This is a genomic window from Streptomyces sp. NBC_00076, from assembly GCF_045041235.1.
Classification (GTDB): Bacteria; Actinomycetota; Actinomycetes; order Streptomycetales; family Streptomycetaceae; genus Streptomyces.
Map to the genome: position 1 here is coordinate 6,503,897 of NZ_CP108242.1, position 57,671 is coordinate 6,561,567.

The 57,671-nt window shown below is 70.8% G+C and carries 45 protein-coding genes, 2 pseudogenes and 1 riboswitch (2 of these 48 running past the window's edge); of the genes and pseudogenes, 23 read left to right on the forward strand and 24 right to left on the reverse strand.

All coding sequences use genetic code 11. The features are described from left to right. From OHA64_RS29735 to OHA64_RS29760, 6 genes are all read left to right on the forward strand, one after another. On the forward strand, nucleotides 1-230 hold the 3' end of the coding sequence (locus OHA64_RS29735) for a hypothetical protein (RefSeq protein ID WP_405618166.1). 724 nt of this gene lie to the left of the window's left edge; only the last 230 of its 954 coding nucleotides appear in the window; the start codon falls outside the window, past its left edge; its stop codon occupies nucleotides 228-230. Between the two features lie 186 nt (nucleotides 231-416). Further along, nucleotides 417-1,937 carry an aldehyde dehydrogenase family protein gene (locus OHA64_RS29740; RefSeq protein WP_405618168.1) on the forward strand — a complete coding sequence of 507 codons (1,521 nt, stop codon included), beginning with the start codon at nucleotides 417-419 and terminating at the stop codon, nucleotides 1,935-1,937. 118 nt (nucleotides 1,938-2,055) lie between these two features. After that, nucleotides 2,056-3,585: a GMC family oxidoreductase gene (locus OHA64_RS29745; RefSeq protein WP_405618170.1), complete on the forward strand. Its 1,530-nt coding sequence runs from the start codon at nucleotides 2,056-2,058 to the stop codon at nucleotides 3,583-3,585. Further along, complete coding sequence (locus tag OHA64_RS29750; RefSeq protein ID WP_405618173.1) at nucleotides 3,585-4,670, forward strand: glycine betaine/L-proline ABC transporter ATP-binding protein; 1,086 nt, start codon at nucleotides 3,585-3,587, stop codon at nucleotides 4,668-4,670. Before OHA64_RS29745 ends, OHA64_RS29750 begins: the two co-directional genes overlap by 1 nt. Before the next feature lies 1 nt (nucleotide 4,671). Next, nucleotides 4,672-6,618 carry an ABC transporter permease gene (locus tag OHA64_RS29755; RefSeq protein WP_405618175.1) on the forward strand — a complete coding sequence of 649 codons (1,947 nt, stop codon included), beginning with the start codon at nucleotides 4,672-4,674 and terminating at the stop codon, nucleotides 6,616-6,618. Nucleotide 6,619: 1 nt separating this feature from the next. After that, the gene (locus tag OHA64_RS29760; RefSeq protein WP_405618176.1) at nucleotides 6,620-7,573 is read left to right on the forward strand and encodes an ABC transporter substrate-binding protein; all 954 of its coding nucleotides are present in this window, start codon (nucleotides 6,620-6,622) and stop codon (nucleotides 7,571-7,573) included. Nucleotides 7,574-7,579: 6 nt separating this feature from the next. Here the strand turns inward: OHA64_RS29760 and OHA64_RS29765 are convergent, their stop codons facing one another. Genes OHA64_RS29765 through OHA64_RS29775 form a run of 3 tightly spaced genes read right to left on the reverse strand, consistent with a single transcriptional unit; the run spans nucleotide 7,580 to nucleotide 9,308 of the window. Continuing rightward, nucleotides 7,580-8,296 (reverse strand): isocitrate lyase/phosphoenolpyruvate mutase family protein, encoded by a 717-nt coding sequence (locus tag OHA64_RS29765; RefSeq protein WP_405618179.1) that lies wholly within the window; start codon nucleotides 8,294-8,296, stop codon nucleotides 7,580-7,582. Next, the gene (locus OHA64_RS29770) at nucleotides 8,293-8,769 is read right to left on the reverse strand and encodes a carboxymuconolactone decarboxylase family protein (protein WP_405618182.1); all 477 of its coding nucleotides are present in this window, start codon (nucleotides 8,767-8,769) and stop codon (nucleotides 8,293-8,295) included. The genes OHA64_RS29765 and OHA64_RS29770 overlap by 4 nt, the downstream gene beginning before the upstream one ends. Further along, the gene (locus OHA64_RS29775) at nucleotides 8,766-9,308 is read right to left on the reverse strand and encodes a carboxymuconolactone decarboxylase family protein (protein ID WP_405618184.1); all 543 of its coding nucleotides are present in this window, start codon (nucleotides 9,306-9,308) and stop codon (nucleotides 8,766-8,768) included. Before OHA64_RS29775 ends, OHA64_RS29770 begins: the two co-directional genes overlap by 4 nt. Before the next feature lie 46 nt (nucleotides 9,309-9,354). Between OHA64_RS29775 and OHA64_RS29780 the strand changes: the two genes are divergently transcribed. Both OHA64_RS29780 and OHA64_RS29785 read left to right on the forward strand, forming a co-directional pair. Further along, the gene (locus OHA64_RS29780; protein WP_405618187.1) at nucleotides 9,355-10,782 is read left to right on the forward strand and encodes a PLP-dependent aminotransferase family protein; all 1,428 of its coding nucleotides are present in this window, start codon (nucleotides 9,355-9,357) and stop codon (nucleotides 10,780-10,782) included. 61 nt (nucleotides 10,783-10,843) lie between these two features. Then, nucleotides 10,844-11,335, forward strand: coding sequence for a carboxymuconolactone decarboxylase family protein (locus OHA64_RS29785; protein ID WP_405618189.1), 492 nt, complete (start codon nucleotides 10,844-10,846; stop codon nucleotides 11,333-11,335). Between the two features lie 110 nt (nucleotides 11,336-11,445). Here OHA64_RS29785 and OHA64_RS29790 read toward each other — a convergent pair whose 3' ends face one another. The 6 genes from OHA64_RS29790 to OHA64_RS29815 are packed head-to-tail and all read right to left on the reverse strand — an operon-like array spanning nucleotide 11,446 to nucleotide 19,855. Next, the gene (locus tag OHA64_RS29790) at nucleotides 11,446-12,273 is read right to left on the reverse strand and encodes an aminotransferase class IV (RefSeq protein ID WP_405624164.1); all 828 of its coding nucleotides are present in this window, start codon (nucleotides 12,271-12,273) and stop codon (nucleotides 11,446-11,448) included. 13 nt (nucleotides 12,274-12,286) lie between these two features. Next, entirely contained in the window at nucleotides 12,287-13,603 is a 1,317-nt protein-coding gene (locus OHA64_RS29795; RefSeq protein ID WP_405618191.1) for an FAD-dependent monooxygenase, read from the reverse strand. Next, the gene (locus OHA64_RS29800) at nucleotides 13,600-15,180 is read right to left on the reverse strand and encodes a class I adenylate-forming enzyme family protein (protein ID WP_405618193.1); all 1,581 of its coding nucleotides are present in this window, start codon (nucleotides 15,178-15,180) and stop codon (nucleotides 13,600-13,602) included. The genes OHA64_RS29795 and OHA64_RS29800 overlap by 4 nt, the downstream gene beginning before the upstream one ends. Before the next feature lie 23 nt (nucleotides 15,181-15,203). Beyond that, entirely contained in the window at nucleotides 15,204-16,856 is a 1,653-nt protein-coding gene (locus tag OHA64_RS29805; RefSeq protein WP_405618195.1) for an AMP-binding protein, read from the reverse strand. Next, nucleotides 16,853-19,237 (reverse strand): aminodeoxychorismate synthase component I, encoded by a 2,385-nt coding sequence (gene pabB / locus OHA64_RS29810; protein WP_405618197.1) that lies wholly within the window; start codon nucleotides 19,235-19,237, stop codon nucleotides 16,853-16,855. The genes OHA64_RS29805 and pabB overlap by 4 nt, the downstream gene beginning before the upstream one ends. Nucleotides 19,238-19,267: 30 nt before the next feature. After that, a complete protein-coding gene (locus OHA64_RS29815) occupies nucleotides 19,268-19,855 on the reverse strand; it encodes a hypothetical protein (protein ID WP_405624165.1) in 588 nt (195 codons plus the stop codon). 207 nt (nucleotides 19,856-20,062) lie between these two features. On the opposite strand from OHA64_RS29815, the gene OHA64_RS29820 reads away from it, so the two are divergent. Beyond that, nucleotides 20,063-20,851, forward strand: coding sequence for a DUF3050 domain-containing protein (locus OHA64_RS29820; protein WP_405618200.1), 789 nt, complete (start codon nucleotides 20,063-20,065; stop codon nucleotides 20,849-20,851). Nucleotides 20,852-20,982: 131 nt separating this feature from the next. Here OHA64_RS29820 and OHA64_RS29825 read toward each other — a convergent pair whose 3' ends face one another. Beyond that, the gene (locus OHA64_RS29825; RefSeq protein ID WP_405624166.1) at nucleotides 20,983-21,831 is read right to left on the reverse strand and encodes a DMT family transporter; all 849 of its coding nucleotides are present in this window, start codon (nucleotides 21,829-21,831) and stop codon (nucleotides 20,983-20,985) included. Nucleotides 21,832-21,969: 138 nt separating this feature from the next. Here OHA64_RS29825 and OHA64_RS29830 point away from each other — a divergent pair, with 138 nt between their 5' ends. The 3 genes from OHA64_RS29830 to OHA64_RS29840 all read left to right on the forward strand — a co-directional run bounded on the left by OHA64_RS29830 (nucleotide 21,970) and on the right by OHA64_RS29840 (nucleotide 25,654). Further along, on the forward strand, nucleotides 21,970-22,341 hold the full coding sequence (locus OHA64_RS29830) for a hypothetical protein (protein ID WP_405618202.1): 372 nt from the start codon (nucleotides 21,970-21,972) through the stop codon (nucleotides 22,339-22,341). Between the two features lie 78 nt (nucleotides 22,342-22,419). Then, a complete protein-coding gene (locus tag OHA64_RS29835) occupies nucleotides 22,420-23,613 on the forward strand; it encodes a glutathionylspermidine synthase family protein (RefSeq protein WP_405618204.1) in 1,194 nt (397 codons plus the stop codon). 457 nt (nucleotides 23,614-24,070) lie between these two features. Further along, nucleotides 24,071-24,161: riboswitch (ZMP/ZTP riboswitch) on the forward strand. A 41-nt stretch (nucleotides 24,162-24,202) separates the two neighbouring features. Continuing rightward, nucleotides 24,203-25,654 carry a glycine hydroxymethyltransferase gene (locus OHA64_RS29840; RefSeq protein WP_405618206.1) on the forward strand — a complete coding sequence of 484 codons (1,452 nt, stop codon included), beginning with the start codon at nucleotides 24,203-24,205 and terminating at the stop codon, nucleotides 25,652-25,654. A gap of 50 nt (nucleotides 25,655-25,704) precedes the next feature. Here OHA64_RS29840 and OHA64_RS29845 read toward each other — a convergent pair whose 3' ends face one another. From OHA64_RS29845 to OHA64_RS29860, 4 genes are all read right to left on the reverse strand, one after another. After that, the gene (locus OHA64_RS29845; protein WP_405618208.1) at nucleotides 25,705-26,418 is read right to left on the reverse strand and encodes a hypothetical protein; all 714 of its coding nucleotides are present in this window, start codon (nucleotides 26,416-26,418) and stop codon (nucleotides 25,705-25,707) included. 95 nt (nucleotides 26,419-26,513) lie between these two features. Then, nucleotides 26,514-27,110 (reverse strand): hypothetical protein, encoded by a 597-nt coding sequence (locus OHA64_RS29850; RefSeq protein ID WP_405618210.1) that lies wholly within the window; start codon nucleotides 27,108-27,110, stop codon nucleotides 26,514-26,516. 244 nt (nucleotides 27,111-27,354) lie between these two features. Then, nucleotides 27,355-28,332 (reverse strand): hypothetical protein, encoded by a 978-nt coding sequence (locus tag OHA64_RS29855; RefSeq protein ID WP_405618212.1) that lies wholly within the window; start codon nucleotides 28,330-28,332, stop codon nucleotides 27,355-27,357. Further along, a complete protein-coding gene (locus tag OHA64_RS29860) occupies nucleotides 28,325-28,885 on the reverse strand; it encodes an RNA polymerase sigma factor (protein WP_405618214.1) in 561 nt (186 codons plus the stop codon). Before OHA64_RS29860 ends, OHA64_RS29855 begins: the two co-directional genes overlap by 8 nt. A 142-nt stretch (nucleotides 28,886-29,027) precedes the next feature. On the opposite strand from OHA64_RS29860, the gene trpS reads away from it, so the two are divergent. After that, complete coding sequence (gene trpS, locus OHA64_RS29865; RefSeq protein ID WP_405618216.1) at nucleotides 29,028-30,041, forward strand: tryptophan--tRNA ligase; 1,014 nt, start codon at nucleotides 29,028-29,030, stop codon at nucleotides 30,039-30,041. Between the two features lie 161 nt (nucleotides 30,042-30,202). After that, nucleotides 30,203-30,787: a 2'-5' RNA ligase family protein gene (locus OHA64_RS29870; RefSeq protein ID WP_405618218.1), complete on the forward strand. Its 585-nt coding sequence runs from the start codon at nucleotides 30,203-30,205 to the stop codon at nucleotides 30,785-30,787. A gap of 27 nt (nucleotides 30,788-30,814) precedes the next feature. Here the strand turns inward: OHA64_RS29870 and OHA64_RS29875 are convergent, their stop codons facing one another. Further along, the gene (locus tag OHA64_RS29875; protein WP_405618220.1) at nucleotides 30,815-31,570 is read right to left on the reverse strand and encodes a decaprenylphospho-beta-D-erythro-pentofuranosid-2-ulose 2-reductase; all 756 of its coding nucleotides are present in this window, start codon (nucleotides 31,568-31,570) and stop codon (nucleotides 30,815-30,817) included. A 118-nt stretch (nucleotides 31,571-31,688) separates the two neighbouring features. Then, nucleotides 31,689-33,044, reverse strand: a complete 1,356-nt coding sequence (locus tag OHA64_RS29880; RefSeq protein ID WP_405618222.1) for an FAD-binding protein — start codon at nucleotides 33,042-33,044, stop codon at nucleotides 31,689-31,691. Nucleotides 33,045-33,177: 133 nt separating this feature from the next. On the opposite strand from OHA64_RS29880, the pseudogene OHA64_RS29885 reads away from it, so the two are divergent. The 3 genes and pseudogenes from OHA64_RS29885 to OHA64_RS29895 form a co-directional block, all read left to right on the forward strand. Beyond that, a pseudogene (locus OHA64_RS29885) lies at nucleotides 33,178-33,405 on the forward strand (phosphatase PAP2 family protein); the annotation flags it as partial. Next, on the forward strand, nucleotides 33,405-33,797 hold the full coding sequence (locus OHA64_RS29890) for a GtrA family protein (protein ID WP_405624167.1): 393 nt from the start codon (nucleotides 33,405-33,407) through the stop codon (nucleotides 33,795-33,797). The pseudogene OHA64_RS29885 and the gene OHA64_RS29890, both read left to right, overlap by 1 nt. A gap of 18 nt (nucleotides 33,798-33,815) precedes the next feature. Then, the gene (locus OHA64_RS29895; protein ID WP_405618225.1) at nucleotides 33,816-34,724 is read left to right on the forward strand and encodes a YihY/virulence factor BrkB family protein; all 909 of its coding nucleotides are present in this window, start codon (nucleotides 33,816-33,818) and stop codon (nucleotides 34,722-34,724) included. Here the strand turns inward: OHA64_RS29895 and OHA64_RS29900 are convergent. Continuing rightward, nucleotides 34,672-36,024, reverse strand: coding sequence for a D-alanyl-D-alanine carboxypeptidase family protein (locus OHA64_RS29900; protein ID WP_405618227.1), 1,353 nt, complete (start codon nucleotides 36,022-36,024; stop codon nucleotides 34,672-34,674). The two genes, OHA64_RS29895 and OHA64_RS29900, sit on opposite strands and share 53 nt — an antisense overlap. Nucleotides 36,025-36,115: 91 nt before the next feature. On the opposite strand from OHA64_RS29900, the gene OHA64_RS29905 reads away from it, so the two are divergent. The 4 genes from OHA64_RS29905 (at nucleotide 36,116) to OHA64_RS29920 (ending at nucleotide 39,948) form a co-directional block, all read left to right on the forward strand. Beyond that, on the forward strand, nucleotides 36,116-36,355 hold the full coding sequence (locus OHA64_RS29905) for an SCO4848 family membrane protein (RefSeq protein ID WP_405618229.1): 240 nt from the start codon (nucleotides 36,116-36,118) through the stop codon (nucleotides 36,353-36,355). A 39-nt stretch (nucleotides 36,356-36,394) separates the two neighbouring features. Beyond that, on the forward strand, nucleotides 36,395-37,696 hold the full coding sequence (locus OHA64_RS29910; RefSeq protein ID WP_405618231.1) for a metallophosphoesterase: 1,302 nt from the start codon (nucleotides 36,395-36,397) through the stop codon (nucleotides 37,694-37,696). Nucleotides 37,697-37,893: 197 nt separating this feature from the next. Next, nucleotides 37,894-39,450: an ABC transporter substrate-binding protein gene (locus OHA64_RS29915; RefSeq protein WP_405618233.1), complete on the forward strand. Its 1,557-nt coding sequence runs from the start codon at nucleotides 37,894-37,896 to the stop codon at nucleotides 39,448-39,450. A 96-nt stretch (nucleotides 39,451-39,546) separates the two neighbouring features. Further along, complete coding sequence (locus OHA64_RS29920) at nucleotides 39,547-39,948, forward strand: ATP-binding protein (RefSeq protein ID WP_405618235.1); 402 nt, start codon at nucleotides 39,547-39,549, stop codon at nucleotides 39,946-39,948. 29 nt (nucleotides 39,949-39,977) lie between these two features. Here OHA64_RS29920 and OHA64_RS29925 read toward each other — a convergent pair whose 3' ends face one another. Both OHA64_RS29925 and OHA64_RS29930 read right to left on the reverse strand, forming a co-directional pair. After that, the gene (locus OHA64_RS29925; RefSeq protein ID WP_405624168.1) at nucleotides 39,978-41,456 is read right to left on the reverse strand and encodes a sensor histidine kinase; all 1,479 of its coding nucleotides are present in this window, start codon (nucleotides 41,454-41,456) and stop codon (nucleotides 39,978-39,980) included. 53 nt (nucleotides 41,457-41,509) lie between these two features. Next, nucleotides 41,510-42,199 carry a response regulator transcription factor gene (locus tag OHA64_RS29930; protein WP_405618238.1) on the reverse strand — a complete coding sequence of 230 codons (690 nt, stop codon included), beginning with the start codon at nucleotides 42,197-42,199 and terminating at the stop codon, nucleotides 41,510-41,512. Nucleotides 42,200-42,364: 165 nt separating this feature from the next. Between OHA64_RS29930 and OHA64_RS29935 the strand changes: the two genes are divergently transcribed. Then, nucleotides 42,365-44,803: an MMPL family transporter gene (locus OHA64_RS29935; RefSeq protein ID WP_405624169.1), complete on the forward strand. Its 2,439-nt coding sequence runs from the start codon at nucleotides 42,365-42,367 to the stop codon at nucleotides 44,801-44,803. A 69-nt stretch (nucleotides 44,804-44,872) separates the two neighbouring features. Here the strand turns inward: OHA64_RS29935 and OHA64_RS29940 are convergent, their stop codons facing one another. The 5 genes and pseudogenes from OHA64_RS29940 to OHA64_RS29960 form a co-directional block, all read right to left on the reverse strand. Next, entirely contained in the window at nucleotides 44,873-45,667 is a 795-nt protein-coding gene (locus tag OHA64_RS29940) for a TetR family transcriptional regulator (protein WP_405618240.1), read from the reverse strand. Nucleotides 45,668-45,828: 161 nt separating this feature from the next. Continuing rightward, nucleotides 45,829-46,365: pseudogene (locus OHA64_RS29945) on the reverse strand (thiol-disulfide oxidoreductase DCC family protein); the annotation flags it as partial. Nucleotides 46,366-46,370: 5 nt separating this feature from the next. Further along, nucleotides 46,371-46,775 carry a hypothetical protein gene (locus OHA64_RS29950; protein WP_405618242.1) on the reverse strand — a complete coding sequence of 135 codons (405 nt, stop codon included), beginning with the start codon at nucleotides 46,773-46,775 and terminating at the stop codon, nucleotides 46,371-46,373. A gap of 95 nt (nucleotides 46,776-46,870) precedes the next feature. Further along, nucleotides 46,871-47,281 (reverse strand): VOC family protein, encoded by a 411-nt coding sequence (locus OHA64_RS29955; RefSeq protein ID WP_405618244.1) that lies wholly within the window; start codon nucleotides 47,279-47,281, stop codon nucleotides 46,871-46,873. A 153-nt stretch (nucleotides 47,282-47,434) separates the two neighbouring features. After that, nucleotides 47,435-50,899 (reverse strand): DNRLRE domain-containing protein, encoded by a 3,465-nt coding sequence (locus tag OHA64_RS29960; RefSeq protein ID WP_405618246.1) that lies wholly within the window; start codon nucleotides 50,897-50,899, stop codon nucleotides 47,435-47,437. Between the two features lie 467 nt (nucleotides 50,900-51,366). Here OHA64_RS29960 and OHA64_RS29965 point away from each other — a divergent pair, with 467 nt between their 5' ends. Beyond that, a protein-coding gene (locus OHA64_RS29965; protein ID WP_405618248.1) for a polymorphic toxin-type HINT domain-containing protein crosses the window boundary here: on the forward strand, nucleotides 51,367-57,671 show its 5' portion. Its footprint extends 991 nt past the window's final position; 6,305 of the gene's 7,296 nt are visible here — the first part of the coding sequence; the start codon lies at nucleotides 51,367-51,369; its stop codon lies beyond the right edge, outside the window.

Below are 57,671 nucleotides of genomic sequence, written 5' to 3' on the forward strand. Positions count from 1 at the left end.
AGTTCACCGGCTCACGACTGGAGTACCTGGCCGACAGCATCAAGGGCGAGCCCGACGTCGGCACCTGGCACGTCTACGACGAGCGCTTCGTGGCGGCGGACGGCAGCATCTACGCCATCGCCGCCTACGGCCCCGACTCGAACGGCGGCGGCGACGAGCTGGAGCTGCTCACCACCGCCGTGGACCACTTCTGCCCGCCCTACGCCTGTGACCCGGCGTCGATCGACTGAGTCACACCCTTCCGCAGTTCAGCCACACGCCTTTCGTCCTATTTGTCCGAATGTCCAGTGACCCGGCGCACTTTCAGCCAGAGATTGCGCATGCAATGCATGCCCGGGGGCATGCGATCCCGGTCCCGGTGAGTGATGTGCGTGTGACACAGGGGCGCTGAACTGGAACGGAAGGCAATACCGATCATGGCGGACAGAGTGGAACTCCAGGCGCGGAAGACCATCCACGCGGACGGAGAATGGCGTGAAGCGATCTCCGGCGCCACGCGCGAGATTCTCGATCCCGCGGACGCCCTGCCGTTCGTCGTGGTCGCGGAGGGTGACGAGAAGGACACGGACCTGGCGGTCGCGGCTGCCCGCCGGGCCTTCGACCAGGGTGACTGGCCCCGCACCCCCGTCACCGAACGCGCCGAGCTGCTGCGTCGCGTCGCCGACCTCCTCGTACGCGACCGCGCGGAGCTCGGTCTGCTGGAGAGCCGGGACGCGGGCAAGACCGTCGAGGAGGGCTGCGTCGACATCGACTGTGTCGCGGACGCCTTCCGCTACTTCGCCGACCTGGTCGCGGGCGAGTCGCCCGGCAGGGTCGTCGACGCGGGCTCGCCCGACATCCACAGCGTGGTCGTCCATGAGCCGGTCGGCGTCTGCGCGCTGATCACCCCTTGGAACTACCCCCTCCTCCAGGCGAGTTGGAAGATAGCCCCGGCCCTCGCGGCCGGCAACACCTTCGTGGTCAAGCCGAGCGAGATCACCCCCCTGACGACGATCGCCCTGATCGACCTGCTGGCCGAGGCGGGGCTGCCCGCCGGAGTCGCGAACATCGTCACCGGCCCCGGCCACTCGGTCGGCGCCCGCCTCGCCGAGCACCCCGACGTCGACCTCGTCTCCTTCACCGGTGGCCTGGTCAGCGGCACGAAGGTGGCCCAGGCCGCCGCGCCGAGCGTCAAGAAGGTCGCCCTCGAACTCGGCGGCAAGAACCCCAACGTCGTCTTCGCCGACGCCTGCGGCACCGACGAGGCCTTCGACACCGCCGTCGACCAGGCCCTCAACGCGGCCTTCATCCACAGCGGCCAGGTCTGCTCGGCGGGCGGCCGCCTCATCATCGAGGAGTCGGTCCGGGACCGCTTCGTCGCCGAACTGGCCCGCCGGGCGGACCGTATCCGCCTCGGACGCGGTACCGCGGACGGCGTCGAGTGCGGCCCGCTCGTCTCCGAGCAGCAGCGCGCCAAGGTGGAGGGATACGTCGAATCCGCCCTGAAGGAGGGCGCGGTGCTGCGCTCCGGCGGCAAGCGCCCCGAGCCGTCCCCCGAGCGGCCGGAGAACGGCTACTTCTACGAGCCGACCGTCCTCGACCACTGCCACCGCGAGATGCGGGTCGTACGGGAGGAGGTCTTCGGACCGGTTCTCACCGTCGAGACCTTCCGCACCGAGGACGAGGCCGTCGCCCTCGCCAACGACACCGAGTACGGACTCGCGGGTGCCGTCTGGACCACCGACGCAGGCCGGGCCCGCAGGGTCGCGGGCCGACTGCGCCACGGCACCGTCTGGATCAACGACTTCCACCCCTACCTCCCACAGGCGGAGTGGGGCGGCTTCGGCAAGAGCGGAGTGGGCCGCGAACTCGGCCCCGCCGGACTCGCGGAGTACCGCGAGACCAAGCACGTCTACCAGAACCTCGCCCCGAAGCCCGTCCGCTGGTTCGGCGGCTGAGTCCCGTCCTCCACTGGTTCGGCGGCTGAGCCCACCCCTCGGCCGCCCCCGAGCCCAGGCCACCCCGAGCCCAGGCCACCCCGAAGCCCTGGCCCCGCAAGCCCCTGGAGTACCCCCCATGCCCGAGAACCCACATGTCTACGACTATGTCGTCATCGGTGGCGGCACCGCAGGCTCCGTCATAGCCTCCCGCCTCACCGAGAACCCGGACGTCACCGTCGCCGTCATCGAGGGCGGCCCCAGTGACGTCGACCGCGACGACGTGCTGACCCTGCGCCGCTGGATGGGTCTGCTCGGCGGCGACCTCGACTACGACTACCCCACCACCGAGCAGCCGCGCGGCAACTCGCACATCCGGCACAGCCGCGCCCGGGTCCTCGGCGGCTGTTCCTCGCACAACACCCTGATCGCCTTCAAGCCGCTGCCGTCCGACTGGGACGAGTGGGAGGCGGCCGGCGCCAAGGGCTGGGGCGCGGTGCCGATGGAGGCGTACTTCGCGCGGCTGAAGAACAACGTCGTCCCGGTCGACGAGAAGGACCGCAACGCCATCGCCCGCGACTTCGTGGACTCCGCGCAGAACGCGCTGGAGGTCCCCCGCGTCGAGGGCTTCAACAAGAAGCCGTTCAACGACGGCGTCGGGTTCTTCGACCTCGCCTACCACCCCGAGAACAACAAGCGCTCCAGCGCCTCGGTGGCGTATCTCCACCCGGTGATGGACGAGCGGCCCAACCTCCACATCATGCTGGAGACCTGGGCGTACCGGCTGGAGCTGAACGGCACCCGGGCCGAGGGCGTGCACGTCCGCACGAAGGACGGCGAGGAGATCCTCGTCCGGGCGGGCAAGGAGGTGCTGCTGTGCGCGGGCGCCGTCGACTCGCCCCGTCTGCTGCTGCACTCCGGCATCGGCCCGAAGGAGGACCTCGTCAAGCTGGGCATCCCCGTCGTGCACGACCTGCCCGGCGTCGGCGAGAACCTCCTCGATCACCCCGAGTCGGTGATCGTCTGGGAGACCAACGGCCCCATCCCCGAGAACTCCGCGATGGACTCCGACGCGGGCCTGTTCGTGCGCCGCGACCCCGAACACGCGGGCCCCGACCTGATGTTCCACTTCTACCAGATCCCCTTCACGGACAACCCGGAACGCCTGGGCTACCAACGCCCCGCCCACGGCGTCTCGATGACCCCGAACATCCCCAAGCCGAAGAGCCGCGGCCGCCTCTACCTGACCAGCGCCGACCCCTCGGTGAAGCCCGCCCTGGACTTCCGCTACTTCACCGACGAGGACGACTACGACGGCCGCACCCTGGTCGACGGGATCAAGATCGCCCGTGAGATCGCGAAGACGGAGCCGCTGGCCGGCTGGCTCAAGCGCGAGGTGGCCCCGGGGCCTCAAGTAACCGACGACGAGGAGCTGAGCGAGTACGCCCGCAAGGTCGCGCACACCGTGTACCACCCGGCGGGCACCTGCCGTATGGGATCCGTCGACGACCGACTGGCCGTCGTCGATCCCGAGTTGAAGATTCGCGGTCTGGACGGCATCCGGATCGCCGACGCGTCCGTCTTCCCGACCATGACCGCGGTGAACCCGATGATCGGGGTGCTCATGGTCGGCGAGAAGGCGGTTGAACTGATCGGAGGCGACGCCTGATGGCGCTCACAGTCCCCACCCGCAAGCCCCCCACGGACGAATCCGCCACCCCCGTCTTCTCGGTGGAGGGCCTTTGGAAGGTCTTCGGACCGAAGGCCGACAGCGTCCCCGCCGACCCGGAGCTCGCCGCCCTGGCGCCCGCCGAGCTGCGTTCCCGTACCGGCTGCACGGCCGCCGTCCGGGACGTCTCCTTCGACGTGCGCAAGGGCGAGGTCTTCGTCGTCATGGGCCTGTCCGGATCCGGCAAGTCCACACTGGTGCGCTGCCTGACCCGGCTGATCGAGCCGACCGCCGGCACGATCGCCATCGACGGCGAGGACGTCCGCGCCATGGACAGGTCCCGGCTGCGCGAGCTGCGCCGCCACCGCGCCGCGATGGTCTTCCAGCACTTCGGCCTGCTCCCGCACCGCACGGTCCTCGACAACGTGGCCTACGGCCTGGAGATCCAGGGCGTCAGCCGGGCCGAGCGCCGGGCCCGCGCCCAGGACATCGTCGCCAAGGTCGGCCTGGAGGGCATGGAACAGCGCCGCCCGGGCCAGCTGTCCGGCGGTCAGCAGCAACGCGTCGGACTGGCCCGCGCGCTCGCCGTCGACCCCGAGGTCCTGCTGTTCGACGAGCCGTTCAGCGCGCTCGACCCGCTGATCCGGCGCGACATGCAGGAGGAGGTCGTACGGCTGCACCGCGAGGAGGGCCGCACGATGGTCTTCATCACCCACGACCTCAGCGAGGCGCTCAAGCTGGGCGACCGCATCGCCCTGATGCGTGACGGCCAGGTGGTGCAGCTGGGCACCCCGGAGGAGATCGTGGGCTCCCCGGCCGACGACTACGTACGCGAGTTCGTCCGGGACGTTCCGCGCGAGCAGGTCATGACGGTCCGTACGGCCATGCGCCCCGGGGACTGCGGCAACGCGGAGCACCCGAGCGCGATCGCCGCGGACGCGGTGGTCGCCGAGGCCATCAGGGTCGTCTCCCGCAGCCACAAGCCGGCCTGCGTCGTGGAGGACGGCCGGTGTCTGGGGGTCGTCGACAACGAACGGCTCCTGGACGTCGTGGCCGGAACGGAGCTCCGCAAGGAGGCGATCTGACATGGCAACGGTCACCGCACCCGCCCCCCGGGTCTCCCTGCTCAGCGGCTTCAAACGACGCGCCGTCGCCAAGCTCGCCCTGCTGGCCCTCGCCGCCGCGATTCTCGTGCCGCTGGCGAACGCCCGCTGGGCCAGCGGCAGTTGGCCCGGTGCGCTCACCGTCGACCTCACCGAGCCGCTGACGAAGACCAGCGACTGGATCATCGACAACCGGGACAGCCACCCACTGTTCCTCTACTTCTTCGGATACGTCAGCAACGCGGTCGTGCTCTCCGTACGCGCCGTGTACCTGGTGCTGCTCGGCGTCGGCTGGGCCGGGGTCACCGCGATCGCCGGGCTCGTCGCCTGGCGGGTCGCCGGAGTGAAACTGGCCGCCGGCACCGCCGCCGCGTTCCTGGCCTGCGGCCTGCTCGGCATGTGGGTGCCGACCATGCAGACGCTCGCCCTGATGGTCGTGGCGGTCCTCGCCTCGGTCGTCGTGGGCGCGGTGCTGGGTCTCGCCGCCGGGCTGTCCGACCGGATGGACCGCGTCCTGCGCCCGGTCCTGGACACCATGCAGGTGCTGCCCGCCTTCGCCTACCTTCTCCCGGTGGTCCTGGTCTTCGGCATCGGCGTCCCCGCGGCCGTCCTGGCCACCGTCGTCTACGCCGCCCCGCCCATGGCCCGCCTCACCTCGCTCGGCCTGCGCGGCGCCGACAAGGGGGTGCTGGAAGCGGTCGAGTCGCTGGGCTCCACCGCCCGCCAGCGTCTGCTGACCGCGCGCCTCCCGCTGGCCCGCAAGGAACTCCTGCTCGGCCTCAACCAGACGATCATGATGGCGCTGTCCATGGCCGTCATCGCGTCGGTGATCGGCGCCGGCGGCCTCGGTGACCGTGTCTACCAGGCGCTCGCGTCCGTCGACGTGGGCGCGGCCCTCGCGGCCGGCATCCCGATCGTGGTCCTCGCCGTCGTCCTGGACCGGATCACGGGTGCGGCGGGGGAGCGGTCGGACGACACCGAGCGGTCGGGCCGCGCGGGATGGGTGTACGCGCTCGTCGCCGCCGTCGCGGTCGCCGTGGCCGGGCGGCTGCTGGGCCGTCTCGACTGGCCCGACGCCTGGACGCTCAACATCGCCGAGCCGGTCAACCGGGCCGTCGACTGGATGACCGCGCACCTGTACTCCGGGGTCCCCGTGGTCGGCGGCACCGCCGACTGGGCGGGCCACTTCACCACCTGGGTCCTCGACCCCGTCCGGGACGGCCTGCAGGGCCTGCCGTGGTGGTCGGTGCTGCTCATCGTCGCCGCGCTGGCCTGGGTGATCGGCACCTGGCAGACCGCGCTCACCGCGGTCCTCGCGATGGCCGCGATCGGTGTGCTCGGAGTGTGGAAGCCGTCCCTGGACACGCTGTCCCAGGTACTGGCGGCGGTCGCCGTCACCCTCGTCCTGGGGTTCGCGACCGGTATCGCGGCGGCCCGCAGCGAGCGCTTCGAACGGCTGCTGCGGCCCGTCCTGGACGTCTGCCAGACGATGCCGCAGTTCGTGTACCTGATCCCGGTCGTCGCCCTGTTCGGCGTCGGCCGTGCCCCCGCCGTCGCGGCGGCCGTGGTCTACGCCCTGCCCGCCGTCGTCCGCATCACCGCCCAGGGGCTGCGTCAGGTCGACCCGGCCGCGATGGAGGCGGCGCGCTCGCTGGGCGCCAGCCGCGGCCAGCAACTGCGCCAGGTGCAACTCCCGCTGGCCCGGCGGTCCCTGCTGCTCGCCGTCAACCAGGGCGTGGTCCTGGTCCTCGCCGTCGTCATCATCGGCGGCCTGGTCGGCGGTGGCGCCCTCGGCTACGAGGTCGTCTTCGGCCTCGCCCAGGGCGACCTCGCGACCGGCCTGGTGGCCGGCGCGGCCATCGTCTGCCTCGGCCTGATGCTCGACCGGGTGACCCAGCCGACGGAACGCCGCACCAAGAAGGGAGCGTGACATGCGACTTCGTACGACTGCCGTAGTGGGCTCCCTGTTGCTGGTGACCGTGACCGGCTGCGGCGCCGCCGACATGACCAAGCAGGCCTCGCCGTTCGCCAACGCCCAGGGCGCCAAGACCGTGACCCTCTCGGTCCAGTCCTGGGTGGGAGCGCAGGCCAACGTGGCCGTGGCCCAGTACCTGATGGAGCACAAGCTCGGCTACCGCGTCGACACCGTCCAGGTCGACGAGGTGCCCGCCTGGGACGCCCTCAGCCAGGGCCGTGTCGACGCGATCATGGAGGACTGGGGCCACCCCGAGCAGGAGCAGCGGTACGTCAAGGACAAGAAGTTGATCACGCCGGGCGGTGAGCTCGGGGTGACCGGGCACATCGGCTGGTACGTCCCGACGTACTTCGCCAAGCAGCACCCCGACGTCACGAACTGGAAGAACCTCAACAAGTACGCCTCGCAGTTCCGTACGCCGGAGAGCGGCGGCAAGGGCCAGCTGATGGACGGCTCGCCCTCCTACGTCACCAACGACAAGGCGCTGGTGCAGAACCTGAAGCTCGACTACCAGGTCGTCTTCGCCGGTTCGGAGGCCGCCCAGATCACGCAGATGAGGCAGTTCGCCAAGGAGAAGAAGCCCTTCCTGACGTACTGGTACGCCCCGCAGTGGCTGTTCAAGAAGGTCCCGATGACCGAGGTGAAGCTGCCCCCCTACAAGGAGGGCTGCGACGCCGACCCGGCGAAGATCACCTGCGCCTATCCGCACACCCCGCTGCAGAAGTACCTCAACACGGACTTCGCGAAGGGCGGCGGCAAGGCGGCGGCCCTGCTGAAGAAGTTCAAGTGGACGACGGAGGACCAGAACGAGGTCTCCCTGATGATCGCCGACCAGAAGATGTCGCCCGAGGAGGCCGCGAAGAAGTGGGTGGACAGCCACGAGTCCACCTGGAAGGCGTGGCTGTCCTGACCCCGTCTACCTCAGCCGCGCGGCGATCTCCCGCAGCGCCTCGGCGGTCCGCCGCTGAAGCCCCGGCCCGAACGTGACCCGGGTGGCCCCTCGCACGCCCAGCTCGGCGGGCGAGGGGCCCTCGCCGACCTTCGCGCCCACGTTGACCGGACCCTGGATCCCGGCCCGCAGCAGCGGCAGGACCTGGGGCGGGGCGTCGATCGGGTACACACAGTCGGCACCCGCGGCGACGTACAACGCGGCCCGCTCGATGGCCCGTCCGGGATCGGCGACCCCGCAGGCGAAGGTGTCGATGCGCGCGTTGACGAAGAGTGAGTCGGCCGCCGCGGACCGCACCTCGGCCAGCCGGTCGGCGTGCTCGCGCGGGTCCTGGAGGACTCCGTCGACGGAGTCCTCCAGGTTGCACCCGACGGCTCCCGTCTCCAGGACCCGCTCCACCAGTTCCTCCGGCGACAGCCCGTACCCTCCCTCGACGTCCGCCGAGACCGGCACGTCCACGGCCCGGACGATCCGGGCGACGGCCGCGAACATCTCGTCGGCCGGAGTCTGCCCGTCCGCGTAGCCGAGGGAGGCGGCGACCCCGGCGCTGGGCGTCGCGAGCGCCGGGAACCCGGCCTCGGCCAGCACCTGGGCGCCGGCAGCGTCCCAGGGCCCCGGCAGGACGAGGGGATCCTCGGGGAGGCGGTTGCGGTGCAGCCTGCGGAACGTCTCGACCTTGCTCACGGCGTGTGGCCTCCCGGCGGGATCCGGCGGCCGACCATCACCCGGTTCCAGTTGTTGATGGCGACGATCAGCCCGACGAGGTGGGCGAGTTCGACGTCGTCGAAGTGCTGGGCGGCCCGGTCGTACACCGCGTCGGGCACGAACCCTCCCCCGGAGCCGAAAGCCTGGGAGGTGCCCCCAGTCAGGACGGTCACCGCCTCCGTCAGCGCCAGCGCCGCCCGCTCCCGCTCGTCGTAGACCCCCTCGGCCTCCTCCCAGGCGGCCAGCAGATCGAGCTGCCGCTCGCTCACCCCGTGCTCGCGGGCGATCGTGAGGTGCATGTCGAGGCAGAACGCGCAGTGGTTGAGCTGCGAGGCCCGGATCACCACCAGCTCGGCGAGCGCGGGATCGCCGAGGCCCTTCTTCGCGGTGGCGCTGAGGGCGGCCATGGCCTGGCCGACCGCCGGGTCGAGCAGCCGGGTCCGCACCGTCACTTGTGCCGCCCCGGCTGGTAGTGGCCCGGTGTCATACGGGCGGTCACGCCGAACCGGTTCCAGGCGTTGATCACCGCGATGGCGGAGATCAGCTGGGCCAGTTCGGCCTCCTCGAAGTGCCGGGCGGCCTTCTCGTACACCTCGTCCGGCACGAAGCCGTCCGTCAGAACCGTCACGGCCTCCGTCAGTTCCAGCGCCGCGAGCTCCTTCTCGGTGTAGAAGTGCCGTGACTCGTCCCAGGCGCTGAGCTGGACGATCCGCTCGACACTCGCGCCCGCCGCGAGCGCGTCCTTGGTGTGCATGTCGATGCAGAAGGCGCAGTGATTGATCTGGGAGGCACGGATCTTCACCAGCTCGTACAGCGCCGGGTCGAGCCCCTGCCGGGCGGCCATGTCGAGCCGGATCATCACCTTGTAGACGTCGGGGGCGAGCTTGGCCCACTCCAGGCGCGGGGTGGGTTCGGGGGCGTACTCCCCAGCCGTCGTGCCCTGTGTCCGGTCCTTCGTCGGGTCCTGTCCCGTCTCTTGAATTGTCGTCATGCCCCGACCCTAGGAGCGAAGCAGCCCAGGCGTATGGTCCATTGCCATGGCGAAACCGTGGGCCACTTTGGGTGTCGACCTGCATCTGGAGCCGTGCGGACCGCACCTGCGCCGCGGCCTGACCGACGCGTTGCGGGAGGCGGTCCGCTCAGGCCGGCTGGCCCCCGGCACCCGACTGCCCTCCTCACGCGCGCTCGCCGCCGACCTGGGTATCGCCCGCAACACGGTCGCCGACGCGTACGCCGAACTGGTCGCCGAGGGCTGGCTGACGGCCCGGCAGGGCTCGGGCACACGGGCCGCCGCGGGGGTGGTACCTCGCACGCCCCCGGGGCAGCGGAAGGGGACGGCCGTACCGTCGAGCGGTGCGGCACGCCGCCCCCGCGAGGACACCCGGTGCGCGTACGACCTGCGTCCCGGCTTCCCCGACCTCGCCTCCTTCCCGCGTACGGAGTGGCTCAAGGCCGCACGCCGCGCCCTGACCGCGGCCCCGAACGACGCTTTCGGCTACGGCGACCCCCGCGGCCGCGCGGAGCTGCGTGCCGCGCTCGCCGGATACCTGGCCCGGGCGCGGGGCGTGCGTGCCGACCCGGAGTGGATCGTGGTGTGCGCCGGGATCTCCCACGGCCTGAAGCTGCTCGGCGCGGTCCTGCGGGCGCGCGGGGTCCGCACGGTCGCCGTCGAGTCGTACGGCCTCGGCGCACACTGGAGGTTTCTGGGCGGGGCCGGCCTGCGCACCGCCCCACTGCCCTTCGACCGGTTGGGCACGGACCCCGGGGAGGCGGCCGACGCCGGCGCCGTCCTGCTCACCCCCGCCCACCAGTTCCCCATGGGCGTGCCCCTGCACAGCGACCGGCGCGCGGTCGTCGTCGACTGGGCGCGGCGCACCGGCGGCCTGGTCCTGGAGGACGACTACGACGGCGAGTTCCGCTACGACCGCCAGCCCGTGGGCGCCCTCCAGGACCTGGACCCGGACCGTGTGGTCCACCTGGGCACCGCGAGCAAGTCCCTCGCCCCGGGCCTGCGACTGGCGTGGATGGTGCTGCCGCCCGGGCTCGCCGAGGAGGTCGCGGAGGCGAAGGGCCGCATCGACACGTGCGGGGTGACGGACCAGTTGACGCTGGCCGAGTTCATCACGTCCGGGGCCTACGACCGTCACGTCCGCTCGGCACGCCTTCGCTACCGCCGCCGCCGTGACGCCCTCGTGGCCGCCCTCGCCGCCCGCGCCCCCGAGGTGCACGCCACCGGCATCGCGGCCGGCCTGCACGCCGTCCTGAGGCTGCCGCCCGGCAGCGAGCAGTCGGTCGTCCAGGCTGCCGCCTGGCAGGGCCTGGCGGTCCACGGCCTCGCCCGCTACCGCCACCCCGACGCGATCGACGAGCAGCCCATGGACGCTCTGGTCGTCGGGTACGGGACACCGCCGGACCACGCGTGGTCGGGGGCACTGGACGCCTTGTGCGCGACCCTTCCCGGATAATCGTCCCGGACAATCGCCGGTTTTGCATTCCGGAGCGCGGTTCGGCGGATAGAGTCGCCCCATGAGTAATATCGATGCGGTATCCCGTGTGGCGCTGAAGAAGATTACCCCCGACGTCTCCGCCGCAATGGGCGCCCTGCACGGCGCCGCCGTTTCCGCGGCCCAGGACGCAAAGGTCGAACCTGAAATCCTGGAACTGATCAGGATCCGCGCCTCACAGCTCAACGGCTGCGCGTTCTGCCTCGACATGCACACCAAGGACGCCCGCGCCCAGGGCGAGACCGAGCAGCGGATCTACGCGCTCAACGCCTGGCGGGAGACCCCCTTCTTCTCCGGACGCGAGCGCGCCGCGCTGGCGTTGACCGAGGCGGTGACGCTGGTGCACGACGGCCACGTCCCGGACGCGGTCTACGCCGAGGCCGCGAAGGTCTTCGACGAGGAGCAGATCGCGGCACTGATCTGGGCGGCCACCGTCATCAACGCCTACAACCGGATCGCGATCGCGACCCGTATGGCGCCGGGGGCTTATCAGCCGGTGCAGAAGAAGAACTGAATTCGGATAGCTTCACTGAATTCGGGTAGCTTTTATGGCGCCGGGTCGAATGGGACGCAGGAATATGGGTCCCATTCGGTCCGGCGCATGTCGTTGCGGGAGTCGGGAATTCAGCGCTGCGGCAGCGGCTCCATGATGTCGTGCAGCCATGTCCGCCATTGCGGGGCCCGCACCGCCGGTGCCGCTTCCATCGGCCGTGCCGTCCAGCCCGTCACGGGCCGGATGCCGTGCAGAGCGTTCACCAGCCAGACCTCACGCCCGTCCAGTTCGGCGACGGTCCGCTCGCGGTGGGCGACGCGGGTGCCGGTGCGCGCGGCGCGTTCCTGGATGAGTCCGACGGTGACCCCGGGCAGGACGGGCAGCCGTGGCGGAGGCAGGCACAGGGTGTCGTCCTCCCACCACAGCACGCTGGCGGTGGCCGCCTCCAGCACCACTCCGGAGTGCGCGATCAGCACCGCCTCCTCCGCGCCCTCGCCGGACGCCCGCCGCCGGATCCGGGCCAGGGCGTCCAGGTCCGGGCCCTTGCGGCGGGGGACGGTCCGCGGGTCGGACTGCCCGGCCGCCCACACCCGTATCCCGGAGCCGAGCGGCGGCGCGTGCCGCAGCAGCAGCCGCAACTCCAGGGAACCGGCGGCCAGTTCGACTCGCGGGAACCACTCACCGGTACGCGGCAGGGCCGCCGTCATGTCCTGCCAGAACTCCACGAGCCGGCGCAACGGCGGCCCGCCGCACTCGCCGCACGCCCGCAGGAACCGTTCCCGGTGCCGCTCGAAGCCCCGTACGCGCCCGTCCCGCACCAGCCAGGAGTCCGCGACGAGCAACCGCCCCCCGACCGCCGCCCCTGCCGCCGCGGCGCCCGGTGTCGGCCCACCGGCCGGCGCCAGCCCATCGCCGGGCGTCCACCGCAACAGCCCTTCCGCAACAGCCGGTGGTGTCACCACGATCCCCTCCTCAGTACGTGCCGCGGGCCACCACCGGCGCCCCGCCACGCGGCCCGTAGGGCGCGTGTTCCAACCATGACCCGCACCACGGCAGCACCGGCGCGAGGGCCGCGGCCGTCCGCTGCTTCACCCGGACGATCCGCCGTTGTGGCCGCAGATGGTCCAGCGCCTCCCCTGCTGCCGCGCTGTTGAACAGGGCCGCCGCCCGCCGCACCGCGGCGAACTCGGCGACCGGCCCCGCTGCCCCCACTGTCCCTGCCGCCCCCACTGTCTCCGTCGTCCTCACTGTCTCCGCAGTCACCGCAGTCACCGCCGTCTCCGCAGTCACCGCAGTCACCGCCGTCTCCGCCGTCTCCGCCGTCTCCGCGGCGACGGTCCCCTCGGCCGCCGCGACAGCGTGCGCTGCCGCCGCCGCGTCCGCGATCCCGCTGTTCATGCCCCGCGCACCGAACGGCGGGAAGAGATGCGCCGCCTCCCCGACCAGCAGCACCCTCCCGTGCGGGTCGGTGAACGAGGCCGCGACCTTGCGCAGAAAGCGGTACGTCGACACCCACAGGACCTGCTCGGCGTACCCGTCGCCCACGACCGACGGCAGCCACCGGCGTACGGCCTCCGCACTGCCGTACTCCTCCTCCCGGTCGTCGTCCCGGCACTGCAGGTCGACCTGGAAGCCCCCGGTGAAGGGCACCCGCATCACACTGCGCCCGCCCACCCTCGGATGCTCGTAGTGGAAGACCCGCTCCACCGGCATCTCGGCGCCCGGGATGTCGGCGATGTCGACGACCACGTGGAAGCCCTCACCGCGGCTGCCCTCCATGGCGATCCCCAGCGAGCCGCGGAGCGTGGAGCGGGCTCCGTCGGCGGCGATCACGTACGCGCCGGTCCACACCCGTCCGTCCTCGCCGGTGATCCGGACCCCGGTCGCCGTGGAGCGCACGTCCGTCACGCGGGCGTCCCACACGAACTCCACCCCGGCCCGCTCGCAGGCGGCCCGCAGGAAGCGCTCGGTGTCCACCTGGCGCAGGCTGGTGAAGGGTGGGGTTCCCGACGGGGGCGGATAGGTCCGGGAGTACACCTCGCGGCCCCGGTAGAGGGTGCGCCGGGTCTGCCAGGTCCGGCCGTAGCCGGTGATCTCCTCGGCGAGCCCCGGCTGCATCCCGTCGAGCAGGCGGAGGGTCTCCCGGTGCACGAACAGGGCCCGGCTGCCCGGACGTTCACGGTCCTTCGGGTCGGCCTCCAGCAGGACGACCGGCAGCCCGTGCCCCCGCAGAGCGAGGGCCGCCGACAGGCCCACGGGGCCGGCGCCGACGACCAGGACGGGGTTCATGTGCGCGCGCCCTCCGCCAGCATGCGGGTGATCTCCACCCGCTTCACCTTCCAGGTGGCCGTCATCGGCAGCTCCTCGAACCGCCACTGCCGCGGCTCGGCCATCGCGGGCAGATCGGCCGTGGCCTCCCGCCAGCGCTCCGGGTCCAGGGGTCGCTCGCCCCGCACGCACACCACCGGCACCGGCTCGCGGTCCGCGCCGGGCACGATGACGACCTCGCGGAGTTCCTCCAGCCGGTCCATCAGCGCGTCCTCGACCTCCAGATTGCTGTGCACGGCGTCGATCTGGTCGACCTCACGGTCGATCAGGTGCAGGGTGCCCAGGCGGCTGCGGTACCCCATGTCGCCCATCTGCCACCAACCGCCGTCGAGTTGACGTTCGTACTGCTCCCGGGCCCCGAGGTAGGTGAGGATGCGGCCCCGGGTGCGGGCCTCGATCCGGCCCGCAGTGCCGGGCGCCGCCCGCCTGCCGTCGGCGTCGGTGACCCGGACACGGGTGAAGCCGGGGATCCCGATCCCGACCCGGCGGCCGTCCGCGCGGGCGACGCTGCGCCGGGTGAACCACTGGAACGCCACCGGCCCCGTCTCGCTCTGCCCGTACAACTGGACCAGCCAGGGCGTACGCCGCCTCGAGGCGTCAAGGAGCCGCCGTACGGTCCGCGGGTGGATCGCGTCGAACGTGGAGCCGTACGCCTTGACCCTGGACAGCGGCGCACCGGGCGCGTCGGCCAGCTCCTCCCACAGCACGAAGGTGTTGGGATGCGTCTCGACGATCCCGGGCCGGTGCCGCACCAGCAGCGGCGCCACCCGCGCCGGCTCCGGGTCGGTGATCAGCACCAGCGGGCTGCCGAAGTGCAGCAGGACACCGAGCAGATGGTAGAAGCGCGAGTGCACGAAAGACATGTGCAGGGCCGCCGTCTCGCCACGGGTCGGCCAGCCCATCGCCTGCTGCGGTACGAGGCGGTTCCACATGGTGTTCGCACAGTGCACGGCGAGCTTGGGAACGCCGGTGGTGCCCGAGCTGTGCGTGATCAGGGCGGGTTCCCGCGGGTGGAGCCGTACCGGCGCGGGCGGCACGGCACCCGCGTACTTCTCCAGCGACTCGGCACCGGGCGCGTCGTCCACGGACAGGGTCCGCCGTACGTGCGCGGACACGTCGACGTCCTGGAGCGGGCCGTCCAGCTTCGCCCGGTCGGTGATCAGCCAGGGCCGCCGCAGCCGCGCCAGCAACTGCCCCACGACGGGACCGGCGAGACCGGGCGAGAGCAGTGCCGGGACCGCGCCGATACGGGAGATCGCGCAGGTCAGCAGCATGATGTCGACGTTGTCCGTCTTGTGTACGACCACCTGCTCGGAGGGCCGTACGCCCGCCTCCCACAGTCGGCCCGACAGCTCCTCCACCACGTCGGCCAGCATCGGGTAGCTCAGATCGACCCCGAGGGACGGGTTGACGTCCAGCGGCCGGTCCAGGGTGACGAACACGGCCCCGTGCCGGTCTGCCGCCCGCCGGAACACCGGGCCGAGATAGAACCCCCGGTCACCGAGGAGCGGTTGGGCGAGGAGACGTTGTTCGGGCATGACGCCCTTCCTTTCAGCCATGGTCACCACGCGCCCCTGCGGACCAGGTGCCGGCGGAGCTTTCCGGTCGGGGTACGGGGCAGGGACGGGACGAAGCTGACACTGCGGGGGACCTTGAAGGCCGCCAGGTGCTCCCTCGCCAGCCGGATCAGGTCGTCCTCCAGACCGGTTCGCAGCGGTGCTGCGGGGACGACGAAGGCACGCAGCCGGCTTACGCCCTGCCCGTCCCTGACGGCCGCGACCGCGACCTCCCGGACCGCCGGGTGGGTCCGCAGCACCGTCTCCACCTCCAGCGGCGAGACCGTGATGCCGCCGACCATCTCCATGTCGTCGGCGCGGCCCAGGTGCCGGAAGGTGCCGTCCGGTTCGCGGCACGCCCGGTCACGGGTGGCCAGCCAGCCGCCGACCAGGGCCCGGCCCGTCTCCTCGGGCCGGTTCAGATAACCGGGGGTCACCGTCGGCCCGCGCACCCACAGTTCGCCCTCCGCCCCGTCCGGCACCGGATGCCCGTCACGGTCCCGCAGCTCCACCTCGAAGCCGGGTACCGGACGGCCGACGGTGCCCGGGTGGTTGTGCTCGAAGCTGTTGGCGCAGAACGCGTGCCCCGCCTCGGTGGAGCCGATCTGCTCCAGGACCGGCGCGCCGAGCAACTCGGTGACCTGGCTGCCGAGCCCCGCCGGCAGGCCCTCGCCGGCCGACACCGCGGCGCGCACCGAGGCGAAGCAGGCCTCGTGCCCGCTGCCCCGGTCGGCCACCAGGGCGGCGTACGCGGACGGCACGGAGTAGAGCAGGGTCACCCGGTGCCGGGCCACGAGCTCGTCGACGGCGGCCGGGGTCGGACGCCGGTCCACCAGGACGGCCGACGAGCCCGAGAAGAGCGGGAAGACGAAGGCGTTGCCGAACCCGTAGGCGAAGTACAGCTTCGACACCGACAGGGTGACGTCGTCCTGCGTGATCCGCAGCAGCCGCCGGCCGATCAGGTCGTGGTACGTCCGTGGATCGCCGTGCCCGTGCGGCACCCCCTTGGGGCGGCCCGTGGTGCCGGACGTGTACTGGATGTACAGCGGGGTGTGCGCGTCCACCGGGTGCGCGTCGGCCGGTTCGGCGGTGGGCGTGAGCGCGAGCAGCTGGTCGGCGCCGAGCCGCGCCCGGTCGCTGAAGCGGCGCTCCAGTCCCGGCCCGGTCACGCACAGCACCGCCTCGGTGTCCTCGGCCATGAACGCGTGCTCGGCCGCGGGCAGTTCCGGGTTGGCGAGCACCGCCACGGCCCCGAGGCGGGCGGCGCCGAGGAAGGCCGTCACCCAGGCGATCCCGTCCGGCAGGGCGAGCAGCACCCGGTCGCCGGGGCGCACACCGTGCTCGGCGAGCACGGTGGCCGCGCGGGCCGCGAGGGCGTGCACCTCGCCATGGGTCCAGACCCGGTGGCCCTGGTGGAAGGCGGCCCGGCCGGTCCAGCCGCGCCGCTCGGCGAGCGCGGCGAGATGCGCCGCGAGGTTCCCGGGGGCGCCCGCGTCGGCCGGGGCGGGCGCGGGCCGGGGGGTCGTGGATTGGTGGGCCGTGGTTGGGGTGGGCGTGGCTTGGAGGGCCGTGGTTGGGGAGGTCGTGGCCTGGTGGGCCGTGTTCTGGGGGGTCGTCACCGCACGGGCTGTGCCGTGCCGGTCCGCGGCGGTCTTCATCGGGCGGGCTCCTCGGTGGCGGTCCGCGGCATTCTGGGGCTGATCCGCTCCTGCTGCTCGCGGATCCGGTCGACCGTGTGCTCCCGCAGCGCCCGCATCTGCGCGGCCGTCTTCAGCAGCATCTCGTCGTACTCCGCGACCGGGTCCGAGTCGAGGACGATCGCGCCGCCCGCGCCGAGGTGCATCAGCCCGTCGGCGATCACAGCAGTACGGATCACGATGTTGAGGTCCGCGCCGCCGCCGCATCCCAGATAGCCGAGGGCCCCGGAGTAGACGCCCCGGGCCTCGGTCTCCAGCGAGTCGATGATCTCCATCGTGCGCAGCTTCGGCGCGCCGGTCATGGAGCCCCCGGGGAAGCAGGCGCGCACACAGTCGACCGTGTCCGTGCCCTCGCGCAGTCGGCCCTCGACGGTGGAGACGAGCTGGTGCACGGTGGCGTACGTCTCGGTGGCCATCAGTCTGGGCACGCGCACGGAGCCGGTCCGGCAGACCCGGCCCAGGTCGTTGCGGAGCAGGTCGACGATCATCAGGTTCTCGGCGCGGGTCTTGGCGTCCGCCGCCAGCGCGTCCCGGAGCCTCGCGTCCTGCTCCGGTCCCTCGCCGCGGGGCGCGGTGCCCTTGATGGGTCTGGCCTCGGCCACTCCGTCCCGGGTGATCCGCAGGAAACGCTCGGGGGAGGAGCCCGCCACGTCGAGGTCCTTGAACCTCAGGAACGCCGCGTACGGTGCCGGGTTCACGCGGCGCAGCACGCGATAGAAGTCGTACGCGTCCGGCGGAGCGGGTAACCGGGCGGCGTCGGTCAGACAGATCTCGTAGCTGCTGCCCGCCCGCAACTCCCGGAGGCAGGCCTCGATGTCCGCGAGGTAGGTCGCCCGGTCGCGCACCAGCCAGGGCTCGGCGGCGATGAGGTCGGGAGTGGTGCTGGGAGCGGGACCGGCAGTGGCCGCGGACGGCGACTGGGCGTCGGCGGCCGGGCCCGGGTCGGCTTTCACGAAGGTGAGTTGGGCGAGCGTGTCCTCCAGCCAGTCCGCGGCCTCCCGAGCCGCCTGCGGGGAGTCCTCCGCCAGGCAGACCGCGTAGGTGAAGCCCTCTTGGTGGTCCACCGCGATCAGCCGGTCCGCGAACAGCCAGCAGGCGTCGGGGACGTCGGACGAGTGCCGGTTCGGTGAGCCGCAGTCGGCCTTCGTCTCGTAGCCGAAGTAACCGACGTAGCCGCCGGTGAAGTCGAAGGGCAGCCCGGTGGCGTCCACCCGACGGTTCGCCAACTGCCGCTTCAGATAGTCGAAGACGCTGGCCTTGACCTTGCGCGGCGGCCGTCCCGCCCGCTCGATCTCGCAGCGCCCGGCGTCGACGTCGTAGCGCACGAACTCGGCGAGCGGTCCGCTGTCGTCACCGAGGAAGGAGAACCGGGACCGGCCCGGCTCGACCAGCGAACTGTCCAGCCAGAACGCCCGCTCGGACGCGGCGTACATCCGGGTGAAGGCGGCCTCCGCGTCGACCGCGCCGGCGATACGGCGGGTGTGCAGACGGTAGGCGGCACCGGCCCGCCGAGGCCGGGGAATGGAGACGCCGGGCGGGCTGGCTGTGGTGGTCGACGATGTGGCCGCAGCCGTGGCCGCCGGTGTCGTGGTGGCAGCGGGTGTCGCGGCTGCTCGGGTCGCGGTGGCGGCTCGGGAGGCGGCGGCGGCTCGGGTCGCGGTGGTGGCTCGGGAGGCAGCGGCTCGGGCCGCGGTGGCCTGGGGGCGGGGGATCGCCACGTCGGTCGGGGGGACCGCGGTGTTCTTCGTACGGAGCTTGCGTGCCCGTTCCGCGGTGAGGTTCCGGAAGTTCACCAGCATGCGGTGGCCGTACTCCGTGAGGACGGACTCCGGGTGGAACTGCACGCCCCACAGCGGCCGGGTGCGGTGCCGCAGACCCATGAGTACGCCGTCCTCGGCCCACGCGGTGGCCTGCAGGGCGAGGGGCAGCGGCTCACGTACGGCCAGCGAGTGGTAGCGGACCGCGGTGAAGGCCTGCGGCACTCCCTGGAACAGGTCCAGTCCGTCGTGCCGGACGGTGCTCAGATGCCCGTGCCGGGGTTCCGGGGCCGGCTCCACCCGGGCGCTGGCCCCGAGGGCGATGCCCTGGTGGCCCAGGCAGACGCCGAGCACGGGAACCGGGGATCCGGCCAGCACACGGGCGCTGATGCCGAAGTCGCGCGCCTTCGCCGGGTGTCCCGGGCCCGGTGACACCACCACGTTGTCGAATTCCGTCAGATCCGGAATCGCGTCCGCGGGGGCGTCATTGAGGATCACCACCGGCTCCTCGCCGTTGACCTCGGCGATCAGCTGGAACAGGTTGTACGTGTACGAGTCGTAATTGTCGATGAGCAGGGTCTTCACCCGCCCACCTCCCTTGCGTCGTTCTCTGGCCTACGCGGTCCGTTTGTGCCGTCCGCGGAGCGCCTGGAGCGGTGGATACAGCCACTTCTTGAAGAAACGCTGAAGGCGCGGCATCAGAATCCAGGTGACAAGAGCCGTCACACACAGACACAAAAGCAGCGTACGAATGAACGGATTGAGATCGCCGAGATAGGGGAGCACGATCACATTGAACAGAAGCACCGGCGGGAACACGGCGCTCATATTTATGAACCAGAGCTTCCATTTCGACGGCGGAGCCGGAGGTGCCGGAGGTGACGGGGGCCGCTCGCTCTGGGCGTCGAACCATACCTTCGGGCCCCGGACGCTCCGCCGGCCCGTCTGCCGGGCGAACCCCTCCGCGCGCAGGTCCCACTGCCTGCGCACCGTCGAGTTTTCCCAGGCCAGGGCGGTGCCTTCGCTGGCGAAGCGATAGACGACATGCCACTCCGCCTCTCCGTCGACAAGAACGCCACCCCCTAGGAAGCCTTGCTGCTGCGCACTCGCGGCCAGCATGGCCCACCCCCAGGAGTGGAAGTCTCCCTCATGGCCCGGCACCACGTGATAAGCCACGGTCACGGTGACGGGATTACTGGTCACGGTGACGAGTACGGAAAGGCGACCGACCCCGTTCAAATATTCAACGAAGTTTTTCGCCTGTCCGAAACGCGGCTCTTCATGCGTTTTCGGCAACCTTGGCATCTTGTGTCGATCGATACCCCCGGTAACTTTTGTAAAGTACGGGGAAGTGCTTGCCGGACGGTCGAGAAAGGTTGCAGGATCGCGCTCCGAGACCTAAGGAGATCCATGTCCAGGTACGACTGGAATATGACCCACGAGGGAATCGAACGCGCCCGGGCCGTGATCGAATCCGCGCGAAAAGAAGTCACCGCCCACCCTCTTTACCGGCGAATGGACAGCCGGGAACGCATGGCGACCTTCATGGAGCACCATGTGTTCGCGGTGTGGGACTTCATGTCCCTGCTCACCTCCCTGCAACGGGAGCTGACCTGTGTCGACGTCCCCTGGGTGCCGCGAGGTTCGGCCGTGAGCCGGCGGCTGATCAACGACATCGTGCTGGTCGAGGAGAGCGACGAACTGAACGGCGGCTTCACCAGCCACTTCGAGCTGTACCGCGCGGCCATGACGGAGGCGTCGGCCGACACCACCCGGATCGACACGTTCGTCGCGCTGATCGCCGAGGGCCACGACGTGTCCGCCGCGCTGCGGGTCGCTCAAGTGCCTGCCCCCGCAGCGGAGTTCGTCCGCACCACCTTCGCGATCATCACCGACCGGCCCCTGCACTGCCGGGCGGCCGCCTTCGCCTTCTCCCGCGAGGACCTCATCCCTGACATGTTCGACCAGGTGATCAAGGAGGAGGGCGCCGACGGGTTCCCGCTCTTCCGCGACTACCTCGCCCGCCACATCGAGGTCGACGGCGAGGAACACACCCCCATGGCCCTGCAGATGGTGGCCGACCTCTGCGGCACGGACGACACCCGCTGGCAGGAGGCCGTCGAAACGGCCACCCTCGCGCTGGAGGCCAGGTCCCGGCTGTGGGACGGCATTACGGGGGCGATGGACGGGGGGAGTTGAGGGGCGGCCTTACGGGTGCGAGGGGCGCGGTGAGTTGAGGGGCGCCCATCACGGGGGCGATGGACGGGGGATGCTCAACGGCGTTGCGGCGTTACGGCGTTGCGGCGTTACGGCGTTGCGGCCTCACGGCGTTACGGCCTCACGGCCTCCGGCACATCGGCCGCCGACGGTGCCTCCCCGAACCGGGCCAGCGCCAACGCCCCGGCGACCGCGACGAGGAAGCCCAGCACCGCCAGCCACTCCAGGCCCTCCCGGGTGCGATCTCCGAGCCAGACCACCCCCACGGCCGCCGGACCGACCGTCTCGCCGATCACCATGCCGGCCGTGGCCGCCGTGACCGAGCCCGAGCGCAGCCCCGACGTCAGGGACAGGAACGCCGCCGCGCCCCCGACCAGCAGCGCGTACGCCGCCGGATTCCGCACCAGGTCCGAGACCGCGAGCGAGTCGATCAGCCGTACCGCCACCTCGACCACCCCGAACCCGAACCCGGCCCCCAGACCGAGCACCGCGGCCCGCCCCCGCTCCGGCAGGCGTCCCCCGTTCAGCCCGAGCAGCAGCACCGCGAGGGCCGTACCGAGCAGCGCGAACTCCAGCGCCGCCGGCCCGCCGCGGTCGCCCTCCGTCCCGGACGCGATCCCCAGCAGCGCGAGCCCCGCGCACACCACCCCCACCGCACTCCACTCACGCCCGCTCAGCCGTACCCGCAGCAGCCGCGCCGCGACCACCGCCGTCACCGCGAGACTGGACGCGAGGGCCGCCCCGACCGCGTAGATCGGGATCGACCGCAGCGCGGCGACCTGGAACAGGAAACCGAGGCCGTCCAGCGCCAGGCCGGCCAGGTACCGCCACTGCCGGACCGCCCGCAGGAACAACGTCGCCTCCCCGACGTCACCCCCGCCGGTGTCCGCCGCCCGCGCCGCCACCGCCTGCAACACCGTCGCCGTACCGAAGCAGACCGCGGCGCCGAGCGCGCACACCATTCCAAAGAGCACGAAGCGACAGTAGGGGAGGTGCGAGCGGCGGCCCGCCCGGCCGCGTCCTCTTGCCCATCTCTAAACTGTTCGCCGACGATCGGACACGGGCCGCACACCGCGCTCGACCAAGGGGGAGACACGAACATGGCGGACGCACGTCGACAACTTCGCTCGGGAACGGTCGCACTCGGCGGCATGGGCTTGCTCGCCGTGGCGCTGACGGCCTGTTCCTCGGACCCCGACAAGCGCTGCGTGGACCGCGACAGCTACACCGCCTCCAAGGGCTACAAGATCGTCAGCGACAAGAACTGCAAGTCCGCCACGACCGTCGACGGCGCCTATTACTACGGCGGCAAGAAGAAGGGCAGCTGGGTCAAGAACGGCTCCTTCACCAAGCCGGGCAAGAAGTCCGGGTCGAGCAGTTCGAGCAGCAGCGGGGGCAGCGGAGTGAGCCGCGGCGGCTTCGGCGGCGGGGGCGACGGCGACGGTGGTGGCGGCAAGAGCTCCGGGGGCTGACCGACCGTCCCGCGACGCGGCCACAGCTCGGCCGCGACCCCGCCACCACCTGTCCGACAGCCGCACAGAAAGCCCCGCGTGGAACGCCACACCATCGAGCCCCGCCCCGGCTGGCAGCAGACCGTGGAGGAGCAGGGGCTCATCTACCCGCTCACCCGCTATCCGGACGACTCCCTGCGCCCTTACTGGGACGAGAGCGCGTACTACGCCTTCACGCTCCCCGAGGTCGAGGCGCTGGAGGAGGTCGTCGAGGAACTCCACCGCATGTGCCTCGCGGCGGCCGAGCACATCGTCGCCGAGAACCGCTTCGCCGACCTCGGCATCACCGACCCCCGGGTGGTCGAGACAGTCGCCGAGGCCTGGCGCCGCCGCGCGGAACTCCCGTCGGTCTACGGCCGGTTCGACCTCCGCCACGACGGCACGGGCCCGGCGAAGCTGCTGGAGTACAACGCCGACACCCCCACCTCCCTGGTCGAGGCCGCCTCCCCCCAGTGGTTCTGGATGGAGGAACGCTTCCCGGGCGCCGACCAGTGGAACTCCCTCCACGAACGCCTGATCGCCGCCTGGAAGAAGCAGGCCGCCCTCCTCCCACCCGGCAGCCCCCTGTACTTCGCGCACTCCTCGGCCGACGAACTCGGCGAGGACCTCATGACGGTCGCCTATCTGAAGGAGACCGCGGAGCAGGCAGGCCTGCACACCGACTGGATCTCCATGGAGGAGATCGGCTGGGACCCGCTCTCCGGCCGCTTCGTCGACAACCAACTCCGCTTCATCCGCAGCTGCTTCAAGCTCTACCCCTGGGAGTGGCTCACCACCGACCACTTCGCCGACCACGTCCTGGACACCCTCGACAACGGCGGCGGGACGGGCAGCACCCTGTGGATCGAGCCGGCCTGGAAGATGCTGCTCAGCAACAAGGCGCTGCTGGCGATCCTCTGGGAGCTGTATCCGGGCCACCCGAACCTGCTCCCCGCCTATCTGGACGGCCCGCGCGAGTTGGCACGGACCACCGGTTACGTGGCCAAGCCCCTGCTGGGCCGGGAGGGCGCGGGGGTGACGATCCACCAGCCGAACCCCTCCGAGGCCGCCCCCGCCCCGCGCGAAGAGGCCTGCTGCTACCAGGAGTTGGCCTCACTGCCGGACTTCGACGGCAACCACGTGGTCCTCGGCGCCTGGATCGTCGAGGGCGAGTCCGCGGGTCTCGGCATCCGGGAGTCCTCCGGCCTGGTCACGGACGCGTACGCCCGCTTCCTGCCACACATCGTCCGCTGAGGGGCGTCGGGAAACGCGTTGCCGGGCCCAGGCCGGCCGCGTCGGCCTCCCCGTCGACGACCCCGCCCCAGCCGCCGGTCTTGGCCCGGCGCGCCGACATCGACCAGATCGCCCGCCTCACCGACGCCCTGTCTGACCGCCGGCACATCCAGACGACACCGCCCCTCCACATCCGACCTCCACACCCCGTCACCGGTGACGACCTCCGACGCCGTCACCGGTCACGACCCCCACACGCCGTCACCGATCACGACCACCACCGGTGACGGCGCACAGGTGCGTGCGCTGTGTGCGTCCGCCGTGGCGATGAGGCCACCTCACCAGACCGTCGAATCCGCTTCCGTCGTCGTCACGGGGCCTCCCCGGGGCAGCACGCCCTCCCTTCCTGTCGTCCTTCCTGTCGTCGCTCGCATGGTGGACGTGGGACCTTCGTCTCCCGACGCGCCCGGTAGGCTGACGGGCAGGCCGTGACTGGCGCGCTGGGATGGGACGGACCATCGGGGAGCGGCCTGCGAGAGTGACAAGTGCCGTGCGCCTGGGCCGACCCGTGAACCGTGACCGCTTCAAGCCACGCCGCCCGGAGGCCGCCATGTCAGAGCAGCAGCCCCTCTCCAACGAGTCCACCGCCTTCCGCGCGGCCCTCGACGTGATCCGCGCCGTCGAGCCGCGCGTGGCCGACGCCATCGGCCAGGAGGTCGCCGACCAGCGCGAGATGCTCAAGCTGATCGCCTCCGAGAACTACGCCTCCCCGGCCACCCTGCTGGCCATGGGCAACTGGTTCAGCGACAAGTACGCCGAGGGCACCGTCGGCCGCCGCTTCTACGCCGGCTGTCGCAACGTCGACACAGTCGAGTCCCTCGCCGCCGAGCACGCCCGCGAACTCTTCGGCGCCCGCCACGCCTACGTCCAGCCGCACTCCGGTATCGACGCCAACCTCGTCGCCTTCTGGTCCGTGCTCGCCGCCCGCGTGGAGGTCCCCGCCCTGGAGAAGGCGGGTGCCCGCCAGGTGAACGACCTCTCCGACGCCGACTGGGCCGAACTCCGCCAGGCCTTCGGCAACCAGCGCATGCTCGGCATGTCCCTGGACGCCGGCGGCCACCTCACCCACGGCTTCCGCCCGAACATCTCCGGCAAGATGTTCGACCAGCGCTCCTACGGCACCGACCCCGCCACCGGCCTCCTCGACTACGAGGCCCTGCGCGCCACGGCCCGCGCGTTCAAGCCGCTCATCATCGTCGCCGGCTACTCCGCGTACCCCCGTCTCGTGAACTTCCGGATCATGCGCGAGATCGCCGACGAGGTCGGCGCCACGCTCATGGTCGACATGGCCCACTTCGCCGGTCTGGTCGCCGGCAAGGTCCTCACCGGCGACTTCGACCCGGTTCCGCACGCCCAGATCGTCACCACCACCACCCACAAGTCGCTGCGCGGCCCTCGCGGCGGCATGGTCCTGTGCGACGACTCCCTCAAGGACCAGGTCGACCGCGGCTGCCCGATGGTCCTCGGCGGCCCGCTCCCGCACGTCATGGCGGCAAAGGCAGTGGCGCTGGCGGAGGCCCGGCAGCCCTCCTTCCAGGACTACGCCCAGCGCATCGTCGACAACTCCCGCGCCCTCGCCGAAGGCCTGATGCGCCGCGGCGCCGCCCTCGTGACCGGCGGCACCGACAACCACCTCAACCTGATCGACGTCACCTCCTCCTACGGCCTCACCGGCCGCCAGGCCGAGGCCGCCCTGCTCGACTCGGGCATCGTCACCAACCGCAACTCCATCCCCGCCGACCCCAACGGCGCCTGGTACACCTCCGGTATCCGCATCGGCACCCCCGCCCTGACCACCCGCGGTCTCGGCACCGCCGAGATGGACGAGGTCGCCGGTCTCATCGACCGGGTCCTGACCACCACGGAGCCCGGCACGACCAGCAAGGGCGCCCCCTCCAAGGCCCAGCACATCCTCGACCCGAAGATCGCCGACGAGATCTCCCGCCGCGCCACCGACCTGGTCGCCGGCTTCCCGCTGTACCCGGAGATCGACCTCGGCTGACCCACCTCGACCGGTACCCCGCCCCGCTCCTTTGGCGGGAGTGACGGGACTCAGAGGTCGATCAGCTCCTGGCGTGGCTCCTCCCGCGGCGGTCCGGCACCCGGCCGGGCCGCCGCGCGGCGTATCAGCAGCGTGCCGCCGACCCCGGTCAGGAACCCCACGCCGAGCACCGCAACCGTCGGCCAGGCACCGTCGGCCGCCCACCAGCCGGCGCTCTCGCCCGCCGCTTGCCCAGCGCCCCCGTCCCCCTCCCCGGCGGGCAGACCCGCACGGCTCACCTGGTCGAAGACCGAGCGCGAGGCCCGGTGCCAGCGGATGTCGTCGTCCGGCACGTCCGGCACCGGATCCGTACGCACCCACGGCGTGCCGTCCCCGGCCAGGAACAGCTGGTCCTGTCGCTCCATCGCCACGTCACCACCCGGCGCCGAATCGGTCTGCGGCCAGCCCCCGACACCGGTCAGCCCCCACATCACGGTCATCTGCACCGGCGGATACCTGCCCTCGGCCCAGTCCTCCGGCACCCGCTCCGTCCCGGTGTACGTCGGCTGAAGCAGCGCCCAGAGACGATCGAAACCCGGCTCACCGGAACGCACCACCGCCGTCCGGCCCGAAGCGCCCGCGACAACCACCGCCATATCCGGAACCTCACGGCCCGACCGCTGCGGGGAGGCGCCGGCCACCGGCACCCCGAACAGGCCGACCGCCAGCACCACCGGCACGAAGACCCCGAGACGCGCCCACTTACCTCTGCACTGAGCCGTCATCCCATTTGCCCCCTCCTGATGTCCCACGCCGATGGCCACGCGATGTCCCACACCGTGCCGATGCCCAAAAGTCGTCCCGATCGGCGCGCCCGACCTCACAGATCCCGCAGCTCCTGCCGGGGCCCCGACTCCCGCCGCACCCGCTCCCCGGGAACTCGCAGGACCAGCCGCCGCAGAACCAGCGCGAGCACCGCCCCGCCCGCCGCGCCGGGCAGCGCCCACCACCAATCGGTGTCGTCGGACGTCACCGGTGCGCCCGTCCGTAGCTCAACCGTCTCCGTGTCGGGACCGGCGGCGGGCGGAGTCTCCGACTGCCAGGGCGCCGGGAAGATGCCCGTGTAGCCCTCGCCCGAGACCTTGCCCATCACGCCGAGCTTGCTGAGCAGGGCGCGCAGCCGATCCGGGTGCTCGGCACGGTGCCAGTAGCCGTTCGGCGTGTCGGGCATATTGGCCGCGGTGTGGATCCAGACGGCTCCGGCACCGGACTCGGCAGGGAAGACCCGGTCCAGTCGCCAGGGAGATATGTCGTGCGCCAGCCACGTGACATTGATCTGACGGGCCCGAGTCGGATCGGCCCCGGGAGGCCGGTCCGGGGTGCCCCGGCCGGCGGCGCCGAGCAACTGTTGCAGCTCTCCGTACCCGTCGTCGGAGTAGTACAGCGCGTTGGCCTCTCCGCTCGAGGGCGACGTCACCAGCACACTCGTCGGCCCCCCGGCCGAGGCGGACGACGCACCCCACCCCATCAGCGCCAGCGTCACCGCCAACGACCCGATCAGCGCCGCCAGTTCGCGCCCCCGGCCCCCACTCCGGCTTCGGCTCCTGCTCCTCCATTTGCGCATCCCGTCCCCCTGCGTGTCCGTCCGTGCGGCCCGCCCGCGGGCCGCGTGTCACTTCTGGTACACCGCCCGATCCGTCGGGGTTCCCACACCGCGCGCACTATTTCGGCGACTTCCCCGAGGACGCCGGAGGCCAGTCGCCGACGGACTTCGCGATGTCCATCGCCCGCGACTTCGAGGCCACCCCCTCAAGCCTGAGCGTCACGCCCGCGCCGCCCGCGCCGTCCGTGCCGTCATGGGTCCACAGCAACGTCGGCCCCGCCGTCCGCTGCTCGTGCGTGTAGCGGTCCCCGTCCGCTCCCACCAGCCAGAAACTCAGCACATGCGGCCGGGGGAACCACAGCGCGGGGGCGCTCATGCCGGTCGCGGAGGGTCCGGTACCCAGCTCCACCCACTCCGGCTGCTCGCGCACCGTCTTCGTGAACGTGACGTCCAGGCTCGCCGCGAACTCGTCCAGCCGGATCACCCGCCCCCGCTCATGCCAGCACAGGCTCATCAGCAGTCGGCCCCGCGGTGCGTCGGTCACCGTCACCGCGTCCGGCACGCCCAGCGTCCGCGGAACCAGCGGCGCGAACCCGGCCCGGCGCTCTGCCTGCGCGAACGACAGCGACCGCCCGCAGCCCGGCACCCGCGCACCGGGGGACGGCACCGCCGACGGGTCGTACCGCACCTCGACCCCGCCGAAGTCGAACCAGTCGAGGACCGCCGCCCGCACCGGAGGCGTGAGTGCGAGGAGCGCCAGCAGTCCGCACAGCGTCGCGGCCAGCGAGCGCCACCGCGCCCGGGTCCAGCGCCGGGCCGCCCGCAGCCGCTCACCGGCCCCCGCCCTCGGCGGTTCGGCGACCGGCGCCGGGAGCTGCTCGGCGAGTATCCGCTCCAGCACCCGCTCGACCATCGACTCCGGCCCGGCGGCCCCGGGCGGATCCAGCGACCGCCCCAGCGCCCGCAACTCCTCCGGCAGCCGAGAGGCACCCCGGCCGGAACCGGCACCGGCGGCCTCACCGCCGTACGCCTCCCGCTCCCGGTCCCGGTCCCCGTCAGGCTCCCGCTCCCGTCGCCGCTCCGGCTCCTCACTCACGCTCGTCACCCCCTTCCCGAGGCTGGAAATCCGGCAGCAGGCGGCCCAGCCTGCGCAGTGCGCGGTTGAGCCGGGACTTCACCGTGCCCCGGGGCCAGCCCAGGGCCTGGGCCGTCTCCGACTCGTCCATCTCCAGCAGATAGCGGTAGATGACGACCAGCCGGTGCTCCTCGCTCAGCTTCTCCAGGGCGGCCAGCAGGGCCGCGCGGCGCTCCGTCTCCAGCGTGGCCACCGCCGGGTCCGCCGATTCCGGTATCAGCGGCTCGGCCTCCGCGAAGGCCGCCTCACGGCCCGCGAGCGTGCGCTGACGCGCCGCCGTCCGCATTGTGTTCCTCGTCTCATTGGCCACGATCGACAGCAGCCACGGCTTGAACGACGCGCCGTCCTTGAATCGGCCCAGCGCGCAGTACGCCTTGACGAAGGCCTGCTGCACCACGTCCTCCGCGTCCGCCCCCGCCCCGAGCGCGGCGGCCGCCCTGAGCGCGATGCCCGTATGGACCCGCACCAGCTCCGCGTACGCCTCCGGCTCTCCGGCGCGTACGCGTGCGATCACCGCGGCCTCATCGACGATGCGGCCCCCCTCCCGCGTCCTCACACGATTGGTACACCGCTCGCGGCGGATCGGTTCCCACCTGTGGCGCATCTGTTTCCGACCAGTTCCGGATCGGCCCCCGGCACCTGAGAGAATGGTGAGCATGGCTTCTGACCGTCCGCGAGTGCTCTCCGGAATCCAGCCCACCGCAGGCTCGTTCCACCTCGGCAACTACCTCGGCGCCGTCCGCCAGTGGGTGGCCCTGCAGGAGTCCCACGACGCGTTCTACATGGTCGTCGACCTGCACGCGATCACGATGCCGCAGGACCCCGCGGACCTGCGCGCGAACACCAGGCTGGCCGCCGCCCAGCTCCTCGCGGCCGGTCTCGACCCGGAGCGCTGCACGCTCTTCGTCCAGAGCCACGTCCCCGAGCACGCCCAGCTGGCCTGGGTGATGAACTGCCTCACCGGCTTCGGCGAGGCGTCCCGCATGACCCAGTTCAAGGACAAGTCCGCCAAGCAGGGCGCCGACCGCGCCAGCGTCGGCCTGTTCACGTACCCGATCCTCCAGGTCGCGGACATCCTGCTGTACCAGGCCCAGGAGGTCCCCGTCGGCGAGGACCAGCGCCAGCACATCGAGCTCACCCGCGACCTCGCCGAGCGTTTCAACGGCCGTTTCGGCGCGACCTTCACGGTCCCGAAGCCGTACATCCTCAGGGAGACGGCGAAGATCTACGACCTCCAGGACCCGTCGATCAAGATGAGCAAGTCGGCATCCACACCGAAGGGCCTCATCAACCTCCTCGACGACCCGAAGGCGACCGCGAAGAAGGTCAGGAGCGCGGTCACCGACACGGACACCGTGATCCGTTTCGACACGGAGAACAAGCCGGGTGTGAGCAACCTGCTCAGCATCTACTCGACGCTCACCGGGGCGGGTATCACCGAACTGGAAGAGAAGTACGTCGGCAAGGGCTACGGTGCGCTCAAGACGGACCTCGCCGAGGTCATGGTCGACTTCGTGACGCCGTTCCGGGAGCGCACCCAGCAGTACCTGGACGACCCGGAGACGCTCGACTCGATCCTGGCGAAGGGCGCGGAGAAGGCGCGCGCCGTCGCCGCGGAGACGCTGTCGCAGGCCTATGAGCGGGTCGGATTCCTGCCCGCCAAGCACTGAGGGGCAGGCGCGCACGCGTACCACCGGGCGGAGCGCCGCACATCACTACGACTGCGCCTGCCCACAACACAGCCGTGGCCGTACAGTCGATAGCCGGACGGCTGAGAACAAAACCGACACAGGACCGACAGGACCAAGCCGACACGATGACAGGAGATGACGTGGGGACCGTAACGATCGGCGTGTCGATCGCGGTCCCGGAGCCTCACGGCAGCCTGCTCCAGGAGCGGCGTGCGGGCTTCGGCGACGCCGCGGCTCACGGCATTCCCACGCACATCACCCTGCTGCCGCCGACGGAGGTGGACGCATCGATGCTGCCCGCGATCGAGGCCCACCTCGGCGAGGTCGCGGCCGCCGGCCGCCCCTTCCCGATGCGGCTGTCCGGCACCGGCACCTTCCGGCCCCTGTCGCCCGTGGTCTACGTCCAGGTGGCCGAGGGCGCCGAGGCCTGCACCTGGCTGCAGAAGCAGGTCCGGGACGCCTCCGGCCCCGTGGCGCGCGAACTGCAGTTCCCGTATCACCCGCACGTCACGGTGGCGCACGGCATCGAGGACGAGGCCATGGACCGGGCCTTCGAGGCGCTCGCCGACTACGAGGCCCAGTGGCCCTGCACCGGCTTCGCGCTCTACGAGCAGGGCGCCGACGGCGTGTGGCGCAAGTTGCGCGAGTTCGTCTTCCGAGGCGCGGTCGTGCCCCCGCAGACGGCCCGTTTGGAGCGCGGCTCCCTGCCCACCAGCCAGCTGTAACCACAGTTACAGAGGCTGTACCTCCGGTTACAGCGGCAGCCGCCGGAACACCGTCCGCGGCACGTGCCGCAGCGCCGACATCACCACCCGCAGCGTGCCCGGCACCCAGACCGTCTCCGAGCGCCGCCGCAGCCCCAGTTCGACGGCCGCGGCGACCGCCTCGGGGGTCGTGGCCAGGGGCGTCTCCGGAAGACCCGCGGTCATCTTCGACCGTACGAATCCGGGGCGAACGACCATGACGTGCACGCCCGTGCCGTGCAGCGCGTCGCCCAGACCCTGCGCGAAGGCGTCCAGGCCGGCCTTGCTCGAGCCGTAGATGAAGTTGGAGCGGCGGGCGCGCTCCCCGGCCACGGAGGAGAGCACTACGAGCGAGCCGTGGCCCTGGTCCTGCAACGCGCTCGCGGTCACCAGTCCCGCCGACACCGCGCCCGTGTAGTTGGTCTGCGCGACGCGCACCGCACCGGCCGGCTCGCGCTCGTCGTGGGCCTGGTCGCCGAGGATCCCGAAGGCGAGCAGTGCCATGTCGATGTCGCCCTCGGCGAACACCTTGCCGAGCACGACCTCGTGGGAGTCGGGGTCGAGCGCGTCGAAGTCGACGGTGTGCACGTCCGCTCCTAGGGCGCGTAGTTCCGAGGCGGCCGCATCGAGGGCGGGCGATGGGCGCCCGGCCAGCCACACCGTGCGGGTGCGGCGGGCGATCAGCCGGCGCGCGGTCGCCAGCGCGATCTCCGACGTACCGCCCAGGACGAGCAGGGACTGGGGAATGCCGAAGGCGTCCTTCACGACAGCTCCTAGAGGTTGCCTGATGGCCGGGAGAAGAAGCCCGGAGGGGTGGAGTGCTGGAGAGCCAGTGGGCTGGGGGACTAGTGCCGCGACGGGGCGAACGTTGCCTGCCGCGGCACTAGAGGGCGAGACGCCGGGACAGGTCCGACGTGAACACCGCGCGCGGGTCCAACTCCGCGCGCAGTGCCCGGAAATCGTCCAGTCGCGGGTACATCGCGCCGAGCAGTTCGGGCCGCAGCCGCGAGTCCTTGGCGAGGTAGACCCGCCCGCCGGCCGCGGCCACCTCCTCGTCCAGTTCGTCGAGGAAGGCGCCGAGGCCGGGCAGCCCCGCCGGGATGTCCAGGGCCAGCGTCCACCCCGGTACGGGGAAGGACAACCAGCCCGGATCGGCGTCCCCGAAACGCTTGAGGACGGCGAGGAAGGACGGGCAGCGGCGCCCGGAGACACGGCGCACGATCCGGCGTACGGCGTCCTCCTGGCCGTGGCCGACGACGAACTGGTACTGCACGAAGCCGCCGCGGCCGTAGATCCGGTTCCAGTGCGGGACCCCGTCGAGGGGGTGGAAGAAACGGGAGATCCTCTGGAGTTCGCCGGTACGCGCGCGGGGTGCCTTGCGGTACCAGAGCTCGTTGAAGAGGCCGACCGTCGTCCGGCTGAGGAGGCCCTCGGGGAGGAAGGCGGGGGCGGCCGGGAGACGGGCGGTGCGGAAGGGCGGCGGCTGCCTGCGCGCGCGGGTGCTTTTCGGCAGCGCCTCCAGGGGAGCGTGGTCGCCGCGGGTCAGCACCGCGCGGCCCGTCGCAGCGCCGCGCGCCAGGAGGTCGATCCAGGCGACCGAGTAGCGGTAGTGGTGGTCGGTGGCCGTCAGGCGCGCCATCAGGTCGTCGAGGTCCCGTGCGCGCTCGGTGTCGACCGACATCAGCGAGGTCTCGACCGGCTGGAGTCGGACGGTCGCGGTGAGGATCACGCCGGTCAGGCCCATGCCTCCCGTGGTCGCGTCGAACAGCGGTGTGCCGCGTGCGACCGTGCGGACCTCGCCGTCGGCGGTGAGGAGTTCCAATGACAGGACGTGACGGGAGAAGGAGCCCGCGACGTGGTGGTTCTTGCCGTGGATGTCCGCGCCGATCGCCCCGCCGACGGTGACGTACCGCGTGCCGGGCGTCACGGGCACGAACCAGCCGAGTGGCAGCAGGACTTCCATCAGCCGGTGCAGGGAGACTCCCGCGTCGCACAGCACGATCCCGCTGCTCGCGTCGATCACGTGGACACGGTCCAGGCCCGTCATGTCGAACACCGTGCCGCCGGCGTTCTGCGCCGCGTCTCCGTACGCCCGTCCCAGGCCCCTCGGGATGCCACCGCGCGCCCCGCAGTCCCGAACCGCGGCCGCGGCCTCCTCGTACGTCCGTGGGCGGATCAGACGGGCGGCGGTGGGAGCGGTGCGGCCCCAGCCGGTGACGGAAACGGTGTCGGCAGGCATGAGCGTGACCGTATCGCCCATCTGTGGGCGATTAGTTTTGAAACATCCCTACCCTCCCCGAAATGGGTGATTAATGGGATGTCGCTCTATATTGCCGGAGTTCCGGCGGGGTGGGCGTGAACAGTGAGTCCACATGGACCACGTGGACCACCAAATCCTTTCGGCGATCCGAGCGTACGGTGCCGACCCCCACGTCGCCGGTGCCGCGCGCGCCCTGTCCTGGGCGGGCGAACACGGTGCGCTGTGGTTCGCGGCGGGCCTCGCGGGAGCAGCCGTGGACACTGAACGACGCGGTGCCTGGCTGCGAGGCACCGCGCTCACCGCGGGCGCCCACTTCGCCAGCATGGGTGTGAAGCGAGTCTGATCAACGACGCCCGCGACGCCGCCGCCGACCGCGCTCACCCCACCAAGCGTCACCGCCCGGTCGCCGCCGGACGGGTCCTCACCGCCAAGGCGCTGTCCTTCGTCGCCGGCTGTTCGGTGGCGTACGCGGGCAACGCGCTGGGCACCTACCGGCACACGCGGCCGAAGGGCGTGCGCCCCTACGCCGTCTTCGTCGCGGTGAACATCGCCGGTGCCCTCGTACAGCTGCTGTGTCTGGCCATCAGCCACTACGGCCTCAACCTCACCTCGCAACGCGCCGACACCGTCTCCGGGGCCGGAATCGGCATGGCGCTCGCCACTGTCCTGCGTTTCTGGGGTACTAGGACGTTTGTCTTCCGTGACCGGGCGGGAGGGTGGATCGTGGGCTGACCAGGGCAGAGTCGGAACATGGACTGGCTGAAAAAGCTCCCCGTCGTCGGGCCGCCGCTGGCGCGCCTGATGGCCACCCACGCCTGGCGGTCGTTCGAGCGGCTGGACCGGGTGAAGTGGACCCGGCTGGCCGCCGCGATGACCTTCACCAGCTTCGTCGCGCTCTTCCCGCTGCTCACGGTGGCCGCCGCGATCGTCGCCGCCGCATTCGGCAAGGACAAGCAGAGCGACCTCCAGCACAAGATCGCCGACCAGGTACCCGGAATCTCCGACCAGCTCGACATCGACGGCCTGGTGCAGAACGCCGGCACCGTCGGCCTCATCGCGGGCGCCGTCCTGCTGTTCACCGGCATCAGCTGGGCCGGTTCGACGCGCGAGTGTCTGCGGGCGGTCTGGGAACTGCCCGAGCAGGAGGAAAACCCGGTCCTGCGCGCGGCCAAGGACTTCGGGATCCTCCTCGGGCTCGGTGGCGCCGTGCTGGCCACGCTCGTCGTCTCCACCATCGCCTCCGCGATGATCGGCTGGACCACCGACCAGCTGGGCATCGACCGGGCCGGCTGGGGCAGCGTCCTGCTGCGGATCGCCGCGTTCCTGGTCGCTGTCCTCGCGGACTTCCTGCTGCTCCTGTACGTCCTCACGCTGCTGCCCGGTGTCGAGCCGAGGCGGCGCCGCCTCTTCGTGGCCGCGCTGACCGGCGCGGTCGGCTTCGAACTGCTGAAGCTGCTGTTGAGCGGCTATATGCAGGGCGTGGCGGCGAAGAGCATGTACGGCGCGTTCGGGGTGCCTGTCGCCCTGCTGCTGTGGATCAACTTCACGTCGAAGCTGGTGCTGTTCTGCGCCGCCTGGACGGCGACGCAGAGCAAGGAGGTCGAACTCACGGACGAGTCCGACGGCGTACCAGATCGGGCAGCGGCCAGCGGCGGTTGACCAGGAACGCGGCGCCCGCGAGCAGTACCAGCACCCCACCGGTGATCGACAGCGCGATCCCGATGCCGCCGGAGCGGCCCCCGGCCGTGGCACTCGCGACCGGCTTCGAGGAAGCCTCCGACGAAGCACCGCCGTCCTCGGCGCCCCCCGCCTGCCCGGACGTGCCCGGCTGGCCACTCGCCGGCGCCGAGCCCTTCGGCGGCACCAGCTCACCCACCGGCTGCACCTTGTCGACCGCCTTGAAGCCCCAGTCGAAGAGCTTGGCGGTCTCCTTGTAGACCTCGTTGTGCTCGTCCTTCTCCGGGTTCATGACGGTGACGAGCAGCACCTTGCCGCCCCGTTCGGCGACACCGGTGAAGGTCGCGCCCGCGTTGGTGGTGTTGCCGTTCTTGACGCCCGCGATACCCGGGTAGACGGAGACGTCGGAGTCGCCGGACAGCAGCCGGTTGGTGTTCTGGATCTCGAAGGACCCCCGGGTCGTCCTGCCCTTGCTCTTGCCCTTCTTGACCTTCGTCGTCTCGCCCGGGAACTTCGCGCTGACCGTCGAGCAGTACTCGCGGAAGTCCTTCTTCTGCAGTCCGGAACGGGCGAACAGCGTCAGGTCGTACGCGGAGGAGACCTGCTCCGGGGCGTCGTAGCCGTCCGGGCTGATCACGTTCGTGTCGAGGGCCTGGAGTTCCTCGGCGTGCGCGTTCATCTCCTTGACGGTGCTGTCGATTCCGCCGTTCATCTGCGACAGCACGTGCACGGCGTCGTTGCCGGAGCGCAGGAAGACACCGAGCCACAGGTCGTGGACCGTGTACGTCTCGTTCTCCTTTATCCCGACCAGGCTGGAGCCGGCGCCGATGCCGGCCACGTCCGAGGGGACGACCTTGTGCTTCTCGGTCTTCGGGAACTTCGGCAGGACCGTGTCCGCGAACAGCATCTTCAGGGTGCTCGCCGGGGGGAGCCGCCAGTGCGCGTTGTGCGAGGCCAGCACATGGCCGGACTCCGCGTCGGAGACGATCCACGAGCGCGCGGTCAGGTCCTTGGGCAGGACCGGGACCCCACTCGCCAGATTCACCTGTGTCCCGGCCTGGCCGAGGCGTTCGCCCCCGACGGACGACATCCGCGCCGGGGGAGTGGCCGACGGACTGCCCGATGGACTGGCCGACGGACTGCCGGACGGACTGCCCGACGGACTGTCACTGGGGGACGGGCTGGGCGCCGCGTACGACAGGGGCGCGGTCAGCGCGAGGGACGACAGGACTGCGGTGGTGACCAGCAGGGATCGCCTGGCGGTCTTCTTGGGTGCGGACACGCTGAGGAACGTACATGGCACGGGGCGTGAAGTCCCGCCACCCTCCCCACCCCGGACACGGAACCGGACACCGGGCGGCGATACTGGACGCATGAAGCTCAGCCGCCCCGTCTCCTGGTTCCTGCTCGCCTTCGGGGTGTGGAGCTGGATCATCTGGGTCACTTTCGTCAAAAACCTGGTCAAGGACGGCAGCGGGCTCGCTTTCGACGACGGCCACCCCACGGCGTACTTCTGGGTGCACCTGACGCTCGCCGTCGTCTCCTTCGTATTGGGGACGGTCGTCGGCGGCATCGGGTTGCGCGGAGTCCGCGCACTGCGCCGTACGTCATAACCGAACGGCCCTACAGCCCACTACGGGGGACACAAGACCGTGGTCATACTTTTCGTACTGCTCCTGCTGGTCGTCCTGGCCGTCCTGGTGGCGGCCAACTGGTACCTGTGGAGACGCCTGTTCCGCGACACGACCCGGGCCCCCGGCTGGGTGCGCCGCGCGGGCGCGGTGCTGATCGCGGGCGGCTGGGTGCTCGCGATCACGGCCCTCGTCGCCGAGCGCACCGGCGCGCCCTTCTGGCTCCAGCGCACCCTGGCCTGGCCCGGCTTCCTGTGGATGGCGCTGTCGATCTACCTGCTGCTGGCCGTCGCTGCGGGTGAGGTCGTACGGCCGCTGCTGCGACGGTTCCTGGAGCGGCGGGCGGGCTCTGAGACGGACGTACGACAGCCGGAGCCCGAGCCGGTCCCCGAGCCGCAGCCGGTCCCGGCGGGAACGGCTTCCCTGCCGGAGCAGGACCCCGAGTCCGATCCCGAGCGAGGCGCTCAGCAGGCCCCCCGGCCCTCGTCGCCGGCCCTCCCCTCCCGTCGCCTCTTCGTCGCCCGAGTGGTCGGCGGCGCCGCCGCCACCGCCGCCCTCACCACCGTCGGCTACGGCACCTACGGCGTCCTGAACGGCCCCACGGTCAAGCGGGTCACCGTGCCGCTGGCCAAGCTTCCGCGCGCGGCGCACGGTTACCGGATCGCCGTGGTCAGCGACATCCATCTGGGCCCGGTCCTGGGCCGGGGCTTCGCCCAGCGGGTCGTCGACACGATCAACGGCACCCAGCCCGACCTGATCGCGGTCGTCGGCGACCTGGTGGACGGCAGCGTGAAGGACCTCGGCCCGGCAGCGGCGCCCCTGGCCCAGCTGAAGGCCCGTCACGGGGCGTACTTCGTCACCGGCAACCACGAGTACTTCTCCGGCGCCGAGCAGTGGGTCGAGGAGGTCCGCCGGCTGGGCCTGCGCCCGCTCGAGAACGACCGGACCGAACTGGCCCACTTCGACCTCGCGGGCGTCAACGACGTGGCGGGCGAGAGCGAGGGGCAGGGACCCGACTTCGGCAAGGCGCTCGGCGACCGGGACACGGCACGCGCGTGCGTGCTCCTCGCCCATCAGCCGGTCCAGATCCACGACGCCGTCGAGCACGGCGTCGACCTCCAGCTCTCCGGCCACACCCACGGCGGACAGCTCTGGCCCGGCAACCTCATAGCGGCGGCCGCGAACCCGACCGTCGCCGGTCTGGAGCGCTACGGCGACACACAGCTGTACGTCAGCCGCGGCGCCGGCGCCTGGGGTCCGCCGACCCGGGTGGGCGCGGAGTCGGACATCACGGTGATCGAACTGGCCTCGCGGCAGGCCTGAGCGGGGTATCGGCGGGCGACCTGTGAGACCGCTGTGAAACCTGGTCGAAAGGCGCTTGCGTAAGTTCTTGCCCAACTCGAACAAACCTCCCTTCCTCCAGGTGAAACTCCTGTGGTTAGGTGACCTCGGCTGGGGGACCGGCATACGCGCTGCGGCCCGCCGAGGGCCCCGTGAAAGGGCCTGGGGAGGGCACACCGATGCGATCGGTTCGCATGCGGATCCTGGCGACACTGCTCGTGCTCGCGGCCGTCGGAGTGGGCGGCTGGCAGTTGCTGCCTGACGACTCCGGCGAGAGCCGGACCATCCTGGTCGGTACCAGTGACTCCGTCACGTCGCTCGACCCGGCCGGTGCCTACGACGCCGGCTCCTGGGCCCTGTTCAGCAATGTCTTCCAGTCGCTGCTGACCTTCGAGCCGGGCGGTGCCTCGCCCGTCCCGGACGCGGCCGACCACTGTGCCTTCGTCGGCGGCGACCTGCGCACCTACCGCTGCGAACTGCGCGAGGGCCTCACCTTCCCCGGCGGCCGCGAGGTCACCGCCGCGGACGTGAAGTACTCCTTCGACCGGGTCAAGAGGATCAACTCGCCGGTCGGCCCCGCCTCCCTCCTCGACACCCTCAAGTCGGTGACCACGCGCGGCCGGACCGTCACCTTCCAGCTGTCCTCGCCCGACGCCACCTTCCCCTTCAAGGTCGCCACCGGGGCCGGCTCGATCGTCGACCCCACCAAGTACCCGGCGAACGGCCTGCGCGGGGACACCGGCGCCGACGGCACCGGACCGTACGAGCTGACGGCGTACACGAAGGGTAAGAAGGCGGTCCTCGCGCCCAACGGCCACTACAAGGGCGCCCTCAAGAACACCGGCCGGCCCGTGGAGCTGCGCTACTACGCCGACGGCGAGAAACTCGACGCCGCCTGGAAGGCGAAGCGGATCGACGTCGCCACCCGGCAGCTGCCGCCGAACGTCCTGTCCGCACTGAACGCCAGCGACCCGTCCCAGCGCGTCTCCGAGGTCGACAGTTCCGAGACCCGCAACCTGTACCTCAACACCCGCTCCGGCTCGCCGCTGCACGACACCCGGGTCCGGCAGGCCATGGCCTGGCTGATCGACCGGGACCGGCTGGCCGCCACGGTGTACGACGGCACCGTCGACCCGCTCTACTCGCTCATCCCGGCCGGCATCACCGGCCACACCACGTCGTTCTTCGACCGCTACCCCGAGCAGGACACCAAGAAGGCCCGGAAGCTGCTCACCCGGGCCGGGGTGACCCTGCCGGTCCGCTTCACCTACGGCTACGGCGTCGGCCGCGGTGCCGCCGCCGAGGAGGCCGCGGAGATCAAGCGTGAGCTGGAGGCGAGCGGTCTGTTCAAGGTCACCGTCAAGGGCTACGAGTGGACCGACTTCCAGAAGCGCTGGGCGGGCGGCAAGCTCGACGCGTACGCGGTCGGCTGGGTGGCCGACTATCCCGACCCGGACACCTTCGGTGCTCCGCTCGTCGGCACCGACGGCTCGATGCACACCGGCTACAGCAGCAAGACCGTCGACCGGCTGATCCAGGACAGCCGACGGTACGCCGACCGCGGCGAGGTGAGTGAGGACTTCCGCGAGCTGCAGCAGACCGTGGCGGCCGACGTGCCGGTGATTCCGCTGTGGCAGGCCAAGGAGTACGTCGTCACGAGCGAGGCCGTTGGCGGTGGGCAGTACCTGTCGGACGGCACAGGGGTCTTCCGGCTCTGGCGCCTCGACTGGATCTGACGCGATCTCGCCGTACGGACATTCGCCCAAGTGGCGCTGGGCAGCATCCCCACGCAGCACCATGTGAAGGTGACGTGTGTGAGGGGAGGGGCAGACGTGTTGAGGCGCAACTCGTTCCGGCTGCCCCGGCACCCCGCGTCCGTAGGTCTGGCCCGACGCCGGGTCCGGGACCATCTGACCGACTGGGGGCACGGGCCGGACGGCGAGGCCCTGGCCGACGCGGTGCTGCTGGTGTCCGAGCTGGCGACCAACGTCATACGCCACGGGCCGTTCCGTGAGCGCGAGTTCGAGGTGGCGGTGACCGCCCTGGCCGACGGCTCGGCCCTCATCGAGGTCTCCGACGAGGGCCGGCCGGAGCCCCGGCTGCGGGTGGTCGGCGAGTCCGCGGAGGCCGGCCGCGGTCTGCACCTGGTCGAGAACGTCTCCGCCGCCTGGGGCGTGTGGAGCAGGGGCCGGCACGGCAAGACGGTGTGGGTCCTGGTGCAGACCACCCCATGACGTCCCCAGGGGAACGAGCGCGCGCGGGCCTACACCGGCCCCGGCGCCCCCGCCGGCAGCGTCACCGTCACCGTCAGCCCCTCGCCCGGTGCCGTCCGCACTGTCACCTCGCCGCTGTGTGCCCGCACCACTCCCTGCACTATCGCCAGGCCGAGACCGCTGCCCGCGCCCCCGCCGGCCCGGAAGAACCGGTCGAAGACCCGCGCCGAGTCCTCCGGGCCGAGCCCCGGCCCCTTGTCGGCGACACACAGCCGTACGACCCCGTCCGCCCGCGCCACGCCGAGCCGCACCGGCACGTCCGCGGGCGTGTGGATGCGCACGTTGGCGACCAGGTTGCCGAGCACCTGCCGCAGCCCGGACTCGTCGGCGCGCACCAGCAGGGAGCCGTCGGCCTCGACCGTGATGGGCCGGCCGGGCTGCTGCACCCGCAGATCCTCGGCCGCGTCCCGCACCAGACGGCTCACGTCGACGTTCCGGAAGCGCAGTTCGGGCCGCTGGTCGAGACGGGCGAGGGTGAGCAGCTCGTCGACGAGCCGGCCCATGCGATCGGCCTCCGCCATCACCCGCCCCCAGGCCCGCTTGCGCTCGTCCGGGTCGGACAGCATCCCCTGGTCGTACAGCTGGAGGTAGCCGCGTATCGCGGACAGCGGGGTGCGCAGCTCGTGCGAGGCGTCGGCGACGAACCGGCGCAGCTGGGCCGCGCTGTCCTCCCGCGTGCGGTACGCCGACTCCACCTGGTGGAGCATGGAGTTGAGGGCGAGACGGAGCTGCTCGACCTCCTGCGTCGGATGGTGACTGGACGGCACACGCCGGGTCAGGTCCCCCTCGGCGATCGCCGAGGACGTCTCCACCATGTCCTCCAGCGGCCGCATCCGTCTGCTGACGCTGAGCATCGTCAGACAGGCCAGCAGCGCCAGCAGCAGGGTGCCGATGGTCAGGTCGAACTTGAGGGCCTTGGCGACGCCCTTGTGGAGGGCGTCGGTGGACGTCGCGAGCAGGATCCGGGTGCCGTCGGCGAGCCGGGTCCCGGTCACGCGGTAGGGGGCGCCGTGCAGTGAGACGTCGTGCGGCTCGGGATCCTCGACGATCCGGTCCGGGTCGTCGACCGCGGCCGCCAGACCGCGCTGGGCCTCGGTCGGCCCGAACCCGAGGAGGCCGACGGGCTCGCCCCGGCTGTCGACGGCGGCGAAGATGGAGTCCGGCCGCGGCTTCTCGTCCGGGGCCTGCGGGGCGAGCCGGTCGCGGACGAAGCCCAGCACGCTCAGCGAGTCGATCTGCCGCAGGGTGAGCTGGGAGCCGCCCAGCGAGTCACGGGTCTTGGTGAGCTCCGTGTCGATCTGGTCCAGCAGGTAGTACCGCATGCCCATCACGCTCACGGCGGTCGCCGCGACGATCCCGAGCGCGAGCAACGCCACGTTCGCCAGCGTCAGCTTGCCGCGCAGGGAATGGACACCGCGTTTGCGGCGGGTCCCGGTGAGGATGCGGCCTGCCCCGGGCCACCTCGGCAGACCCACTCCCGACGTCAGCCACCTCGGGAGGCCCACTCGCGCCTTCGGGGGTTTCAAGCCAGTCCGTATCCCACGCCCCGCCGGGTGGTGATCACCGGCGGTCCCAGCGTGTCCAGTTTGCGCCGCAGATAGCTGATGTACGTCTCCACGACGGTCGACTCGGCCGGGGTGTGCTCGTACTGCCAGACATGGCGCAGCAGCTGCTCCTTGGGCACGATCCGGCCGTCGTTGCGCACCAGGAAGCGCAGCAGCGCGTACTCGGTGGGGGTGAGCTCGACGGAGCGGCCCGCGCGGTGCACCGAGTACGTCGTGTCGTCCAGCTCCAGGTCGCCGTAGCGCAGGGGCGGCCGCTGCGGGAGGACGTCGGCCGGCCGGGTCCGGCGCAGCACGGCCGTGATCCGCGCGACGACCTCGTCGATGTTGAACGGCTTGGTGATGTAGTCGTCGCCGTAGCCGAGGGCGCCGACGATCTCGGCGGGCGAGTCGCGGGCGGTGAGGAAGACGACCGCCAGGTCGGGTCGCTCGGCGCGCAGCTGACGGCCCAGGGCGCGGCCGTCGCCGTCCGGGAGCATCACGTCGAGCAGCGCCGCGTCCGGGCGAGTGCGCCCGGCGAGCGTGAGCGCCTCGCGGACCGTGCCCGCCGTCATGACCTCGAAGCGGTGGTAGCGCAGGGCGATGGCGAGCACGTCGGCGATGCTCTCCTCGTCCTCCACGACCAGCACGGTGCCTGGACCCGTCGTCATGCCCCCAGTATCGGCGGGGCCACCGACAACCGGGCGGGTTCGGAGCTTTGGAGTTCCTTGAGAGTCATGGCCGGTCACCCCCACGCGCGCGCGGCGACGCCAATTCTGTTGCGCAGGACCTGGGGGACCGACCGATCGACTGAGGAGCTGTTGAGCGTGGCGGTATTGGCACGGTGGTGCTATCGGCACCGGCTGGTGGTCCTGTTGCTGTGGGTGGGGGCGTTGTTCGGCCTGGGCTTTTCGGCCTCCACGGCGGGCACGGACTACGCGAACGTCTTCTCCCTTCCGAACACGGACTCCAAGCGCGCGTACGACCTGATGGAGAAGGCCTTCCCGCAGAGCGCGGGCGACACCGACACGGTGGTGTGGAAGGTCGACGAGGGGTCGGTGCGGGACCAGTCCGTACGGTCCCGTATCCAGCCCGCGCTCGACGAGATCGCCGGCATGAAGGGCGTCGGCGGCGTCGCCGGCCCCTACTCGGCGGGCGCGCACCAGATCAGCGGCGACGGGCGGATCGCGTACGCCCAGATCACCTTCGCCGACCAGGCGAACGCCGTACCCAAGGAACTGGTGGAGAACGTCCTCGACACCGCACAGGGCGCCGAACGCGCCGGACTACAGGTCGAGTTGGGCGGCCAGGCGATCCAGCGGGTGCAGGAACCGCCCACCGGTCTCGCCGAGATGATCGGCATCCTGGCGGCGGCCGTCGTCCTGTTCCTGGCCTTCGGCTCGCTCTTCGCGATGCTGCTGCCGCTCGCCGTCGCGATCTTCGGAGTCGGCACGGGCATGTTCTCCACGCAGCTGCTCAGCCATGTCACGGACATCCCCGACCTGGCCCCGCTGCTCGCCACCCTGATCGGCCTCGGCGTCGGCATCGACTACGCCCTGTTCATCGTCACCCGGCACCGCAAGGGCATCCTGCGCGGCATGGACCCGGAGGAGTCGGCGGTCACCGCCCTCAACACCTCCGGCCGCGCCGTGCTGTTCGCGGGCGGCACGGTGTGCATCGCGCTCGCCGGGATGCTGGTGACGAACCTGCGCTTCCTGGACGGTGTCGTCATCGGCACCTCGCTGACCGTGGTGCTGAGCGTCCTGGCCGCCACGACTTTGCTGCCTGCCCTGCTCGGCTTCCTCGGCTCCCGGGTGCTCAGCCGCCGGCAGCGGCGCAGGCTCGCCGCGAGCGGGCCGGAGCCGGAGAAGGCGAGCGGTCTCGCCGCCCGCTGGTCGACGGGCGTGCAGAAGCGCCCGCGCAGGATCGCCGCAGGCGCCCTCGTCGTCATGGCCGTACTCGCGCTTCCTGTGCTGTCGCTGCGCCTGGGCGCAACCGACCAGGGCAACGACGACGCGTCGACGACCACGAGAAAGGCGTACGACCTGCTCGCCGAGGGCTTCGGGCCCGGCTTCAACGGTCCGCTCCAGGTGGTCGCGGACGGCGGCGACACCGCCACGCTGGTCAAGGGCATCAAGGACACCGCGGGCGTCGCCCAGGTCGGCGCGCTGCCGTCCGCGCGGGGCGTGACGGTGATCCAGGTCGTCCCGACCACGTCACCGCAGTCCGAGGAGACGGACCGGCTCATCGACACCCTGCGGGACCAGGTGATCCCGAAGGCGGGGGCGCAGGCCCACGTCGGCGGCGTGACGGCGGTGTCGAAGGACTTCGCGACGGTGACGGGAGACCGCCTGCCGCTCTTCATCGCCACGATCATCGGCCTGGGCTTCCTGCTCCTGCTGGTCGCCTTCCGCTCCGTGGTGGTACCGCTGACGGCCGCCCTGATGAACCTGATCGCGGCCGCCGCCTCCTTCGGCGTCCTCGTCGCGGTCTTCCAGTGGGGCTGGGGGCTCGACCTCCTCGGCCTGGGCAAGGAGGGCCCGATCAACGCCTTCCTGCCGGTCATCATGCTGTCCCTGCTCTTCGGCCTCTCGATGGACTACCAGGTCTTCCTGGTCAGCCGCATGCACGAGGAGTGGGTGCACACCAAGGACAACGCCCGTGCGGTACGCGTCGGTCTGGCCGAGACCAGCCGCGTCATCAACTCCGCTGCCCTGATCATGGTCTGCGTGTTCCTGGCGTTCGTGCTCAGCGGCGACTCGGGGGCGGCGATGGCGGGCGTGGGCCTGGCCGCGGCGGTGGCGCTGGACGCGTTCATCCTGCGTACGGCGCTGGTGCCGGCCGCGATGCACCTGCTCGGCAACTCCAACTGGTGGCTGCCGACCTGGCTGGACAAGCGGCTGCCGCATCTGGCGGTGGAGCCCAAGGAGGACACAGGGGAGGCGTTCTCCGAGGGACAGGCGGAGGGCCCGCTCCCGGCCGCGCACTCCTCGGCCGACCACTCCTCGGCTGTCCACGGCTTCGTCCGTACGGCCGACGGCGACCCGGTCGGGGGCGCGGCCGTCACGCTGCTGTCGAAGGGCGGACGCCAACTGGACCGGGTCGTGTCGCTGGCCGACGGCTCGTACATCGTGTCGGTTCCGGCGCCGGGGACGTATCTGGTGACGACGACGGCGGCGGCGTACGCCACTCGGGCCCGTCAGGTGGTCGTCGAGGACGGCCCGGTGGTGCATGACGTGGAGCTGGCGGAGGGGGAGGTGGACGCGGTCAACTGACCACCGCGGCCCGGGGCGCTCGTGCTGGTGGGGCGCCCCTGCGGCCTACGTGTGTCACCTCAACGTTCGTCAGTCCTGCGTCCGTTCGCGTTCCTGCCGTTCGCCTTCCGTCGGCTCGTCCGGTGTCGCGTCCGGCTTCCTCGCCGGGTCGGGGAGCGCCTTCGTCATTCCGGGCAGGAAGTCCGTGAACAGCTCGTGCACCTCCCGCACCAGCGGCCGCAGCACCCGGAACCGGGCGAGCGACACGCCCCGGGCGGTGAGCCGGGCCCCCCGCTCGGCGAGCCGGTAGCTCCGCTCCCGTCCCTCGGTCCGATCGAAGATCCAGTACAGCACCAGCCCCATCTGGGCCAGCCACATCAACTCGGGGAGCTTGTCCCGCAGTTCCTCCGGAACCTTCGTCCTCGTGGCGCCGGCCAGCACCTGCCGATGGACGCTGATCGCCGCCTCGCGCGCGTGCTCCGACTCGGGAGAGAAGGGGCTGAGCGGACTGTCCGGATCGGCGGCGTTCTTGAAGAACTGCACCGCGAACTCGTGGTACGGCGTGGCGATGTCCAGCCACACCTTCAGCACGCCCCCGAGCCGGGCCTCCAGGTCCGTCTCCCGGACCAGGACCTCCCGGACCGCCGCCTGGTGCTCGGCGGCGATCCGGTCGTAGAAGCCCTGGATCAGATGCTCCTTGCCCGCGAAGTAGTAGTACGCGTTGCCGACGGAGACCCCGGCCTCCTGGGCGATGGCCCGCATGGTCGTCTTGTCGTAGCCCCGCTCCTGGAACAGCCGCATCGCCGTCTCCAGGATCAGCGCGCGGGTCTGCTCGGACTTGCTCGGGGTACCGCCCTCGTCGGGGCCGTCATGGTTCGCAGGCACGGTAAGAGAGCCTAACGAGTGGGACAGGTCCCGCTGTCGCAGGCCGGTGGGGTCGGGTCCTGGGTGGGTGTGCTGGGGCCATGGCCGGCACCGGGCGGTGCGGTGCGGGGGCCGGGGCCGGGCGGCGTGTGGCCCGTCGCTGGGCCGGGCGGGTCGTACGTCGCTGGGCCAGGCGGGTTGTACGTCCATCCCTGACCGGGGTCGTACGTCCACCCGTCCGCACGGCGGTACACGGCCCCGCCCCACCGGCCACCGCCCTCCCACCGGCCCCCGCCGCTCCCGTGACCGCCGTTTCCCCACTGAGAGGCCCCCCTGTTCCACTGGCTGCCACGCCACTTGGCGGCGGCGAGCACCGCGCCCCTGGCGAGCTGGGCCCCCGACCGGGTGCTGAGCCGGTGGGCCAGTGCCCGGTGCTCGCGCAGGGCCCACAGGGTGACGATCCAGGCGGCGGTGTCCTGGTACACCTGCCCCGCGTCACCGACGACGGTGATCTCGTCGAGGGAGGCCCGGTGATCCAGCCCGGGAAACCGCCGCCGTGCCTCCTGCGACCCGGCCGGCACCATCTCCAGCGGCACCAACTGCGGTTGCCGTACGAGCCAGTCGCGCAGGAAGCCGCACAGGGCGCACTCGGCGTCGTACAGGACGGTGAGCCGCCGGACCGGGACGCGCGCGGCGCCCCGGTCCTCGATGGTCGCCACGGTGGTCACGCCCCCCGCGTCCCGACCCAGCCCTGCGGCGCGACGGGCGGCACCTGCTCCCGCTCCATGACACCCCGGCGCCGGATCCGGTTGAGCACGTACACGTTGCCCAGATGCATGACCCCGAGCACCAGGAGCACCACGCCCAGCTTGGTCGACAGGGCCTCGAAGATTTCGCGCGTGTCCTCTATGGTCGCGTCCCCGCTCAGATAGAGCGCGACGAACCCGAGGTTGACGAGGTAGAAGCCGACCACCAGCAGATGGTTGACGGCGTCGGCGAGCTTCTCGTTGCCCTGCAGCACGTCGGCGAGGAAGACCCGCCCGTTCCGGCTGAGAGTCCGGGCCACCCAGACGGTCAGCGCGATGCTGACGACCAGGTAGATGACGTAGGCGACGACGGTGCGGTCCATGGCCCCACCCCTTCTTGAACGCGTTCAAAACGCTGACAGGAGAGACTCTAGACCTGCTTTTGAACACGTTCAACTCGTCGGAGGTGGGGCGTGCGTCACGTCCTGCGCGCGAGTGCCGGCCGCTTGCTGTAGTCCGTGAAGCCGAGCACGTTCCCCCAGGGATCGGCGATCTCGACGGTCCATCCGGTCGACACGGAGAACGGCTCGTCGAGCAGTTCGATCCCGGCGCCGGTCAACTCCCGTGCGGCCACCCGGGCGTCCGGCACCTCCAGCCACACACGCGCGGAGGGCCAGGCCGGCGGCCGTTGCCCGAGCCCCTCCTCCTGGCGCAACAGAATCCCGGGCGTCTCACCCCCGACCTTCAGCACCGCGATCCCGCCCTCGTCGAACCGGAACCCCACCACGAACCCGGCCCGCTCGTAGAAGCGAACGGCGTCGCCAAGGTCTCCGACGGGGAGCAGGATGTTGTCGAAACCGAGCAGCTCGTACGATTCGTTGTCTGACATGTCGTCAGATTAGGTGCGACCCGTCGGCCACGCGCAGGGGCTGACCGTGAGACGCGGCAAGGTCACTCGTCGGGGGGCAGCCAAGTGCGGCCGAGGGGCGCCGGACCACTGGCCCGACGGCCCTCGGCCGCTGTCGAAGGTATGCCGATCGGCTCATCCGATGGCGATACGTATCGCCCAGTAACTCGACTTGCCGATGATCTCCGTGCCCGCCCCCGACAACGCGGTTCTGCTCCCCGGGTGGAACCGCACGGAGCCGTCGGCGCGAACGGCCCATATGTCGGGGACGGAGTCGCTGTTCGCGTCGGGCGTGCCCATCAGCAGCGGGACGCTGTCGGGGGACCAGCCGGATGCGCCGTACTCCTTGTCCACTCCGCCCGCGGAGCTGGCGGCGGAGGCCAGGGAGTTCAGGTCCGTCCCGCCACCGCTCGCGGCGACGCCCTTGCGGAGGATCAGGCGGCCGGACGCGTCCGACCGGAACACGATGTCGGCGACGCCGTCCCCGCTGACATCCGTGACGGAGACCAGGTCGCGGTCGGTCCAGGCCGAAGCGGACAGCTGGATCGCCTGGTCGATGGTGGCTCCGTGGTAGCCGGTGAAGGCCCACAACTCGTCGCCGAGGGTGGCGAGGAGGTCCGTACGGCCGTCGCCGGTGATGTCGCCCGCGGCCATGATCTGAGTCAGGGCGGACGGACTGGGGGCGCCCGCGGGAAGCAGGATCTCCTGACGCCGGTCGGTGTTGACGGCCCCGTAGCCGTCGCCGGGATACACCCAGAGCTTGCCGCCGACTCGGACGACCAGGTCCTGGAGGCCGTCGCCGCCGTAGATGTCGCCGTTGTGAGTGATCAGCGCGCCCTTGAAGTGGCCACCGGGTACGGCGACGTACGGAGGCAGGTCGTCTCCGTTGGGGTCCTTGTCAGGGTTGGCCCGGTAGGCGCCCGCCATCGAGTAGTCCAGGTCGCCCGTGCCCTTCGTGAGGTCGGTGGGGACGGCCTGCGAAGGGTAGAGGACGAGGTTGCCGGCGTCGGTGACCACCATCATGTCGGGCAGCTGGTCGCCGGTGAAGTCGCCGGCCTTGTCGGCCTGGTCGCGTGGGGTGACGTAGAAGAAGTACTTGGTCGGCTCGGAGACGTTGCCCGCGCTGTCGACGGCACGCAGGTAGAGGACGTTGGGTCCGGCGGTCGGCGGCTTGGCGCCGCTGATGACGGCACTGACGCTGGTGGCCGTACCGTTGGCGCGGCCGAGACCGCCGGTGTAGTTCGCCGAGTTGAAGCCGTATTCGTAGCGCACGACATCGGTGTTGAGAGCGCGGACGGTGAAGGAGCCGGGGGTGCCGAACTTCTTCGTGGACCACGCGGTGTCCTCCGCGCCGCTGCCGAAGCCGTTCTCGCTGCCGTCCGCGTTGGGGAAGTCGGTGGAGCTGACCTTGGGCGGGCGCGGCGCGGTGGTGTCGAGGACGAAACGGCATGGCGTCCTCGGATACCAGCTGGAGGTCGTACCGGCGTCGTCGACGGCCCGCACGCGCCAGGAGTACGTTCCTCCGCTTTTCAGCGTGCTCGTCGAGAACTTGCCGGTGGTCCGCAGGGCCGTGTCGGTGTCGCCGCCTGCGGAGACCTTGCCGGTCGACTTCAGCAGGTCACCGGTGGCGTTCCACTGGCCGGTCTGCCACAGGTCGAAGTCGAAGTAGTCGAGGTTCTTGTCCTTGTCGCCGGCCTTGGCGGTGAAGGTCAGGTCACCGGAGCCCATGCGGACGTACGGCCTGGTCGTGGTGCATTTGCCGTCCGGGCCGAGGTCGAGGGAGTTGGAGACGATCGACGGCCTGCGGTTGTAGACGAGTTCGAGCACCGGTGCGTGGTCGCCGTTGGCCTGGAACTTCTTCCACGCGTACTGGGTTTTCTCGTCGCGGGCGCGCAGACCGAAGGTGATCATGTCCTCGCCCTTGTCGGCGGCTTTCTGGGCGCCCTTTTTCACGTCGAACGTCTCGTAGGCGTCCCGGCAACCGGACTTGTAGCCGTGGGCGAAGCTCTTGGTGGCCAGCTTGTTGCCGTCGTGCAGTCTGGGCGCGTTCTTCCAGTTGGTGTGCGCGTCGATCTCGCTGGTGAGATGGACGCTCATGGAACGCGACTGGCACGACCACGAGTAGGTCTCCAGCATCCGCAGCTTGGCACTGGTGATCTTGGTGCCTTTGAGGTCCTTGTCGAACGAGATGTTGAAGAACGACCGCGAGGTGCCCCAGGTGTCGGACTCGAACCCGACGCGGGCGTCGTGGGTGCCGCCCTTGTTGAAGCCCTTGCCGTTGTAGAACGTGGCGTTGGGGTGCCGGTCGTAGGCGGTGGTCCAGTTCTGGGTGTGCTTCTTCACCGAGGGGTCGATGAAGACCGGGTAGGTGGTGGCCGGGTCGCTGAGGAAGTCCTGGTCGGGAGTGAGCAGCCACTTCCCGGTGGACAGGTCTGCCTCGACGATTTCACCGCGGGTGTCGGGAGAGGGGCCGTCGAGTGAGGGCAGGCTCAGCGTTGCGGCTGATCCGGTCTGTGAAGGCGTCGGGGTCGGCTCGGCCGGCGCGGACGGCAGTGGCGACTCCGCCGTGGTCGGCGCGGGGCCGTCGGTCGCCGAGGGCAGGTCCTCGACGTCGGTGTCGCCCTGTTCGTCCGACTCGGCCTCCTCTTCCTCAGCGTCTGCGCTGTCGCCGGGCGACGGGTCGGCGGACTCCGCAGGGCCGGGGGTCTCGGGTGCGGTCGGCTGGGCGGAGGCGCCCACGGTGCCGTCGGTGACGGCCGGCTGACCGCTGCTGTCCCACATCAGAGGGGTGGGGGACACGGCGACCTCTTGGTCGTCGGCGTTCTCCGCGCTCACGACCCCCGACACGGGATCGAGGCGGAAGCTGAGACGGGTGGAGTGGAGGCCGTACACCAACTGCTGAACGGCCGGGTCGGCTGCGGCCTGACGGTTCTTCAGGACGACCAGCTGCCCGAAGCCGTCGTCGTCGGCGGTGAGCACGAGGTCGGCACCCGGGAAGATCTCCGGGTACAGCGCGCGGTTCCCGTCGATGACCGGGGTCGGGACGGGACCGGGCCAGGTGAGCTGTATCTCGTACTGGGCGGAGTCCCCGACGTACAGGGTGACCAGCGGAGTCTCGGCGCCTGCCGCGGCGGCTTGCCTCACCAGGGAAGCCCGGTGCGCGGTCGAGCGGGAGGCGCGTTGTTGCGCCCGTCCACCGGAACCGGCCGAGAACACCATCCTGGTGTTGGTGGCCCCCGGCTCCCAGCCGGCCTTGGTGCGATGCAGACTCGGGTCGATCGTCTTCCACTCACCGCCCACCTTGGCGTGAACGGGCGACGAGTACAGGCGCTTCGTCATGAGGCCGTCGGGGCGGGCCCAGGTGGTGGAGCGCGCGGTCCGCGCGGACGTTACCTCGACGCTCTTCCCGGTGCGGGCCGCCCGGGTGAGAGCGGAGCTTTCGGTGACGGTCTCGGTACGCCGGTCATGGCCGCTGTTGTCGTGAGCGTTGTCGCCGTCCAGGCGGAGCCCGACGTAGGCAATGCCCGTGGTGGCGACCGCGACGGCGACGAGTGCCGCGCCGGCTCGACGTCCGGGCATACGGCGCGAGTTGCGCGTCATCGGACGTGTTCCCCTTCCCCCGTGTTCCCCCTCGGCACCGACGCAGGACAGAGCGCGGCCGGGCCAGCCGATGATGACCTATGAGGGAACTGTCGTCACCCTGTGAATGTTTGCGAGCTGCTTTCCGTATAGGGAAGCGGGCGGTCAGCCAAGTGCGTCGCACGGATGGACTGTTGGGGCGAAGCGGGCGAATTGGCGCGCACGAAGGGGGCTTCAGGGTGGGTTTGTTGCGTCGTGAAGCCTCATTATGCTTTCAGTCGCATTCGTAGCGTAGCCGCCCGTTACGCACCGTGATGATCATCACATCGCCCTCAGGCATCTGGCGCATCTTCACAGTCTGATCACAGAATCTACGCTGTCTGACAAGTCGTCACGCGTGGTCCGTCGCGGGTCCCGCTTCAGTGGCCCGGGGGGACCTCGTCGTGTTCGATCGACTTCCGCATGCCCGCAGGCGTCGCCTGGCACGCATGGCCGTGCCGGTCACGGCCGCCGCGCTGCTGGTCGGGCTCCTGCCCGTGCAGGCACTGGCGTTGCCCCCGGATCCCGCGCAGGAGGAGATCGGGCGCGAGTCGCTGGCCCTGGAGGATCTCGAGCAGGAGACGCCGGTTCCGGGCAAGGGCTCCAGTCGCCACCTGGAGACGCTACGGGCGGACGTCCCGCCGGACCTGCTCGCGGCACCAGCCAACACGACGACCCCGCCCGCCGGAACGGGCTCGGTCGTCTTCGGCTCGGCCACGAGCACGGCCCCGGCGACGACCACGAGCACAGCCACGACGACGGCCGTTGCGACGGCCACGACGAGGGCGGAGACGCGGGCAACCGCCCATGCGCAACGGGCGGCGTCCAAGCCCGCCGGCGCTCTGCCGGTCAGCCTCGGGCAGGCCCCCGACCAGCCGACGCCGACGGGCACCTGGCAGGTCACCATCCCGGAGCGCACCTCCGCCATGGCCCAGGGCGTCGACGGCGCAGTCATGGTCGTCGAGGCTCCCGCTACCGGGGCAGTACCGGTCTCCGTCAACCTGGACTACTCCAGGTTCAAGAGCCTCTACGGCGCAGACTGGGCCTCCCGACTGCGTTTCGTGCAGTTCCCCGACTGTTACCTGACCACGCCGGATGACGAGGCCTGCCAGGAGTACGAGGAACTGGAGACCGCCAACGACACGGCGTCGACGTCCCTCACTGCCACCGTCGATCCGGCCGCCGACGGCACGGTGACCCCGGCCTCCGTGACGTCCTCGTCGCACCGGAGTACCGGTGCGATCCAGGCAGCCTTCGGGAAGTCCACCTCGGCAGCTCTCGCAGCGGCGCAGGGCAGCAGCACGGCAGTGGTCGGCGCCGTCGACTCCGGCAACGGTGGCGGAGGCACCTTCAAGGCCACGCCCCTCGCCTCCGACGGCAAGTGGGAGGCGGGAGGATCGTCGGGTGCGTTCACGTGGTCCTATCCGCTGACCGTGCCGAGTCCCCCCGCGGGCCCGGCACCCAAGATCTCCTTCGACTACAACTCCCAGACCGTGGACGGCCGTACGGCGGTCTCCTCGCCCCAGGCTTCCTGGATCGGGGAGGGCTGGTCCTACGACCCCGGCTCCATCGAACGCCGCTACCGCGACTGCAAGGACGACCGCAAGACGCTCAAGGCCGGGGCCCCCAACAACTCGGCCAAGAAGGACAAGACATCCGACCTGTGCTGGGTGTCGTACAACGCGGTGATGTCGCTCGGCGGCAAGACCACCGAACTGGTCCGGGACGCCGCCTCCGGCAGTGACCCGGAGAAGGACACGGAGTTCTACCGTCCTCAGCAGGACGACGGCACTCGGGTCGAGCACCGAGTCGGCGGCACCAACGACGACAACAACGGCGAGTACTGGGTCGTCACGACCACGGACGGCACCCAGTACTACTACGGCCAGAACAGCGTCGGCGGCGGCCACGCCACCACCAACTCCGTCTCGACCGCCCCTGTTTTCGGCAATCACCCGAGCGAGCCCTGCCACGCCACCTCCTTCGCCGACTCCCGCTGCGGCGCGGGCAAGCAGCAGGCCTGGCGCTGGGGCCTGGACAAGGTCGTCGACGTCCACGGCAACACGATGATCGTCAACTGGACGCAGGAGACGAACTACTACGCCGTCCGCAAGAAGTTCAAGTCGCCCGAACAGTACGACCGTTACGCCTACCCATCGTCCATCGAGTACGGCATGCGCCCGGACAGCCTGACCAAGCCTTCGGCGACCGTGCAGTTCGGGGTCAAGCAGCGCTGCCTGAAGTCGGAGTCGGCGTGCGCCGCGGCCAACTTCACCAAGACCGACGACCCGGGTGCCTACCGCCCCTGGTGGGACACTCCAGGCAACCTGAACTGCAAGTCCACGTCCAAGCTCTGCCCGGCCTTCCCGTCGTTCTGGACGCAACTGCGCCTGGACACGGTGACGACGAAGGCGGCGCGCGGGGGACAGTCGGGCCTCGGCCTGGTCGACAAGTACACGCTGCGCCAGTCCTTCCCGGAGGACTGGTACGACAGTGCTCCCGGACTCTGGCTCAACTCGATCACCCGCACCGGCTACGCACCCCGTGACACGACTGGCACCCTCCAGTCCAAGGACGGGATCAGCTTCGCGCCGTACACGGTCGGCGCCACCTCACCGCTGCACACCAGGTTGAAGGACCGCCAACTGCCCAACCTGGTGCTGAAGGGCAAGACCGACCAGCGTCCCGGATTCACCCGCCCCCGCATCGGAGTGGTCTCCACGGAGTACGGCGGCGACATCGAGGTCGAGTACACGGGTGGCTGCGCCACCGAGCCCGCGGAGGACAAGGGCAAGAGCAACGGGACCTGCTACCCGGTTCGTTGGTCGCCGGACGGTGACGAGAGGACTCCCGCGAAGGCATGGTTCAACAAGTACGTCGTCGACGCCGTCACGGAGATCGACAAGGTCACTTCACACGGCAAACCGGTCGTCAGCAAGTACACGTACTCGGGGCCGGCCTGGGCCAAGACCGACGACGAGTTCACCCGCCCCGCCCTGCGGACGTACAGCGACTGGCGCGGCTATCGCCAGGTCAGGGTGGCCAAGGGCAGCAAGTCCGTGTCCGAGGTCGGCGTCCCGCAAACCCAGTCGCAGTCCGTCACACGCTACTTCCAGGGCACCGGTGGCCAGGTCAAGGACTCCACGGGCACGTACACGCTGCTGTCGGACGACGCACCGCAGTACGCCGGCATGACCGCAGAGGCCATCACCTACGTCGACTCCGACGGGACGATCCTCAAGCGCACGCTCAACTACCCATGGTCCAAGCAGACCGCGTCCCGGACCAGGGAGAACGAGGACGCGACGGCAGCTGATCCACTGCTCGCCCATCGCGCCGGCGTCAAGCGATCGGACGAGATCCAGCACGTCGGCACGAGCTGGCGGGGCGTCCGCACCCTCACCACGGCGGACGACACCTACGGCCTTCCGACACAGGTGGAGACGGCGGTCGTCAGACCGAGCGGCAGCTCCGAGGTCCTGTCAGACCAGACCTGCACCAGGACGTCGTACCTGCACAACACGACGGCATGGCTGATCGGCCTGCCCAAGGAGCAGCGCACGACGGGCGCGTCCTGCGCCGACTACGACACGGCCGATCCGGGGACCAGGCTCAAGTCGGCGGCCCGGTACACCTACGACAAGTCGACGTTCGGTGCGACACCGACGAAGGGCATGGTCACCTCGGTGGCCGAAGCCGACGGGACCGGCACCGCGTACCCCGTCGTCACCGACACGACGTACGACGACCTCGGTCGTGTCCGCACGGTCACCAAGCCCGGCACGAACACGGGCACCAACGAGACCCAGTACACGCCGGAGGCCGGCGGTCCGGTCACCTCGACGAAGGTCATCAACGCCAAGGGCCACAGCGTCATCACGACCTTCGATCCCGGCCGGAGCCTGCCGCTCACGGTCACGGACGCCAATGGTCGCGTGACCCGCTCCGAGTACGACGCGCTGGGCCGCATGGTGAAGGGCTGGACACCGTCACGTTCCTCGGGCGGCAAGTCGCCGAACGTCGTCATCGACTACCAGCCGGCCGTCGCCTCCCCCAGCGAGAACCGCCCGGCCGCCGTAACCGTCGACACCCTCAAGGACGACGGCTCCTACGCCCGCCAGACCTCCCTCTACGACGGTCTGATGCGTGAGGTCCAGACGCAGACCGAGGCGCACGGCGTGGGCCGGATCATCGTGGACACCGACTACAACGACCACGGTCTGGTTGCCGAGAAGACCGCCGGCTACCTCGCGAAGAGGGAGCCGAGCACTGAACTCTTCGCGCCCAGGTCCAAGTCACTCATCCCCAGCTCCACCCTGTACCGCTACGACGGTCTGGGACGCGAGCACCGCGCCTCGGTCTACCACGGCGACGCGTACAAGCACGAGACGTTCCACTTCTACGACGCGGTCAGCACGACGGTGAACCCGCCGGGCTCGACGGCTCCGAGAACACGGACGTACTTCGACGCTCTCGGCCGGGTCACCTCTACCCGGCACTACACCCAGGACGCCTCCAGCGCGACCGCGGGACGTACGACGACCTACGAGTACGACGCCCGGGGCAACCGCCACAAGGTCACGGATCCCGCGGGCAACGTCTGGTCGTACAACTTCGACGCCCGTGGCCGGGTGACGTCCGCCACCGACCCTGACACCGGCACCACGGAGACGCGGTACGACGGGGCCGATCGTCCGACGTGGGTCAAGAACGCACGCAGGCAGGAGACCTTCACCGAGTACGACGTCCTCAGCCGCCCCAGATACGTCCGGCAGGGCTCGGCGACCGCGACGCCCGTCAAGGAATACAAGTACGACGACGCGGCCGGAGGCATCGGTCAGCCCTCGGAGTCCGTCCGGCACACGGACACCGGCGACTACGTCAACCGCGTCACCGGCTACGACGCCGAATCCCACGTCACGGGCAGCGAGACGGTCATCCCGGCGAACGCGATGACGACCGGGCTCTCCGGCACGTACGCCTCCTCCTACACCTACACGCCCACCGGCAAGCCGAACTCGGTCACCCTGCCGGCCAAGGGCGGCCTGGCACAGGAAAAGGTCGTCACACGCTACGACGCCGACGGTCTGCCGGAGTCGACGTCGGGCCTGGCCTGGTACACGGCCGACGCCACCTACTCGCCCTTCGGCGAGGTCCTGCGCACGGTCTCCGGCTCGCAGCCCTACCGCGTCTGGACGACGAACTTCGTCGACCCCCACACGGGCAGCCTCCAGCGCACGGTCACGGACCGCGAGGCAACGGACTCGCACCGCATCACGGACGGCTACTACTCCTACGACACGACCGGCACGATCACCTCCAACGCCCGCCGGTTGACGGACGCGTCCGGCTCGACGTGGGACACCCAGTGCTTCACGTACGACGTGATGGGTGAACTGGCGCACGCCTGGACCTCGAAGATCGAACCCGTCGGCAACGGCACCGGCTGCAAGTCGGCGAACGGCACGACGTGGGGCCCGCGCACCACGTACGCCGTCTCCTCGGGCCCGGTCGCGGACGCGGCGGACGCGGAAGCCGACGCGACAGCCCCAGACTCCTCCCTCTCCTCTACGCTCGCGGCGGCGGCCCCGGACGCGGCTACGGTCGCCACGGGAGCGACGGCCTACCGCCAGTCGTACACCTTCGACTGGCTCGGCAACCGGGCGAAGATGACCGAGCAGGACCCGGCGGACGCGACGAAGAACGTCACCTCCACGTACGGCTACGGCAAGACGGTCGCCGCCAACGGCACGGCCCCGTCGTACACGGCCCAGCCGCACACGATGACGTCGACGGCGTCCAGCCCGACCGGCAAGGACAGCACCTACACCTACGACGCGTCGGGCAACACACAGGTCCGCGACCTCTCCGACACAACCCAGAACCTGGTCTGGACCCCGGAAAACAAACTGGATTCGATCACCGACGACGGCAAGAAGACGACCTACGTCTACGACGCCGACGGCAACCGCCTGCTGGAGAACTCGCCGTCGGGATCGACCCTCTACCTGGGCGATACCGAGCTGACGACCAACACGACGGGCACCATCACCCAGGCAGCGCGCTCCTACACCCAGGCGGGCGCTCCCACGGTGGTCCGCACGACGACCAACGGCTCGACGACAGGCCACAAGCTCAACGTCCTCGTCGCGGACCATCTGGGCACGGCGAACACGTCCGTGGAGCTGTCGAGCGGTCAGCCGGTGACACGCCGAGCGTCCAAGCCGTACGGCGAGTCAAGAGGCCCGAAGCCGACCAACTGGCCCAACAGGCGTGGCTACCTGGGTGTCGGCATCGACGACGCGGTCACCGGCCTGACGCACATCGGCGCGCGCGAGTACGACCAGTCCGCGGGGCGGTTCCTTTCGGCGGACCCGGTGATCGACATCGCTGATCCGTTGCAGATGAACGGATACGCGTATTCCAACAACAGCCCGGTCAGTAACAGCGACCCGTCCGGCCTCTGGTGCTCCAGCTGCAACGACGGCCAGGGCTGGACGCGCCCCGACGGCGGTACCGAAGGCGACCCCGACGGTGGGTTGAACTCCGATGGAACTGTGCGCGGTACACCGAACAGCGGCGGAGGTGGTGCTGCTTCGCCGAATGTGCAGTCCGTCGTCGTGGACCTCGGTGATGGCAAGCCCGCCTTGCCGCCGAAGAAGGTCTACCAGGAATTCCAGAACAAGCTTCCTGGCACTGGTCAGTTGCAGACGAACAAGGTCTACTTCAGCGATCTCAGCTATCAGCTCATGGT

Bases quoted from the DNA above. Each gene is read 5' to 3' on its own strand.
- OHA64_RS29740 (WP_405618168.1), top strand. From the start codon at position 417: ATGGCGGACAGAGTGGAACTCCAGGCGCGGAAGACCATCCACGCGGAC.
- OHA64_RS29745 (WP_405618170.1), top strand. From the start codon at position 2,056: ATGCCCGAGAACCCACATGTCTACGACTATGTCGTCATCGGTGGCGGC.
- OHA64_RS29750 (WP_405618173.1), top strand. From the start codon at position 3,585: ATGGCGCTCACAGTCCCCACCCGCAAGCCCCCCACGGACGAATCCGCC.
- OHA64_RS29755 (WP_405618175.1), top strand. From the start codon at position 4,672: ATGGCAACGGTCACCGCACCCGCCCCCCGGGTCTCCCTGCTCAGCGGC.
- OHA64_RS29760 (WP_405618176.1), top strand. From the start codon at position 6,620: ATGCGACTTCGTACGACTGCCGTAGTGGGCTCCCTGTTGCTGGTGACC.
- OHA64_RS29775 (WP_405618184.1), bottom strand. From the start codon at position 9,308: ATGACGACAATTCAAGAGACGGGACAGGACCCGACGAAGGACCGGACA.
- OHA64_RS29780 (WP_405618187.1), top strand. From the start codon at position 9,355: ATGGCGAAACCGTGGGCCACTTTGGGTGTCGACCTGCATCTGGAGCCG.
- OHA64_RS29785 (WP_405618189.1), top strand. From the start codon at position 10,844: ATGAGTAATATCGATGCGGTATCCCGTGTGGCGCTGAAGAAGATTACC.
- OHA64_RS29795 (WP_405618191.1), bottom strand. From the start codon at position 13,603: ATGAACCCCGTCCTGGTCGTCGGCGCCGGCCCCGTGGGCCTGTCGGCG.
- OHA64_RS29800 (WP_405618193.1), bottom strand. From the start codon at position 15,180: ATGCCCGAACAACGTCTCCTCGCCCAACCGCTCCTCGGTGACCGGGGG.
- OHA64_RS29805 (WP_405618195.1), bottom strand. From the start codon at position 16,856: ATGAAGACCGCCGCGGACCGGCACGGCACAGCCCGTGCGGTGACGACC.
- OHA64_RS29820 (WP_405618200.1), top strand. From the start codon at position 20,063: ATGTCCAGGTACGACTGGAATATGACCCACGAGGGAATCGAACGCGCC.
- OHA64_RS29825 (WP_405624166.1), bottom strand. From the start codon at position 21,831: ATGGTGTGCGCGCTCGGCGCCGCGGTCTGCTTCGGTACGGCGACGGTG.
- OHA64_RS29830 (WP_405618202.1), top strand. From the start codon at position 21,970: ATGGCGGACGCACGTCGACAACTTCGCTCGGGAACGGTCGCACTCGGC.
- OHA64_RS29840 (WP_405618206.1), top strand. From the start codon at position 24,203: ATGTCAGAGCAGCAGCCCCTCTCCAACGAGTCCACCGCCTTCCGCGCG.
- OHA64_RS29845 (WP_405618208.1), bottom strand. From the start codon at position 26,418: ATGACGGCTCAGTGCAGAGGTAAGTGGGCGCGTCTCGGGGTCTTCGTG.
- trpS (WP_405618216.1), top strand. From the start codon at position 29,028: ATGGCTTCTGACCGTCCGCGAGTGCTCTCCGGAATCCAGCCCACCGCA.
- OHA64_RS29880 (WP_405618222.1), bottom strand. From the start codon at position 33,044: ATGCCTGCCGACACCGTTTCCGTCACCGGCTGGGGCCGCACCGCTCCC.
- OHA64_RS29895 (WP_405618225.1), top strand. From the start codon at position 33,816: ATGGACTGGCTGAAAAAGCTCCCCGTCGTCGGGCCGCCGCTGGCGCGC.
- OHA64_RS29905 (WP_405618229.1), top strand. From the start codon at position 36,116: ATGAAGCTCAGCCGCCCCGTCTCCTGGTTCCTGCTCGCCTTCGGGGTG.
- OHA64_RS29915 (WP_405618233.1), top strand. From the start codon at position 37,894: ATGCGATCGGTTCGCATGCGGATCCTGGCGACACTGCTCGTGCTCGCG.
- OHA64_RS29930 (WP_405618238.1), bottom strand. From the start codon at position 42,199: ATGACGACGGGTCCAGGCACCGTGCTGGTCGTGGAGGACGAGGAGAGC.
- OHA64_RS29950 (WP_405618242.1), bottom strand. From the start codon at position 46,775: ATGGACCGCACCGTCGTCGCCTACGTCATCTACCTGGTCGTCAGCATC.
- OHA64_RS29955 (WP_405618244.1), bottom strand. From the start codon at position 47,281: ATGTCAGACAACGAATCGTACGAGCTGCTCGGTTTCGACAACATCCTG.
- OHA64_RS29960 (WP_405618246.1), bottom strand. From the start codon at position 50,899: ATGACGCGCAACTCGCGCCGTATGCCCGGACGTCGAGCCGGCGCGGCA.